The following is a 56,461-nucleotide window of genomic DNA, read 5'->3' as shown; positions in this document are numbered from 1 at the left end:
GCGAGGGGGATACGATGAGGGAAAGCCAGACGCCTGTCGGCAGTGCTTCCCGCATGCCCGCAACGGCGGCAGGCATGCAGTGGGTCGTGTCGATCATCCTTCCATGATAACGGTTACGGTGTGAGCATGCAGCGAAACACGGCTGCGCGAACGCTGCGTTCCAGCTCGCCTGTTCATGCAGTCGCGCCGGTTACGCGGAATGAACGGGTTGTGCTCGTTGCACTCACGCCGCTGCTTCTACCGTGGTGGCGAACCAACGCAAGGAGTAACGCATGACCCGTCGCATTCCCGAAGGCACCCTCGTTGTTGTCGCCGATGGTGGCTCAGCCCGCGTGTTCACCAACGTTGGCAGCGAGCAGAAGCTGAGCTTGAAACAGGAGGGCGAGCTGCGCCTGCAGGACATCAGCGAGCAGGGCGTTTCCGGGCAGGGGCCGGCCGGTGCGGTGCCCAAGGACATGTCCATCTCCCAGCTCAACGAGGCGACCTTCGCCAAGCAGGTGGCAGAGCAGCTCAATGAAGACGCGCTCAAGAACCGCTACACGCACCTGGTGCTGATTGCCGACCCGACCACACTGGGCCGCATCCGTCCGCTGCTGCACAAGGAAACCCAGTCGCGGCTGCTGGCCGATATCGCCAAGGACCTGACCAACGCGCCGCTGGAAGATATCCAGCGTGCGCTGGCGGCGTAGCACGCATGCCGTTCATGCGTGACCATGTCGCCGCCGAACCGGCCCGCGCCGATGTCGATGCGCAGGCCGGTTGGCTGCTGCTGGAATTCGGCGCGCCGTGGTGTGGCCACTGCCAGGCTGCGCAACCGGCGCTGCAGGCATTCGTGGATGCGCACGACCTGCCGCACTGGAAGATCGAGGATGGCAAGGGCAAGCCGCTGGGCCGCTCCTTCCAGGTAAAGCTGTGGCCTACGGTGATCCTGCTGCGTGATGGCCAGGAAGTGGCACGGGTAGTGCGGCCGGTGGAACGCGCAGATCTGGCAACGCTGCAGAGCGCGCTACCCGATTGATCGGCACCCGCCTTGTGCGGCGGCGTGCCACGCTCGACTGATTGCCGTGGAGCCAAGCTCCACGGACGTCCTGCAAAGCCGTGCCCGATGGTGCCGCAGGGCTCAATGCCACGTCGTGCAACCCTTCATGCCAACAGCAAAGGGCGGCCCGGGCCTGCGCCGGAGCCGCCGTTTTCAGGCCAAGAACGCTTTACCAGTTGTAGCTCAGGCCCACCTGCGCACTGGTCTGGTGGTAACCACTGGCACGCTGCAGTGACAGCCCGCCCCACGCGCCGATACCGTTGCCGAACTTCACCGAGGCGCCGCCGCTGAACTCGCCACGGCTGCGCGGAATGCGGGCATCCACCACCTCGTCATCCATGCGGATCTGCGATTCGGCACGGGTATGCAGCCAGTGGGCGGCGAGATACGGCTGCACTTCGGCCACGCCATTGCCCCAGCGGGTCACCCCGGACAGGCGCACACCGGCACGCCCGAACATCCCGTCGGCATCCTCGGTGGTGACCACCGTGCCGTTCACTTCGGTGTGGCGGTTGCCGTCCCAACGGCTGTAGCCCACCTGCAGTTGCGGCTCCAGATAGATGCCACCGTTGCTGGCACCGCCCACGCGGAACGCATAACCGGTTTCAATCGCACCCTGCCAGGCGCGGCTGTTGTAGCGTTCGTCGGCCAGGCCGATGCCTTCCACCCGGTTGCGGAACTGCGCACGCTGCAGCGAACCATCCACATAGAAGCCCGCATACGGGTCGGCATCGTTGCCACCGCGCCAGGTACCGTAGATGCCCAACGCTTCGCCCTTCACCTTGCCGCGCGCGTAGTAGCCGGTCAGCTCATTGGTGGAAGTGCTGCTGGCATTGCCGGTGGACAGCATCACGCCGACCGTGCTGCCCGAATCGTGACGCCACACATCAGCACCCACGGTCAGTGCCTGGCTGTTGCCGCGGATGTCCAGCTGCTGGCTGATCGCATCGAAGCCATTACGCGAACCGTCCACACGCGCCCACGCACGGCCGGCGTTCTGGCCAGCATGACGGTCGTGGTAGCCAACGCGGAACATGGTCTGCGCCGCCTGCAGGTTGGCCAGGTAAGCGCCCGGTTCCGGGCGCAGCACTGGGTCGGGCGTGCACTCGGGCAGGGTGGGGTCGACCACACACGGGTCCGGCACGGTCGGCAGTACCGAACGCAGGTACCAGTTGCCATCTGCGCCGGTGCCCTTGTGCAGGAAGTATTCGTACTGGCCGCCCACGGCGCGGCCTGCCAGAGTGAACTGGCCGTTTGAGGCGCCGCCGACCTGGATCAACTGGATGCCCTGGCTGGTCTGCGCGCCTGCGCCGCCCACATTGTTGACGCGCACGTTGGCGCTGCCGCTGGTGTCGCCGCCGATGATCAGCTTGTCGGTGGCCGCATCGTCGCCGGCCAGCACGGTGTTGAACAGGAGCGTGCCGTCGGCGCCGCTGAAGTTGCCGGCCACGTTGAGGGTGTGGAAGGCCGAGCCGTCGCCAAGGGCAATCGTGCCGCCGCTGCCCAGGTTCAGCGTGGCCACCGTACTGGCACCGGTCATCTGCCAATACCCACCATCGCCGATGCTGGCCTGGTTGACCCCGGTGAACACGCCATTGATGCGGCCACCCTTTGACAGGGTGACGTTACCGATACTGCCGTCGTTGGCCACCAGCACATTGCCTTCGAGTACGGTGCTCTCGACGTTGAAGTTTGCCGTTGTCGTGCGCGTAGTGGCCACTCCCTGTTCGACGGTGATCAGATTCCCATCTGCACCGCTGAGGGTTGCGCCATTGCGAACGAAAATGTTTGCCGTGTCCAGACTGCCATTGCCGATGGTGCTGACATACAGTGCACTGCCGGTGGTAGCCTTGACGGACGAAGCATCAATGATGACATCGCCGTCCCCTGGGCGAGCCAGACCGTCATCGGACAGCCACATGGTGATGCCGTGTGACTCACCTTCGACGTGCGTTCCATTGGTCAGGGCGAGCGATCCACCGAACGACGTGATCGCGCCATTCTTGTTTGTCACACTGGTGCCGGTGACGCGGGTATTGGAAAGCGAAAGGCTGCTTCCCGAACTTACGGATGCTGCGCGGCCTACACCGGAAATGCTGCTGTCGATGAAGGTGGCGCTGGAACCGATGTTGGAACCTGCATTTACAGAAAGGGACAGAGCCACGCCACCCGTGTTGGTCAACGTGCCGCCGTTGAAAGTTGCCTGCGACTGGTCACCCACAGACAACCCAGTATTGCTCGCAGTGAGTATCGATCCGCCAGTGACATTGAGTGTGGAATTGGCCTGCAGCGAAGTGGCGTCGGCGACGCCGCCAGCGAGGATGTTCAATGTCGAGGCACCCTGCACGCTCCAGGTCTCAACAGGATCGCCCGCATGGATGTCATGAGTCTGTCCACCAACGAGGCTGCCGGCGAGTGCTGGCAAGGGGAGGCAGAGAAGCAGCGCGCTTGCCAGCAGGCACGGCGCGAGCAGAGCAGGGGAACGACGAATAGCGATCTTCATGACGGGACTCCTGGTGAAAGGGAACTTCAGGAAGGGGACCGCATTCACTTCGTCGGCGTGAATGAAACGCTGAGGCGCCGTGAAAATAGCGTGATACCGGTTGCCCTTCGGCCCGGGTGGCGCAACGGAGCACGTCCTTTTCCGGCAGTGATGTTCCTCATCGCATGCCGCCCCGCTGCGCCATGGCAGGCAGGGGGCCAGTCTCGTCTTCGGCCTTGGGGCGATCCATGCAAAAAGTTGCAGTTGAATCCAGACAAGTTCTGGCGTGTTTAGCACTGTTCAGCCACTGAAACAAACGTGCACGCAGGTTGGCGGCTGTAATCAGTCACAGACAAAGGGTGGCCCAGGCTTGCGCCCGAGCCGCCCTTCAAGGCCAAAAAAGTCTTACCAGTTATAGCTCAGGCCGACCTGCGCACTGTTCTGGTGGTAGCCGCTGGCACGCTGCAGTGACAGCCCGCCCCACGCGCCGATGCCGTTGCCGAACTTCACCGACGCACCGGCACTGAACTCGCCACGGCTGCGCGGAATGCGGGCATCCACCAGCTCGTCGTCCATGCGGATCTGCGATTCGGCACGGGTGTGCAGCCAGTGGGCGGCCAGATACGGCTGCACTTCGGCCACACCGTTGCCCCAGCGGGTCACCCCGGACAGGCGCACACCGGCACGCCCGAACATCCCGTCGGCATCCTCGGTAGTGACCACGGTGCCGTTCACCTCGGTATGGCGGTTGCCGTCCCAGCGGTTGTAGCCCACCTGCAGCTGCGGCTCCAGATAGATGCCACCGTTGCGGGCACCGCCGATGCGGAACGCGTAACCGGTTTCAATCGCACCCTGCCAGGCGCGGCTGTCGTAGCGTTCGTCGGCCAGGCCGATGCCTTGCACCCGGTTGCGGAACTGCGCACGCTGCAGCGAACCATCCACGTAGAAGCCCGCGTACGGATCGGCATCGTTGCCGCCGCGCCAGGTGCCGTAGATGCCCAACGCTTCGCCCTTCACCTTGCCGCGGGCGTAATAGCCGGTCAGCTCGTTGGTGGAGGTGCTGCTGGCATTGCCGGTGGACAGCATCACACCTGCGCTGCTGCCCGACGCGTGACGCCACACATCAGCACCCACGGTCAGTGCCTGGCTGTTGCCGCGGATGTCCAGCTGCTGGCTGATCGCATCGAAGCCATTGCGCGAGCCGTCCACACGCGCCCAGGCGCGGCCGCTGTTCTGGCCGGCATGCCGGTCGTGGTAGCCGAGGCGGAACATGGTCTGCGCGGCCTGCAGGTTGGCCAGATAAGCGCCCGGTTCCGGACGCAGCACCGGGTCGGGATCCGGGCCCGGATCAACCGGCGTGCACTCGGGCAGGGTGGGGTCGACCACACACGGGTCCGGCACGGTCGGCAGTACCGAACGCAGGTACCAGTTGCCATCGGCGCCGGTGCCCTTGTGCAGGAAGTATTCGTACTGGCCGCCCACGGCTCGTCCGGCCAGGTTGAACTGGCCGTTGGAGGCGCCGCCGACCTGGATCAACTGAATGCCCTGGCTGGTCTGTGCGCCGGCGCCGCCCACATTGTTGACGCGCACGTTGGCCGTGCCGCTGGTGTCGCCGCCGATGATCAGCTTGTCGGTGGCCGCATCGTCGCCGGCCAGCACGGTGTTGAACAGGATCGTGCCATCGGCACCGCTGAAGTTGCCGGCCACGTTGAGGGTGTGGAAGGCCGAACCGTCGCCGAGGGACAGGGTGCCGTTGCCCAGCCCCAGCGTACCCACTGTGGAGTTGCCGGTCATGTTCCAGCTGGCCGAATCCAGAGTGACGCGGGTGACCTCGGTCATGGCGCCGGTAATGCTGGCGCGGTTGGAGAGGTTGACATCCAGCGTGCTGCCGACGGTATTGATGATGTTGCCGGTGAGGCGTGAATCATCAACGTTGAAACCAATCGTTGCATCGGGTGCTTCCACGGACACCAGATTGCCATCGCCACCAATGAGTTCGGTGTTGCCCTGAACCGAAAAGACCACGTTGGAACGTGGGTTGGTGGGACCGCGCGAGGGAGCTACGCGGATGGCAGCCCCGGTGCGCCCTTCGACGCGCGATGCATGAATGTCTACGTGGGATGCGCCGGCTTCATCAGTGTCAACGGCATAGATGCCATTCTGGGCGCCAATGACATTACTGCCGTTCTGGATGGATACGTCTGCTGTGCCGATCACCAGCAGTCCGTTGCCCGCCACCTGGGGCTGGGCAGCAGCATTGGCGAGTGCTTCCAGGCGTGTAGCATCGAGGACAAGATGAGCGCGCTGGGTAGTGCTGCCGAGTGCAACGGCGACGCTGGCGCCAACGCCGAGGCCGAGTAGATCGCTGCGCCGAACCGTCGCTGTCGATCCCGGAAGGAGAGGATCACCCGCACCGTTGTCGCCCAACGTAAGTGCACGGCCACTGGTATTGCGGATGGTCGAGTCGGAGATGTCGCCACTGCTGCTGTTGAGAACAACTGCGCCTGTTGTCCGCGCCGCTGATACCGAAGCGCCTGTGAGCACCAACGTGGATTGCTCGCTTGCAGTGATGGCCAACGTCTCACCACCGGGATTGGCGGTCAACGTTGCGTTGCGAAGGATCCATGTCTCAGGTGTGTCGCCCGCATTGACCGCGGCGGACTGTCCGGGATTGAGCGTGCCTGCATACAGCGGAACGCTTACGGCAAGGGTGCTGGCAACGGCCAGGGCAAGCGAACGACGAACCGCGATCTTCATGACGGAACTCCTGGTGAAAGGAACTTCAGGAAGGGGGCCGTATTCACTTCGTCGGCGTGAATGAAGCGCTGCAACGGCGTGAAGGCGTGGTGATTGGGGCCCCTTTTCCAAGTTGGATGAGGAAAAGCGTGACGACAGTCGCGTCAGAACTGCGGACGTCGTCGGGTGTCTCGCCTCTTCGGTGTGAGCCCAGTCTGGTGACCGCCAGCCGGGGAAGCCATGCAATAACTTGCAACCGAAATCGGACAAGTTCTGTCGCGTTTCCATCTGTTCAGCCGCAGCGCAACATGCAGTCCCTACAACCCGGTGCTAGCATCCGGTCACCACCTGAATCGATCCAAATGCCGATGCCCCTGTTGCAACGTCGTTTCCTGCTCGCTGTCGCCGCCTCGGCCATGTTCGCTTCTGGTCTGGCCGGCGCCGCGCCCGCCCGAACCGCGGCCGACAAAGCCTATGCCTCGGTCGACCCGTTCATCGGAACCGGCGGGGAGGGCCATACCTATCCCGGCGCCACGGTGCCGTTCGGCATGGTCCAGCTCAGCCCGGACACGCGCATCCAGCCGCGCGAAAAGGCCTATGGCTGGGCCGCGGGCTACCGCTATGACGACAGCAGCATCGTCGGCTTCTCGCACACGCACTTCTCCGGCACCGGCCATTCCGATCTGGGCGACATCCTGGTCATGCCGTTCACCGGCAACCCGGGCCTGGAACGCGGCGATCCGGACGCGCCGCGCAGCGGCTATGCCTCGCGCTTCCGCCACGATGACGAAAAGGCCGAGCCGGGCTACTACGCGGTCACCCTGGACGACTACAAGGTGCGCGCCGAGCTGACCACCAGCGCCCGCGTCGGCGTGCATCGCTACGCCTTCCCCAGGGGCACCGATGCCAAGGTGCTGCTGGACATGCGCACCAGCATGTACGACTACCCGGGCAAGATCCTGTGGTCGCGGGTGCGCGTGCGTGCCGACGGCACCGTCACCGGCTTCCGCGAAACCCGCGGCTGGGCGCCGGGCCGGCAGGTGTTCTTCGCGATGCGTTTCTCACGGCCGCTGGCCGGGCATGAACTGCACAGCACCGAGAAGGACATCGCCTACAAGGGCTTCCCGCCGCCGGGTGAGAAGGACCCGGCGCAGCGCGCGCAGATCGAGGGCCGGCAGCTGGTCGGTACCTTTGATTTCGGCAGGCTGGACGCCCCGCTGATCGTCAAGGTTGCCATTTCGCCGGTCAGTGAAGCGGGTGCCATCGCCAACCTCGATGCGGAAGTGGCGGACTTTGATTTCGACCGCGTGCGTGCGCAGGCGAAGCAGGAGTGGACGCAGGCGCTGTCGGTGCTGGATATCGACGCACCCGAACATGCACGCCGCAGCGCCTACACCGCGCTGTACCACACCCTGCTGGGGCCGACGCTGTTCATGGATGCCGACGGCCAGTACCGCGGCCCGGACAACGCCGTGCACAAGGCCGAGGGCTACACCCATTACTCCACCTTCTCGCTGTGGGATACCTACCGTGCGCTGCATCCGCTGCTGACCCTGGTGCAGCCGGAGAAGCGCAACAGCGATTTCGTCAATTCGATGCTCGCTCACCACCAGCACAGTCCCTACGGCATGCTGCCGGTGTGGTCGTTCCACGGGCTGGAAGACTGGTGCATGATCGGCTACCACGCGGTGCCGGTGATTGCCGATGCCTACGTAAAGGGCATCCGCGGCTTCGATGCCGACAAGGCACTGAAGGCGATGGTGGAGACCGCGAACTACGGCCCCTATGACGGCATCGCGCAGTACCGCGAGCTGGGCTACGTGCCCATCGACGAGGAAGGCGAGGCCGCGAGCAAGACGCTGGAGTACGCCTTCGACGACTGGACCATCGCGCGCATGGCGCAGGCGATGGGCAAGGCCGATGTTGCGGCCACGTTCGACAAGCGCGCCGCCAACTGGCGCAATGCCTTCGACAAGGACACCGGCTTCATGCGCGCGCGCAAGCGCGACGGCAGCTTCCGAACCCCGTTCGATCCCAGTGCCAGCGGCTACGGCACCGACTACACCGAAGGCAATGCCTGGCAGTACTCCTGGTATGTGCCGCAGGACGTGGCCGGGCTGGCGGCGGCGCACGGCGGCAGCGACAAGCTGCTCGCGCGGCTGGACGAGGTGTTCAACGCCAAGGTCGATCCGTCCATCTTCGAGCACATGGAAGACATCACCGGGCTGATCGGCTGGTACGCACATGGCAACGAGCCCAGCCATCATGTGGCCTATCTGTATTCGCATGCCGGGCAGCCGTGGCGCACCCAGGCCCGCCTGAAGCAGATCATGGACAGCCAGTACGCCGACCGTCCCGATGGCCTGGCCGGCAACGATGACGTCGGCCAGATGTCAGCGTGGTATGTGTTCACCGCGCTGGGGTTCTATCCGGTGGCACCGGGCTCGGGCGAGTACATCCTCGGCCGGCCGTTCCTGCCGAAGACCGCGATGCGCCTGCCGAACGGCAAGACCTTCACCATCGTGGCCGACGGGCTGGACGACAGGCATACCTACGTGGGCAGCGTGAGCCTGAACGGCAAGCCGTTGCAGCGTACGTTCCTGCGCCATGCCGAGATCCTGGCCGGTGGCGAGCTGCGCTTCAGCATGCAGGCCGAGCCGAACAAGGACTGGCCGGGGCAGGGCGCGCAGGCGCCGTATTCGATGTCGCGGTAGCACGCACGGTAGCGCCGGGCCCTGCCCGGCGGTTGATGGACGGCGCCCACCCACCAAGGTGGGCGACTACCGTCGGCATGCCATCACACCATTCCGCCATTGGCGCGCAGCACCTGGCCGTTGATCCAGCCGCCGTCGGCACCGGCCAGGAATGCCACCGCGCCAGCGATATCTTCCGGCGTGCCCAACCGTTCCAAGGGATTCATCTTCGCCAGGCGTTCGATCAGCTCGGGCGACTTGCCGTCCAGGAACAGATCGGTGGCGGTGGGGCCGGGCGCCACTGCGTTGACGGTGATGCTGCGCCCGCGCAGCTCCTTGCTGAGGATCGCGCCCAGGGTTTCCACTGCCGCCTTGCTGGCGGCATACACGCCGTAGTTTTCCAGCCTGATGCCCACTACGCTGGTGGACAGGGTGACGATGCGGCCGCCATCACGCACGCGCCGCGCGGCCTCGCGCAGCACGTTGAAGGCGCCCTTCAGGTTGATGCCGATGACCCGCTCGAACAGGGCGTCGTCGGTGTCGGCCAACGGCGCCAGCTGCAGCACGCCGGCACTGTTGACCACCACATCGATACCGCCGAAACGGGCCTCGATGGCGTCGAACAGCTGGCGCACGGCCTGTGGATCGGCCACGTCGGCCTGCAGCGCAACGGACTGCGCCCCGTCCGCGTTGAGTTCGGCGGCCAACGCTTCGGCATCGTCGCGGCGGCCGGCATAGTTGATCACCACGGCATGGCCGTCGGCGGCCAGGCGCCGTGAAATGGCGGCACCGATACCACGGGAGCCGCCGGTGACCAGGGCGATGCGGCGAGCGGGGGAAGCGGTCATGGGGTTTTCCAGGCGGGCACGCCGGAGTGGCGCAGGGCCATCATCGTCACCTTGAAGCCCCGGATAATCCGGCATAATCCGCCAACATCATCCGGGTTGCCGAACAATGGACCGCTTTACGGCCATGCGTGCCTTCGTCCGAATCGTGGAACGCCGCAGTTTCACCCGTGCCGCCGAGGACCTGGGCCTGCCGCGGGCCACGGTGACCGATGCGATCAAGGCCCTGGAACAACGCCTGGGCGTGCGCCTGCTGCACCGGACCACGCGCGTGGTGGTGCCGACCCTGGAAGGCGAAGTGTTCTACGGGCGATGCCTGCGCCTGATCGCCGACATGGACGATGCCGAGGCCGCGTTCCGTGACGTGCCGCCACGCGGCCCGCTGCGCATCGAGGTGCACGGTACGCTGGGCCGGCACCTGCTGTTTCCACACGTGCCGGACTTCCTGCGGCGCTACCCGGAGATCGAGCTGGACGTCAGCGAGGGGGATCGTTACGTCGATCTGCTGCGCGAAGGCGTGGATGCGGCGCTGCGTGTCGGCACCCTGGCCGACAGCGATCTGGCGGCGCGACGGTTGACCCTGCTGCGTGAGGTCACCGTTGCCTCGCCCGGCTACCTGCAGGCGCACGGCCTGCCCGATTCCCTGCACGCGCTGGAGCACGGCCACCAGATGGTCGGCTACCGTTCCAGCGCCACCGGCCAGCTGATCCCGCTGGAGTTCCAGCAGGGCGGGCAGGTGCGTTACCTGCCGCTGCCGGCGCGGGTGCGTGTTTCCGGCGCCGATGCCTTCCTCGGTGCGGCCCTGGCAGGCCTGGGCATCATCCAGGCACCGCGCTACCGCATGGACCCGTATATCGCACGCGGGCAGCTGGTTGAGCTGTTGCCCGAGGCGCCGCCAACGCCGAGTCCCCTGAGCCTGGTCTATCCGCGCAACCGCACGCCGGCGCCGCGGCTGCGGGTATTCATCGACTGGGTGGCCGGAGTGTTCGATCAGGACGGGGGTGCCGGCCAGCGGCCGGCACTACCGAAGCGACGCTCCTGAGACGCCGGCATGGGCGGGCGGTGCTGGCCGGCATCACAGTGCGTGCAGCGGCCCCTGCATGCGATGGAAACGGCCATCGGCGGCGGTGAGCCAGGCCAGCGATCGCCCGCCCTCGAAGTCATCGACATGCACGACCGTAGCGCCGTCGGCTTCCTGCCACGAAATGGCATAGACCCCTTCGCTGATCCTGTGCCACTCACAGGCGGCTGCGCCCCGCGCACCGGCATGGGCGCCGGAGACGATGGCGTACTGCACGTGGCGGCCATCGGCGCTGTAGACATTGTCGGCGGCCAGGCCGTCATAGCGGACGCGGAAGCCGCGGCCGGCGAACGGCGGCAGGGCGGAGGCGGTGTTCATCGGATCGCCACCGGGTTGATGTTCACCTGGGTCGAGCCGACGTACAGCGGTTGGCCGAGCACGAACAGGAACTCCCAGGCCTTGTCGTGCACCAGGGCGCGGCTGTCGATCAGCTCCAGGTTGTAGATGCCACGCTTGGCCAGCATGTACTGGTTGACCGGGAACTCCTCGGCACCGTTCGGGTTCGGGTAGACCTCCGAGGCCCAGGTGTCGCCACCGAAGGCGACGATGCCCTGGTCGGCCAGCCACTTCGCGGCCTCCATGCCGATGCCGGGTTCCACCTCCAGGAACTGCGTGTTGTCCTTGCCGATCAGTTCCAGCCAGCCGGTGTTGAACAGCACCACGTCGCCCTTGCGCAGGCGCAGCCCCTGCTTCTTCAGCACGGCCTGGATGTCGGCCACGGTGAACTCGGTGCCACCGGGCACGATCGCCTTGCCGTAGTGCGCGGTCATGTCCAGCACGACGCCGCGGGTGACCATCGGCGGCACCTTCTCGACGCCGAGCTTGCGCACGCCGTCCACGGTGACGAAGTCGGCGGCCCGGTTGCCGTTGTAGTAGACGTTGTCGATGCCGATATGGCCGATGCCGTTGAGCTGGGTGCCAACGCCGGTCCAGGCGTTCACCAGTTCATCGTTGAAGGTGAACCTGTTCGGGCCCAGCGACTTGCCGGCCTGCTGGCCGACCTGCACGTTGTACAGGCGGAAGCTGCGGTGGCGGAACGCGGGCAGGTTCTTGTCCACCGGCACCGCCAGCGGATAGGTCTTGCCGGTCCTGACCAGCGATACCGCATGCTTGACCACGTCCGCGGTGAGCAGGTTGGCCGCGCCGATCTCGTCGTTGGCGCCGTAGGCAGAGGGATACCAGTCCTCGGCGGTGGCCTGGAAGGACAGCGGCAGGGTGGCCAGCGCAAGCGCGGCCAGGGTCTTCATCTTCATGGCAAAGCTCCGATAGCTGTCAGGCCGTCGCGGGGGCGCCGGCATGGGCCGGGAAGTGCGGCAGCACGTACTCGGCGATCTCGTGGAAGGTTTCGGCCAGCGGCCGTTCGTTGCGGCGGAACTGCAGGCCGATGTGATCGACACCGGCCGCCTGCATGGCGTGCAGCTCGGCCAGCAGGGCGTTGCGGCCGCCGCGCAGGCCGAAGCGCCAGCGCTGCATGGGCGCATCGGCATCGGCCGTCAGGTCCAGGTGGATGAAGCTGGCATAGGGTTTGTTGCCGGCCACGGCGCGCCAGGCCGCCACGCGGTGTGCATGGTCCTGCGGCGTGCCCGGGTAGGCCAGGCAGCCGTCCATGTGCTGGCCGATCCATGCCGGTTGCTGCTGGGCCAGGCCGGCCACGAACAGCGGCAAGGCCGGGCCATCCGCAGGCAGCACGTCCAACCCCTGCGGCAGGTGCGCAGCGGCGCCTTCGCGCAGCAGTGCGATCTGCTCGCGGAAGCGGCTGCCACGGCTGTCGAAGTCGCGGCCGAACAGCGGGTACTCCACCGGGCGGTCGCCGCTGGCCACGCCCAGCAGCAGGCGGTCACCGCTCAGCCGCTGCACGCTGCGCGCCGACTTCAGCGTCAGCAGCGGTTCCCGGATCGGCAGTACCACCGCAGCGGTACCCAGCAGGATGTGCTCGGTGATGCCGGCCAGGTAGCCGAGGTAACTGAACACCTCGAACACCTGCGCCGCATCGCCAAAGGCCGGGTCGTACACCGGCACGTCGCGTACCCACAGCGCGCTGAAGCCCAGGCGGTCGGCCAACCGTGCCAGCTCCGCATGGCGCTGCAGGTCCGGTTCGCCGGGCAGGCGTCGCGCGGCGCGTCGTGCCTGTTCGCCCAGCGGCGTCCAGTCATTGTCCAGCGGTGCTTCGATGCCGATGCTGAAACCACCGGCCTGCAGACGCGTCAATGCACTGACCATGGCGGTGTTCCTCAGTCCCAGGCCGGCGCCAGGCCCGGCGGATCGACTTCGCGGCCGTTGCGCTCGAGCGCGGCGATCGCGGCCATGTCGTCGGCGTCCAGGCGCAGGTCCTGGGCGAGCAGGTTGCTGGCCAGGTTCTCGCGCTTGGTCGAAGAGGGGATGACCGCGTAGCCCCGCTGCAGCGCCCAGGCCAGCGCGACCTGGGCCACGCTGGTCTGGTGCTTGTCGGCGATGGCAGCCAGCACGGGGTCCTTCAGCACCTTGCCGTAGGCCAGGGTCATGTAGGAGGTGACGGTGATGCCCTGGTCCTGCAGGAAAGCAGCCAGTGCCGCGTTCTGCAGGTAGGGGCTGAGCTCGATCTGGTTGGTGGCGATCTCACCGGGGCCGACCACCTCGATGGCCTGACGGGTCAACTCGATGTTGAAGTTGGACACACCGATCTGATGGGCCAGGCCGAGCGCCTTGGCTTCGGCCAGCCCGGTCATGTACTCGCGCAGTTCAACGCCATTGCCGGGCGCGGGCCAGTGGATCAGCAGCAGGTCCACGTAGTCGGTGCGCAACTTGGCCAGGCTGTCGCGCAGGCTCGGGATCAGTTTGCCGGCGGCATGATTGTCCACCCAGATCTTGGTGGTCAGGAACACCTGGTCGCGCGGCACGCCGGATTCGGCGATGGCCTGGCCGACCTCGGCTTCGTTGCCGTAGATCTGCGCGGTATCGACCGCACGGTAGCCGACGTCGAGGGCGTTGCGCACCGAGTCGATGACGGTCTGGCCGGTCAGGCGGAAGGTGCCGACGCCAAAGGAAGGAACGCGCATGATGGACTCCAGGGACTTCGTTGGGAGCCGGAGGGCTCGGGACAGGCGAAGTGTGGGCGCTTTACATTTGTTGATTAAGCTGTGTATACGGGAAATGCTTTTGCTCCGAGGTAAAAAATGAAAACCACCCTGGATGAGCTGAAGGCCTTCGTGGCCGTGGTCGACAGTGGTTCGATCACTGCGGCGGCCGAGGCGCTGGAGCTGACCATCTCGGCTGCCAGCCGCACCCTGGCGCGGTTGGAGGACAAGCTGCAGACCACGTTGCTGCGCCGGACCACGCGGCGGCTGGAGCTGACCGAAGAGGGCGCAGCGTTCCTGGAATACGCGCGCACGATCCTGGCCACCGTGGACGAGGCCGAGGAACAGATGGCCGCGCGACGGCTGCAGCCGGTGGGGCGCCTGCGCGTGGACGCCGCCACGCCGTTCATGCTGCACGTGATCGTGCCGTTGCTGGAGGGCTTCCGCGCGCGCTACCCGCAGGTGGAGCTGGAGCTGAATTCCAATGAAGGCATCACCGACCTGATCGAGAAGCGCACCGACGTGGCGTTCCGCATCGGCGTGCTGCGCGATTCCACCCTGCATGCGCGGCCGATCGGCCACAGCCGCATCCGCGTGGTGGCCAGCCCGGAGTACCTGCGCCGGCACGGCACGCCGACGCGTGTGGAGCAGTTGCGCCAGCATGACCTGCTCGGCTTCACCCAGCCCAGTTCATTGAACGAGTGGCCGCTGCTCGACGCCGATGGTGGGCCGTTCGTGATCGAGCCGGCAATCGCTTCGTCCAGTGGCGAGACGCTGCGGCAGATGGCGGCGGCTGGGCTGGGCATCGCCTGCCTGTCCGATTTCCTGACCCGGCAGGATCGGCGTGAAGGCCGCCTGGTGCAGCTGTTCGCCAGGCAGACGCGGGACGTGCGGCAACCGATCAACGCGGTGTACTACCGCAACACCGCGTTGGCCGCGCGCATCACCTGTTTCGTCGACCACGTGACGCAGACGCTGGGGCAGCGCCCGTTCGACGAGTGAGGCGGCACGGCTCGCCGGGCATGGCCCGGCGCTACCGTGGGTGCTGCAACGCCCGGCAGCAGGGGCGTCGCCCTTGCCGGGGGCCCGCCTGTGCTGGCAGTCAGCAATCACGGCGTGCGTTCATGCATGGCGCAGGGCGCGTGTATCACGGTGCGTGATACGGCTAAATCAGATGAGTCCGATAGGGTCGTCCAGCCCCCGACAGTAGCGTGGGCGTCCCCAAAATGCCGCCACCGCTTCCCTGCGACGCCCTCCGAGAGGCGCGGATGCAGGTGCGACCGACCATGACCTTGCCTCGCCTGATACCACCTGCCACCGGATTGCGGCGACCTGCCTCGGAGGTCACGCGGGACGAGGGCGCCCGACTGCTGTTCGGCAAGTTCCAGCGCAACCTGCTGTTCGCCGGGACCGGGCTGCTGAGCGTGCTGATGCTGATGGCGCTGGCGCTGATGATCGGCCTCCAGGTCGACCGCTACCATGCGCGGGCGCTCGATGACTTCGCGCGGGTGCGGCTGGCCCTGGAGCAGGCGCTCGGGGAACACGACATGGCGCATGCGCGGCTTGCCAACATGGCCGAGTTCGCCTGGGGCCACCAGACGTCGTTGTTGGGCGCTTCCCCTGGCCCGTTGCGTGACCACTATCTGCAGGGCGGCGAGCACCTGCTGCACCCCGCAGACGAAAGCAGTGGCGCGCGCATCGCGCTGGGCGTGGGAACCGACCAGTGGCATCCGGCTGATCTGGAGCGCTATCTGCAGTTGAACCGATCGCTGTCGCTGATCGGGCGGATGGCGGACAGTGACCACACCTCGGCCGAGAACACGTACTTCTTCGACCCCAGCGGGCGCTTCCTGTCGCTGCACCCGGGCATCCGTCCCCGCGAGGCGCAGCAGCTTCCGGATCAGCGGCGACGGCAGGCACTGTTCGAGCACCTGCGCAGGCACGCCAATCTGCCCTCGCCACACTCTGCACAGGACCAGATTCCCGCGCTGGCCAGCGTCAGCGGGGTGGACCGGCCTCAGCTGTCCTCCGGCCCGCATCCGTTCACCCGTTCGCCATCGCTGGTCACCACGCTGTATGCGCGTGACGGCACCCGTCCGATAGGCGTATTTGTGTCGTTCGAGCCGATAGCCCACATCGAGGACGTACTGCGCCGGAGCAGCAGCGGCCGGCTGGCGCTGGTGGGGACCGACGGCAGCGTGGTGGCCAGTACCGATGGCGCTGGCCTGCCGACGCAGGAGGTGCTGCGCGAACTCGTGGCGCTGGCGCGCGATTCCACTTCGGTCACCAACCTGCAGCGCAACGGCCACGTCATGCTCGCCACTGCGGTACCCGGCACGCCGTGGGACCTGGTGGAGAGTTACGACTGGCGCGATGTGCTGGCCGACGGCCGGCACCTGCTGGGCATCGGCAGCCTGCTTATCCTGGGCAGCCTGATCGGGCTGTGGGTGCTGGTGCTGCGGCTCAACGTGCGTTGGTTCAAGCCGGCGCTGCGGCAGGTGGACCAGGTGTTCGAAAGTGAGTCGCTATGCCGCCGCGTGGTCGAGCGCACACCGACCGGCCTGTGCCTGCTCGCCCCCGGCGTGGCCGAGCCGCTGCTGATCAATCCGGCCATGCAGGCATTGGTGGTGCTGGCCGCCGCCAGCGGCGTGCGCATGGCCGAATGCCTGCGCGCCGGCTGTACGCAGCAGCGCCGGCTGCAGGATGGCGCGGATACGCCGATACGGTTCTCGCTGACACTGCATCCCAGCAATGGCGAGCCGCCGCGGCACCTGCACGTGGAGGCCGAGCCCACCACCGGCAACGGCCGGGAGGCGATGCTGTTCTCGGTGCAGGATGTGACCGTACTCGCCGCGCGCGAACAGGCACAGCTGCACGCACGGGAGATGGCAGAAGCCGAAAGCCGTGCCAAGTCGGCGTTCCTGGCCACGGTCAGCCACGAAATCCGCACGCCGCTGCACGGCATCCTTGGGCACCTGGAACTGCTGGACCGGCCAGGCCTGGATGCATCGCAGCGCATGCGGATCCAGCGCATCCGCCAATCGGCCGACTCCCTGCTGGACATCATCCGCGATGTGCTGGACCTGTCGCGCATGGAATTCGAGCCGCTCGAAGCCGAATCGGTGCTGTTCGAACCGGAGGTGATGCTGGAGCGGGTAGCGCTGTTGTTTGCACCGTTGGCGTATGCCAAGGGCGTGGACCTGGACTACAGCATCGATGCCTCGGTGGCCGGCCACCTGCGCGGGCAGGAGGAGCAGATCGAACGCGTACTGCGCAACCTGGCCAGCAATGCGGTCAAGTTCACCGGGTCCGGGCGCATCCAGCTGCGCATGCGCCAGACCGGCAACGCGGCCCATGCACGGCTGCAGGTGGAGGTGGCCGACTCGGGCATCGGTCTGAGCGCGGCCCAGCAGGAACGCCTGTTCCGCCCGTTCTCGCAGGCCGATGACAGCATCCGTGGCCGTTTCGGCGGCTCCGGCCTGGGCCTGTTCCTGTGCCGTCAGCTGTGTGACTCCATGGGCGGCACCATCACCGTGCACAGTACCCAGGGCGTGGGCACGCTGTTCTCGTTCGAGGTGCCGGTCGAAGAGATCGATGACGCAACCGAGGCACAACCGCTTGCGGGCCGCAGTGTGCTGCTGCTGTCGGCTTCGCCGATCTGGCGTGCAGAGCTGGCCCGGCGCCTGCGGCGCTGGGGCGGACAGGTGCATGAGCTGGAGCATCCCGATGAGCTGGCGCGCGTCGACCTGCCGGCCGCCGTTCCCTTGGTGGTGTTCGAGCGCGGCGAAGCACGCCTGCCGGCCACCGCTGCGGTAGAGGCGGGTGGCCGGCAGGTGCGGCCGGTGGTGCATGTCCGTGTCGATGGACCCCTGCGTCCGGCGGCGGTCGGCGGCGGTTGGGATCTGTCGGCCTACGCCAGCGAGGGATTGCTGCGCATCCTGCAGACCTGTACGGACCCGCCTCCCCGTGGTGATGGCGGGGCGTCGGGGCATCCGCTAGAGTCGTCGCAATCAGCCCGTTCAGCGTGATGATGCGTACTTCCGCTCCCCTCTCCGACGAACCAGGCACCACCACGGCGCACGGCGAAGCGGCGCATCTGGCCGATCTGCGCCGGCTGCGGCGGCGCCTGCTGTTCGGCGGCGGTGCGCTGCTCACCCTGCTGATCCTGACGGCGACGGTGTTCAGCGCGATGGCACGCATCCGTGACTTCCATGCCAACCAGCACCAGGCGTTCATGGAAGGCCTGGCGGCGGTGGACTATTTCCTGTTCCAGCGTGATCGCGCCTATGCCGGCTCGATCAACGCCAACGATGTGCTGTGGACCGCGCGGCGCGATCAGCTGGAAGCCTCCGGCACGCTGCTGATCGAGCGTTTCCGCGCCCAGGGCGAAGCGATGCTGGTGACCGCACGGATTCCGTCAGCGGTGCCGTGGCTGGTGCTGGGGTTGCCCGGTCATGAGTTGCCCGACGATGACCTGGCGGCCTACCTTGGCATGATCGAGGAATACTCGGCCTACACCATGGCCACCATCACCTGGCAGGAGGGTTCCAGTGGTGGGGCGCTGTATGGCTATGAGCCGCAGGGACGATTGCTGGCGGTGGCCGGCGTGCAGAATGAAGAACAGCTGCTGCGCGCACTGGGCGCGAGCACCCGCGAGCAGGCGTTCGCGCGACTGATGGGGAACGAGACCGCCGTGCGGCGTGCGCTGCCACAACGCGGGCCGGTGAACAGCGCGGCCGGTGGCGGCCGGCTGCAGTCCCGGTACGGCGAGAGCCCCTTCACCCGTACGCCGGCGCTGGTGGGCACGATCACCCTGGCCGACGGCACGACCCCGTACTTCCGGCGGGTGGTGTATGAGCCGGTGGAGAACATCCGCACCCGCCTGGACGCACGCCAAGCCGGCGCCTTCCTGGTCGCCACCCAGGACCAGCGCACGGTCCTGGTCAACGGCACCCTGTCCGACGACGAAATCGCCGGCATGAAGCGCTGGGCGGCCGCCCTGGGCAATACGGGCGTCACTCACGGCCGGATTGCCGGGCAGTACGTGCTGGGCGGCCGGGTGAAGGGGGTCGACTGGCGGCTGGTGCACGCCTACCGCTGGTCGGACGTCTGGGCTGCCACAGGAGGCGCACTCAGCTGGCATGTGTTCACCGCGCTGGCGATCATCGGCCTGCTCTGGTGGATCCTTCTGCGCATGGACCGGCGCCTGTTCGCCCCAGCACTGGCCGACGCCTTCCGGGTATACGAGAGCCAGGCCCTCAGCCGCGCCATCATCGATACCTCGCCGGTGGGTCTGGCCCTGATCGCCGTGGATACCGGCCAGCCGCTGCTGCAGAACGAGCACGCGCTGCAGCTGGTGGGCGATGACGCGCAGGCGATCCCAGTGATGTATGCCGACCTCGCCCGACGTGCCGCTGCGCAGCCGGGGCACGGGCCGTTCGTGCTGCCTTGGCCGGCCGAGGCGGCAGACGGCCAGCGCCAGCTGGAAGCAGGCATGGCGCGGACGAGCTTCCACGACCAGCAGGTCTGGCTGTGTACGCTGCGCGATGTCACCGCGCAGATGGAACTTGAGCAGCGTCTACGCCAGGCCCGCGAGGATTCGGAAGCTGCACGCGAGATGGCCGAAGCGGCAAGCCGCGCCAAGAGCGTGTTCGTCGCGCACATGAGTCATGAGATCAGGACGCCGCTCAATGGCGTGCTGGGCCACCTGGAGCTGCTGGGGCGCTCATCGCTGCAGCCGGCACAACGCGAACGGCTGCTGCGCATCCGCCAATCGGCCGACACGCTGATGGGGATCATCAGCGACGTGCTGGACTTCTCCAAGATCGAAGCCGGGCAGCTGGACGTGGAGGCCACTCCGTTTCTGCTGCGGCCGCTGATCGAACAGGCGGCGCTGCTGTATGCCCCGGCAGCGACCCGCAAGGGCCTGAAGCTGTATTGCCAGGTGCTTGCCGCGCCCGGTGCGGAGCCTGTGGCCGACGTGCATCGCATCCGCCAGATCCTCAACAACCTGCTCAGCAATGCGGTCAAGTTCACCGAATCCGGGCGGGTGCTGGTGCGCGCCTCGCTGCTTGATGTGAACGACGGCGGCGCGCGGCTGGAGCTGCAGGTGGTGGATTCGGGCATCGGCATGGCGGCGGAGGAACTGGCGCAATTGTTCCAGCCCTTCCAGCAGGCCGATGCCAGCATCGCGCGCCGCTATGGGGGCAGCGGGCTGGGCCTGGCCCTGTGCCAGCAGCTCGCGCATGCGCTGGGCGGTGCGATCACTGCCGAAAGTACCCAGGGCGTGGGCAGTGTGTTCACCCTGCAGGTGCCGGTGCAGCTGCGCCAGGCAGCGGCTGTTGCGGCGCAGCCATTGCAGGGGCGGGTCATTACCGTGCTGTCCGCATCGGCGGAGTGGCGCGAGGAAATTCCACGCCTGCTGCAGGAGTGGGGCGCGCGCACGATCGTGCTCGATCGCCCTTCGGCGTTCAATGAGGAGACCGCTGGCGATACGCTGCTGCTGGTCGGCGAGCGCCGGGCCTGGGAAGCCGAGGACGAGCAATGCCTGCTCAGTGCGCATGCGCGTCGCATCCGCGCCTATGCCAACGGGCCGCTGGCGGCGGAAACGCGCGACGGCGATCTGCATGTTTCCTGCTATTCCAGCGCCGCGCTGCTGACCGCGTTGGTCTCGGCCGAGACCGCACCGGTCCCACCACCGACAACGACCGTACCAGCACCGGTGGCTGAAGCGCCGGTGCCGGGCGCGCCGGAGCCGCCGATGATGGCTCGCGGCCATGTGCTGCTGGTGGAAGACAATCCGGTCAACCGCGAGCTGATCCAGCAACAGCTGGAGGAACTGGGGTACCAGGTGGATGCCGCCGACAACGGCCAGAGTGCCCTGGCGATGTGGCGCGACGACGCCTACCAGGCGGTACTGACCGACATCAACATGCCGGTGATGGATGGCTACACCTTCGCCCAGGCGCTGCGCGCTCACGGCAGCAAGGTGCCGATCCTGGCGGTGACAGCCACCGCGCTCGCCAGCGAGCGGCAGCGCTGCCGCCAGGCCGGCATTGACGATCTGCTGCTGAAACCGATGGATCTGCGGCGGCTGGAGGAAGGGCTGCGCCGTCATGTGCGGCGCCCGGGCGCGTCCACGTCGGCACCGTCAACGACACGCCCGGCGGTATCGGCGCGGCTGCGCCAGGTGTTCGTGGACAGCGCAGGCGAGGACCTGAGGAAGCTGGAGCAGGCGCATGCCGAGAATGACATGGACGCAGTGCTCGACCGCCTGCATGCGTTCAAGGGCGCGCTGATGATGATGGGCGAGCGTGCACTTGGTGAACGCGCGGGGATGCTTGAGCGTGAGCTGCGCGACCAGCGGCCATTGCCGACGGGTGTGCTGGAGGCGTTGATGCAGGACCTCCAGCGACGGGTGGCGGACTACCGCCGCCAGATCGAAGGCGACGACCATGCGTGACGGATGTGCTGCGCGGCCGCGCTCAATCCGCTGCAGGTGTGTCTTCGGCGTCCAGGCCAAGCTCGGCGGAGATGCGGAACAGGTCCGCATCGTTGCCCGCGCCGAGTTTCTGCATGGCCGAGGTCTTCTGCGTGCTGATGGTCTGCTTGCGGCGGCCCAGCTGTTCGGCGATCTCGTTGACCGACCGGCCCTGCAGGATCAGCCGTACCACCTGCAGTTCGCGCGGCGACAGCGTCTCCAGCGAGGCGGCGCGTGCGCGCCGGGCCGGCAGCAGTGGCAGGATGCTGGGCGACAGGTAGCGCCGGTTGGAGATCGCGCTCTGCACCGCCGCCTGCACATGGCTGACATCGTCGGACTTGCTGAGGATGCGGGTGGCACCGGCGGCGTACAGGGCCTGGATCATCGATGTCTGGTCCAGCCCGGTCATGACGATCACGCGCAGCTCCGGCCATGTCCTGTGCAACCGTTCCAGCAGCTGCATGCCATCACCGTCGTCGCCGCCGGGCATGGCGTAATCGGTGATGAGCACGTCGCATGGACGGGACTGGAGCAGTTTGATCAGCTCGGTCGAGTCGCTTGCCTCGCCGATCAGCTCCACGCCGGGCATCCGGTCCAGTTCCGCGGCGATGGCCATGCGGATGAAGGCGTGGTCGTCGGCAATGGCAATGCGGGTACGTGTCTGGGACATGCAGCGGCCCTCGATCAGGCGGGTGGCGGTCGCGATGGCACACGATAGCAGCCCACCGCCACACCACGTTCATTCCATGAATACAGGACTACCGACATGAAGATCCGTATCGCAGCGGTCGACGATCACCCCGTGCTGCTGGCCGGGGTGCAGGAGATCGTCGCGGCGCACCCCGAGGCGCTTGAACTGGTGGCGGCGGTGACCGATTCCACCGAGCTGGTCGAGGTACTCAGCACCCGTCCGGTGGATGTGGTGGTGGCCGACTTCTCGATCCCCGGCGGCCGTTACGGCGACGGCGTGGCCCTGCTGCGTTTCCTGCAGCGGCGCTTCCCGCAGGTGCGGCTGGTGGTGCTGACCGGCATGGAGAGCGCCCTGGTGCTGCGCAGTATCGTTGCCGCAGGTGTGCGCTGCATCGTTGGCAAGTCCGACCCGGGGCGGGACCTGGTGCCGGCCATCCACGCGGCGATGGCCGGCAACGATCACCTGGCGGCGTCGGTGCAGGCGCTGCTGGCGCAGGCCGTGGACGACGAGGAGCCGATCGGAGAGCTGTCGCGCCGCGAGTCCGAGGTCATCCGCATGTATGTGGAAGGACTGAGTGTGCAGGAGATCGCGCACCGGGTCGGGCGCAGCCCGAAGACCATCAGTACCCAGAAGGTGTCGGCGCTGCGCAAGCTGGGCCTTGAGAACGATGCGGAGCTGTACCGCTATGCGCGTTCGCATGGCCTGGTCAATGCATCGCAGCACGCGCGCGGCGCACCGGCCAGCGCCGAATCGATAGTGTCCAGCGAAAATAGGGCCGCGTCCGATGGTAGTGCTGAACGCATTGACTAGGGTGGACTCCCCGATGGCCCTCACGGTGTCGCTGTGCCGAAATCCTCCGATGACCGATTCATTGCGCTGATGCTTGCCTTTGCAGGGCTGCCGGCCGCACAGCAGGCCCGGTTCCTGGACACGCTCAACCTCTATCTGTTCGCGTCGCCGCAACGTCGACGCCAGTACGTGCGCGGCTGGGCACGGTGCGCGCAGCTCGCAGACCCGGCGTCATGCGATTGCAGCGACAGCGGGCCGGTACTGAAACCGAACGCCAGCTGACAGCGCAGGGCCACCTTGGTGTGGCCCTTGTCATTCTCAGACGGGTCCGATGTCGGCACTCCGGGCCGTTGGGCACAGTGGACCCGTCGCCTTGCGGCGCACCTTGGGCCGGCCACGTTTGGTCGCCCGCCCCCGATACCTTGAGGAACGATTTCGATGATGATGAACAGGATCGCGATGGCATCGCTGCTGGCCTGTGCCGCTCTGCCGCAGCTGGCCATGGCCGAAGACGCGAAGGCCGGCTACTACGGCGCCGTGCGCGCGCTGGACGCCCAGCACAAGGCCGACAACATGGACCAGAGTGCCCGTCCGGGCATCGGCGCCTTCGTGGCCGGCACGGAGAAGCACGAGTTCGCCAGTGGCTCGGTGGCCGTCGGCTACGATTGGGGCAACGGCTGGCGTACCGAGGGCGAGTACACCTTCCCGCGCACCGACACCTACACCAGCGGTTCGGCGGCCTTCGCCAACAGCTTCAACAATCACGAGGTGCGTTCGCAGCGCGCCATGCTGAACGTCTACCGCAATTTCGCCATCGCCAATGGCTGGTCGGTGTTCGCCAATGGCGGCATCGGCATCGCGCAGCTGAAGTCCGGTGGCTGGCAGGGCAACGAGACCCGCCGCTACATCGACAGCACCCGCAACAACCTGGCCTGGTCGGTCGGCGCGGGTGTGTCGTACGCGCCGATCGAGCGCCTGGCCATCGACGTCGGCTACCGCTACGTGAGCATGGGCACCACCGAGAGCGGCTGGAACGCGTTCCCGAATGCGCGTGGCCTGCAGGACGAGAAGATGAGCCTGGACCTGTCCTCGCGCGAACTGTACCTGGGCGCGCGCGTGAAGTTCTGATGATCCAGGGGCGGAGGAGCTTCCCCCGCCAGTAGACGCGTTCACCGCAGGTGGTGGCACGGCGGGGGAGGAAGGAGAGCACCTCCGCCGCCGTGTCGCCACCTGTTTTTCGTTTCAATGCCCTGGACGGCAGGGGAGACATGACCGTGCAATGCATCGTTGACCTGCCGGCCACCGGCAACATGTGGTTGGCGATCACGCTGGCCACGCTGGCCGTGGTCTCGTTCCTGGGCTTCGTGCCCGCTGCGATCATCCGGCATCGCGTACGCGGGTGGCTGTTGATCGCCACGCTGCTGCTGGTCGGCGCGGCCCTGTACAGCGCACCGCCGTCGCCGCTGTTCGGGACGCCAGGCATCACGGTCAGCGATGCCTGGATCTCGATCAATGCCGGAACGGAACAGGTGGACCTGCCGATCGAAGCCCCCGAGTGGACCGGCGTGCGCCGGCCGGCGCCGCATCCGGTGGTGGCCGAACAGCCGGAAACGGCGGGTGCGGGTGGTGCTGGCTGGTACCGCACCGGCAGCGGCGAGCGGCTGTTCGTGGCCAGCTCGACCAACCCGGCGCGGATCTCCACTACGGCCGGCTTTGACCTGGTGCTGGACTGGAACACCGTGATCGACCTGGAGTCGTGCGTGGTGCAGGTGCAGGCCGCGCGCAGGGTGATCGCACTGGGTTTCTGACTGCCCGCCGCCCTGCCGCAAGCGCAGCCTTTGGCGCGATGACAGCTGCGGGAGCACTGACCCTCGGTCATTGAAACTATACAGGATATCCGGTATAGTTAAGCCATCCTCGCACCTGATGCTGTCTCATGGCGCCCTCACATCCGCTGGCCGGTAGTCCGGCCCTGTCGCGTGCCCGTCGCTGGGCCTTGCTGTTCACCGTCGCCGCCGGCCTGCTGCTGGTCACGCTCGACAACTCCGTGCTCTACACCGCACTGCCCACCCTGACCGAGGAACTCTCGGCCAGCGCCGGCCAGGCGCTGTGGATCATCAATGCCTATCCGCTGGTGATGGCCGGCCTGCTGCTGGGCGCGGGCACGCTCGGCGACCGCATCGGGCATCGGCGCATGTTCCTGATCGGCCTGGTGGTGTTCGGCATCGCCTCGCTGGCGGCGGCATTCGCCGCCAGCGCGGCGCAGCTGATCGCCGCGCGTGCGTTCCTGGCAGTCGGTGCGGCGGCGATGATGCCGGCCACGCTGGCCCTGATCGGACTGAGCTTCCAGGAAGCGCGCGAGCGCAACATCGCCATCGCGATCTGGGGCTCGGTGGCCATCGTCGGCGCGGCGCTCGGCCCGATCATCGGCGGCTGGCTGCTGCAGCATTTCTGGTGGGGCTCGGTGTTCCTGATCAACGTGCCGGTGGTGGTGGTCGCGTTCGTGGCGACCCTGCTGCTGGCGCCGGAAGGCCAGCGTGACAGCTCGCGCCCCTGGGATCTGGCGTCCTCGTTGCTGGCCCTGGCCGCCCTGTCCGGCCTGGTGCTGGCGATCAAGTCGCTGATCGCCACACCGCCGTCGTATGCGCTGGGCGCCGGTGCGCTGCTGCTGGCCGTCATCAGCGGTGCGGCATTCGCGCGCCGCCAGCGGCAGCTGCCGCACCCGCTGCTGGACTTCGCCATCTTCCGCAATCCCGCGTTCCTGGCCGGCACGCTGTCGGCGGTGTTCACCCTGTTCGCGATGGCCGGCCTGCAGCTGATCACCACCCAGCGCTTCCAGCTGGTGGCCGGCTTCAGTCCGCTGCAGGCGGGCCTGCTGGTGTCGGTGGCGGCGCTGGGCAGTCTGCCCAGTGCCTTGCTGGGCGGCAGCATCCTGCACCGGGTCGGGCTGCGTCCGCTGATCTGTGGTGGCCTGGCCGCCGGCGCCGTGGGTGTCGGGGTGATTGCGTTCGGTTTTCCGTACGGCCTCGGCTGGGTGGTGGCGGGCATGGCCATCACCGGCCTTGGCATGGGGGCGGCCATCTCGGTGGCGTCCACCGCCATCCTCAACAACGTACCGGCGCACCGCGCGGGCATGGCTTCGTCGGTGGAAGAGGTGTCCTATGAGTTCGGTGGCCTGCTGGCGGTGGCGATGCTGGGCAGCCTGAGCGCGGCGATGTACGGCGCGTTCCTGCCGGTCTCGGCCGGGATGCCCGCGCTTGCCCGCGAAGGCTTCACCCAGGCGCTGCATGCCGCGCGCGAGAGCGGGCAGGGCGAGTGGTTCGCGCTGGCGGCGGCCGCGTATGACCGTGGCTACCAGATCGTGCTGCTGGTGATCACTGCGGTACTGGCCGTGGGTGCGACGATCCTGGCGCGCCTGCTGCGTGGCCGCGTCGGCAGCCGCGAGGGCGCGGCCGATCGCGTAAAATGATGCGATGAGAACCAGCAAGCGCGACCGCATCCTCGACGCCGCCGTCAACGTGATCAATCGTGACGGCGTGCGTGCGGTGACCTTCGAGTCGGTGGCGGCCGAAGCGCAGTTGACCCGCGGCGGCCTGCTGTACCACTTCCCCTCGCGCGAGGCGCTGCTGCGCGGCATCGACGAGCACCTGGTGCAGGCCTGGGAGGCGTCGATGGAAGCGCTGCTGGGCAAGCGCGCGGAGGAAGCGACGGCCCTGGAGCGCTACCAGACCTTCGTGCGCGTGTCGGCGCAGAGTGCCACCCGTGCCGAGCTGATGTTCATGCTGGAATCGGCCGACCCGGACGCCGACGAGCGTCCGTGGGGCCCGGCGGTGCGACGCTGGGCGCCGTTGCCGCCGGAGGCGGGGGCAGGGGAGGACAGCGCCGCGCTCGACAATTTCGTGGCGCGGCTGGCCGCCGATGGCCTGTGGATCTATGAAGCGATGTACGAAGGCCAGCTGGACGAAGGCGTGCGCGCCCGTGTTGCCGAGCGCATCGCCGGACTGCTGGCGAAGCACGATGGGTCACCGCGCCCGTAGCGTCGAGCCATGCTCGACTGCCTTCCGGTCGGCCCACGCACATCGCGCCTTTATCGTCATGCAAGACCGGCCAACCACGCCCTCGGCGAGGCCCCCAACCGCTTGCGGAAGGCCTTGGACAGCGACGCGGTATCGGCAAATCCCACCTCGATCGCCACCTGCTTGACCGCCACGCCCGCCCGCAGCTGCGCACACGCCAGACTCAACCGCCAGTCCAGCAGATAACTGGCCGGCGTTGCTTGCATCACGTCCTTGAACACCGCCGCAAACGCGCTGCGCGACATGCCGGCGGTGGCGGCCATGCGTGGCAGCGTCCAGTCGCCCTGCGGCGCCTGGTGCATCGCCACCAGCGTACGGGCCAGGCGCGCATCGGACAGCCCGCGCATCAGCCCATGGCTGACGCCGGCGGCATCGGGGTGGTCCACCACCCAGCGCAGGATCTGGATCAATGCCACCTCGAACAGGCGGTTGGTGAGCAGGCGCGAGCCGCAGCGCTGCTGATCGGCCTCGGCAAACAGCAGGTGCAGGGTCTCATCCAGTTCGCCGATCGCCGACAACGGCACCACCATCACCGGCGGCAGCGACTGCACGATGGGATTGCGCGCGCCGCCATCGAAATCCAGCGTGGCGCAGGTGAAGTCCGGCCCATCCAGCGGCGCGTTGAAGAACACATGATGCAGCGGCTGCGGGTACAGCAGCAGGCTGGGCGTGGTGATCTTCAGCCGTGGCAGCGCGACGCCACCGGCGGGGTGGCGGACCTCCATCTCGCCCTGGCGGAGGATATGCAGGAATGCGCGCCCGGGCTGGGGTTCGAACACGTGACGTCCGCACAGCGGCCCGCTGTGGAACAGCGCCGCCTGCACGCGGAAGCGCTCCAGCAGGGAAGAGAGGCGGTCGGGTGCGGAGGTATCGGTGGCCATGTGTGGGGACGAATGGACAATAGATGTGGCTTATTTCGTCTGATGCGTCCATGAAGTCTACCTAGACTGCGCGGGTCGTCCAATCCCGGGCGCTTTCCCAAGGAGATCCCTCATGTCCCGTGTCCCCCTGATCGATGCTGCCACCACCACCGCCGACCGCCAGGCCCTGCTGGGTCAGGTCCACGCCGCCTTCGGCGCCACCCCGGCGATGTTCCGCGCCGTGGCCAACTCTCCCGCCGCGCTGCAGAGCCTGTGGGGTTCGTTCGGCGCGTTGGCCGGCGGCCGCCTGTCGCCCGTGCTGGGCGAGCAGATCGCCGTGGCCGTCGCCAACCGCAATGCCTGCGGGTACTGCCTGGCCGCACATACCGCGCTGGGCCGCAAGGCCGGCGCCAGCGCCGAGCAGATGGCGGCTGCACAGAGCGGCCAGTCCAGCGACCCGGCCACCGCAGCGGCGCTCGCGTTCGCGCTGAAGGTGGTCGAGCAGCGTGCCCGGATCGGCGACGAAGATGTGCAGGCACTGCGCGCGGCCGGCTTCGATGATGAGCAGATCGTCGAGATCCTCGCCCACGTGGCGCTCAACCTGTTCACCAACTACGTCAACGTAGCGTTCGACGTGCCGGTCGATTTCCCGAAGGTGGCATTGCGCTGAGCGGTGTCGCGGCAGCCCGCTCCGCTCAGCGCGGCGGGCTGCCCGTGGCGTCGCCCGCCTGCAACCGCTCGGGGTGGGTATACACATTGAAGCCGCCCTGGCGCGCGAACCCGACCAGGCACAGCCCTGCACTGCGGGCCAGGTCGATCGCCAATGCGGTCGGCGCCGACACCGCGGCCAGCACGCTGGCACCGGCACGCACGGCCTTGCTGACCATTTCGTAGCTGGCGCGGCTGGAAACCACCAGCAGCCCACCCTCGATCGTGTGTTCATTGTGATGCAGGGCGCCGATCAGCTTGTCCAGCGCGTTGTGGCGCCCGACATCCTCGCGGACCCAGCCGATGCGGCCGCTGGCATCGGCCCAGGCAGCGGCGTGGGTCGAGCCGCTGGCCGCATTCATCGGCTGGTGCTGGCCCAGGCTGGCCAAGGCGCGCTGTAGCGCGGCCGGATCGTGGCGGCGCAGGTCGCGCACCGGCGGCAGCGGCCGCAGCACGTCCTCCAGCTGGCGCGCGCCACACAGGCCGCAGCCGCCGCGACCGGGCAGCAGGCGGCCGTCGGCCGGGTCCAACGCCGCGCCGGGCGCGTCGTCGGCGACGGTCATGTTCAGCTCGATACCTTCCAGCTGCGGCTGCACCTCGATGGCCAGCAGCTGCGCCGGTCGCAGGATCAGGCCTTCGCTGAGCGAGAAACCCAGCGCGAAATCCTCCAGGTCGCAGGGCGTGGCCATCATCACCGCGAAGGCGGCGCCGTTGTAACGCATCGCCACCGGCACTTCTTCCGCCACCACATCGATCTGCGCCTGCTGCCCTCCGCTGCGCCAGCGCCACAGCGGTCGCGGGGCGGTGCCGATGGGCGGGCTGTGCGGCGGGGTGGGATCAGGCATGCAGCGCGTCCGGACAAGGAAAATACGCGGGCAGTGGAGCACCCGCGGCGTCGAGAATAGCGCAGTGGCCGGGCACTGACGCGGGTGTAACCGCTGCCATGACACGCTCTGCTGCAATCTGCGCCGGCCTCTGGTGCGGGCCCTCCGACCGTGCTTGACTGTGGACCCTGCCATGCCGCCGGCAGTGCACCGTTCGTTGTCGCGTTCCTTCTGCCAGGTTCCCGAACATGTCCGAGTCCAAGCCGCCGCGTTACCAGCCCTACCACCAGCCTGCCGGCGGCTGGGGGGCCGCCGGTGCCACCGCCAAGGTGCTGCTGCAGCAGAGCGTGATCGGCAAGGGCTCCAAGGCGCTGCTGGCCATGAACCAGCCCGGTGGCTTCAAGTGCCCCAGCTGTGCGTTCCCCGATGCCGACGAGCGCAGGAAGCTGGAATTCTGCGAGAACGGCGCCAAGGCGCTGGCCTGGGAAGCCACCCGGTTCCGCGCCGACCGCGAGCTGTTCGCCCGCTACACCGTCACCGAGTTGATGGCACAGACCGATTACTGGCTGGAGATGCAGGGCCGGCTGACCGAGCCGATGCGCTATGACGCGGGCACTGACCACTACGTGCCCTGCAGCTGGGATGAGGCGTTCGCCCTGATCGGCCGCCACCTGCAGGCACTGGACAGCCCGCACCAGGCCGAGTTCTACACCTCCGGCCGCACCCCCAACGAAGCGGCGTTCCTGTATTCGATCTTCGTCCGCGAGTTCGGCACCAACAATTTCCCGGACTGCTCCAACATGTGCCACGAACCGACCAGCCGCGGCCTGCCGCCGGCCATCGGGGTCGGCAAGGGCACCATCGTGCTGGACGATTTCGCGCATGCCGAGGCGATCTTCGTGATCGGCCAGAACACCGGCACCAATTCGCCGCGGATGATGAGCAACCTGGTCGAGGCGCGCAAGCGTGGCATCCCGATCGTGGCGGTCAATCCGATGCCCGAGCGCGCCCTGATCCGCTTTGCCGAGCCGCAGGACATGCTGCAGATGGCCACCTTCGGTTCGACCGAGATCAGCAGCGAGTTCGTGCACGTCCGCATCGGCGGCGACCTGGCCCTGATCAAGGGCATGATGAAAGTGATGTTCGAGCGCGAAGCGCAGGGTGAGCGTGTGCTCGACCACGACTTCCTGGCCGAACACACCGTGGGCCTGGAGGCGCTGCGCGAGGATGTGCTGGCGCAGGACTGGGACGAGATCGTGCGCGTCTCCGGCATCAGCCGCGAACAGATCGGGCGCTGTGCGGAGATCTACATCCGCTCGCAGGCCACGGTGATCTGCTATGGCATGGGCCTGACCCAGCACCAGCAGGGCTCACGGCTGCTGCAGCAGGTCGCCAACCTGCTCCTGCTGCGCGGCAATTTCGGCAAGCCCGGTGCAGGCATCGGGCCGATCCGTGGTCACTCCAACGTGCAGGGCGACCGCACCGTGGGCATCGACGAGAAACCCAGGCCGGCCTACCTGGACCGGGTGCAGCAGGTGTTCGGTTTCGACCCGCCGCGCGACCATGGCCACCATGTGGTGGAGTCGATCCAGGCCATGCTCGATGGCAGTGCCAGGGTGTTCATCGGCCTGGGCGGCAACTTCATCCATGCCGTGCCCGATACGCCGCGGGCGTATCAGGCCATGCGCGGCCTGGAGCTGACCGTGGGCATCGCGACCAAGCTCAATCGCGGTCATCTGGTGCATGGGCGCGATGCCCTGATCCTGCCGGTGGTGGCGCGCTCGGAACGCATCGTCACGCCGGCCGGCGAGCAGTTCGTCACCATCGAGGACGCGATGTCGAACGTGACCGCCTCGCGCGGCGTGCTCGAGCCGGTCAGCACGGACGTGCTGCCGGAGGTGGAGATCGTCTGCCGCATGGCGATGGCCACGCTGCCGCACAGCCGGGTCGACTGGGCGCGCTACCAGCATGACTACGGCCCGATCCGCGACCTGATCGCGGCCGTGTATCCGGAGATCTATACCGGCTTCAACGAGCGCATCCAGCAGCCGCACGGCTTCCACCTGGATATCCCACCGCGGCGGCGGGTGTGGCCCACGCCCACTGGCAAGGCCAACATCCTGGTGATGCCCGGCCTGGACGTCAACGAGCCGGTGCACGACCCGGACATGCTGCGCCTGGCCACGGTGCGCTCGCACGACCAGTACAACACCACCATCTACAGCTACAACGATCGCTACCGCGGCGTGTACAACGACCGCATGGTGGTGTTCATGAACATCGAGGACCGGCTGGCGCGCGGCCTGGAGAAGGAAGCGCAGGTCAGCCTGGAAACGATCAGCGCGGACGGCGTGCACCGGCGCATCGATGGCCTGACCGTACTCGACTACCCGATGCCGCGTGGGGCGCTGGCCGGCTACTACCCCGAACTGAATCCCCTGCTGCCGCTGGACTACTACGACCGCATCAGCGGCACCCCGGCCGCCAAGTCGATCCCGGTGCGGATGCGCCCGATGGCAGCGGCGGTCGAGTGAGGCGCAGGTCGGCGGTCATCAGGCGCCGGTCGCGGGCGTCCTGAGCGGCAGCCCCGGGCGCGTCCCGCTGCACCGGTTCAGCGCGCCCCGGCCGCTTCCCTGGCCAGCTGGGCGTCGAAGTTGCGTTCGGCCGCGTCCGCGTAGGCCTTGCAGGTCAGCGCGGCGGCGCCTGCCTTGCTGCCGGCGGCATAGTCCCAGTTGCTGGCACCCGGGTGCGGGGTCAGCAGCAGGTCGCAGGGCAGGGCACGTACCGTGGCGAAGCTGCGACGGTAGTCGGACACCAGGCGCGGGTAGCGCGCATTGCCCTGCAGCCGGTAACCCGGCGCGCTCAGGCTGTCGGCGTAGGCGATGCGCACCGGCGTGCCGTTGCGGGTGTCGGTCCAGGTCCAGGCCGTGCTGCCCGGGGTATGTCCCGGCATGAAGTGCGCGGTGAACGCGATGCCGCCCACCGTGACCACTTCGCCATCCATGACGATGCGGTCGGCATTGGCCGGCGGATAGGTGATGCCGTCGCCAAAGTGCAGGTCGTCGCTGCCGCCGCGTGCCAGCAGCACTGCCGATTCGGCATTGGTGACGATCTGCGCACCGGTCCGGCGCTTGAGCGCGGCCACCGGGCCGGCATGGTCGGCATGCGCATGGCTGAGCAGGATCAGGCGCAGGTCCTGCGCGGCCACGCCACGCAGCTTCATGTTGTCCAGCAGGTGACCGGCCATCTGTGGCATGCCACCGTCCAGCAGCACGGCACCCTCGCGGGTCTGCACTAGCAGGGCCGTCAGGTCCTTGGTGCCGATCTGCCAGGTGTGGTCTGCGATCTGCAGCGGTGCCATCGGCTGCAGCCACGAGGCGTCCACGGTGTAGGCGCGCAGTTGTGGCAGCGGTGCCTCGGCGGCCCGTGCCGGGGGCATCTGCAGCGCGGCGGAAAGTGCGATGGCGATGAGGAAGGGACGCATGGCGCGGGACCGGATGAAGGAGGCCCAGAAACTAGCATGGGCCTCCTGCATCACGTTGCGCATAGATCTCATGGCTCCCATAAGGACGCCCCAGCGCCACGCAGCGCTGGAGCGGACCCGCCATCAGTAGCGGTACTGCCATCCCAGCGTCAGCACCCGGCCACGCCCGGAGAAGTAGCCCGGGTTGGAGGGCGTGGTCTGCGAGTAGTAGCTGATGTACTGCCGGTTGGCCAGGTTCTGCACGCCCAGGGTAAAGGCGTGCCTGTCCAGGGTGTAGCGCGCGACCAGGTCCAGCGTGGTGTAGCCCTTGAACTGCGCGACCGGGGCACCGCGCAGGTCGAAGTCGCGGTCGAAGGCGTGGCTGGCCTGCAGGCGGGTGCTCAGCTGCGGCGTCCATCCCTGTTCCCAGAATGCGGTCAGGCGGTTGGGGGCGATGTTGACGCCGGCAAGGTCGCTGTCCAGGCGCCCATCCACATCGGCATCGTAACGGCCATTGGCGCGCGCATAGCCCAGGCCCAGCCGGCCTTGGCCCAGGCGCAGGCGCAGGTTGGTTTCGAAGCCTTCCACGCGGGTGGCCTGGCGCTGCACGTTGTAGGCATCGATGCCGGCGTCGTAGACCAGCACAGAACCCAGCTTCGATTCGGAGGTGTAATAGGCGATGTCGCCGCTGAAGCGGCCATCGTCGTACTCCAGGCCGACCTCGCGGTTGTCCGAGACCACCGGCGACAGGTCCACCAGCGCATCCACGCGCTGGTTGTCGCGGTTGATCGCACGCAGTACGCGACCGACATCGGCCACCGTGTAGCCTTCCGAGTACGAGGCGTAGGCATTGAGGCGATCATTGATGTACCAGACCGCGCCGAAGTTGGGCAGGGTCTCGCTCATGGTCGGCTTGCCACCGGCCACCTTGCGCGCCCCGTAGCGAGGCAGGGTGGTGTAGTCGCCCACCTCCAGCTCGCCCTTTTCGTAACGCACGCCCGCGGACAGCAGGATGTGATCGGTTGGCCACCAATGCAGCTGCAGCAGCGGCGACAGGCTCTGGTAGGTGGTCAGCGGCACCCAGTTCATGCCGCTGGCCAGCAGCACCTGGTGGGTGCGGTCACGCAGGCCGTCCAGGCCCAGGGTCACATCCAGCGTCGAGGAACCGATGCGGCGCCAGCTCTGGGTCAGCTTGAAACCGCGCTTGTCCGACGCGTTCTGGGTCTGGTCCCACGCCGCGTTGGCACCGGTGTTGCCCCACGGATCCCATTGGCTGGCGCCGTAGCGCCCTTCGAAATCCACCGCGAACGCCTGGGCCAGGAACTGGCCGCCGAGCAGGTCGGCATGGCTGTAGTCCAGGGTCAGCGAGCGCGAGCGGTTCATCGGCGGGTCCAGCGGCGTGTCACCGGGTACCGAGGTGGCCGGGCGGCCGCTGCGGAAGTTGCCGTCCACCGGCACGTAGTTGTCCAGCCCGCGCAGTTCGTAGCGGTTGGCCATCAGCTGCAGGCGCTGCGTGCCGCTGAGCGTCCAGCCGACCTTGGCGAAGATGTTGGTCGCGGTCGAGTCCATCAGCTCGCCCTGCGCGTTGATGCCGATGGCGCGGCCGTCGCCGTCGTAGTACAGGCCCTGGCGTTCGTGGGCGAGCCCGGCAACCAGGTCGAACTGCTGGCCGCGCACGCCGACCAGGGCCGAGCCGCGCTGGCCGGCGTCATCGTGGCGGCCGGGCAGCGCGGAGCTCAGGCTGAGCTGGGTGTCCAGCAGGAAGGCACCCGGTTCGCTCGGTGCCGCACGGGTGATGATGTTGACGATGCCACCGGTGCCGCCGATGCCCTGCAGTGCGTTGGCGCCGTGGATGACCTCGATGCGCTCGATCATCGCCGGATCGATGGTGTGGGAGTCGCGCGAGCCATCGCGCAGTGGCGTCGATTGCGGGACGCCATCGACCATGTACAGGATGCCGCGGCCACGCATGCTCTCGCCGTAGTTGGACATCTTCTCGCGCGCTGGCGCGAACGCGGGAATCTGCGAGGACAGCACGCGCGAGACGTCCGAGCCCAGCGCCAGCTGCTGCTGGATGTCCTCGTGGGTCAGCACGGTGATGGTGTTGGGCATGGCCGTCTCGCCCTGCGGCATGCGCGCGGTCGACGCCGATACCGTGACGCGGCCCAGCGACGTCGGCGCCGCCGGTGACGGGGCCGACGCCGCGGGGCGCACCGGCGCACTGGGCCGCGCGGCCGCGGCCGCGGTCACCACGAAGACACCCGCTGAGCGCTCCTGCAATGCCAGGCCGTGACCGGCCAGCAGCCGCTGCAGGGCGTCGCGCGGCGTGTAGCGGCCGTCCAGTGCGGGCGCGCTGCGACCGCTCACGCTGTCGGCAGCGAACAGCAGCTGGATGCCGGTCTGCCGCGCCAGGGTGTTGAGCGAGGCCTGCAGCGGGCCGGCCGGCAGGTGCAACTCGACGGCGGCGGACGCGGCCGCCTGCGCGGCAGCGGGCAGGGCCGCGCCCAGGCAGGCGGCGAGCAGGGTGGGGGCCAGCCGGCGCAGGGCGGCTGGCGGAACACGGTGGGTCATGCGGGGGTCCTTCGGAAGGGTTCAAGCACTTGCCGGTTGGGACGGCGCGCAACCCACCCTCGGCGCGCGATTCAGTCGCGGGCGCGCAGGTGCAGGCTGCCGTCGGTGCCCCGCTGCACCTGCACCGGCAGTATCTCCGGCAGCAGCGCCACCGCCGTTTCGGCACGATCGGCATCGAATACGCCCGAGACCGGCAACGCACCCAGTGCGGGGTCGTCCAGCACGATCGGGCGATCGTGGTAGCGCTGCAGCGTGCGCAGCACCTCGGCCAGCGGCATGCGGTCGAACTGCAGGCGTCCGGTGGTCCAGTCGGCGCGGTCCGGATCCACGGCTTCCGGTGGCGAGAGCGATCCGGGCTGGGCCAGCAGGCGCTGCCCGGGTTTCAGCCGCTGCTCGGCGCCCGCGCCCTCCACGGTGACACCGACTGCGCCGCGCCACAGCGTGATTTCGCTCAGGTCGCCCTGGCGGTCAACGTCGAACACCGTTCCGTAGTTGCGGATCCGTACCGGCCCGGCATCGACCTGGAAGCGGCGCCACGCCGAGCGCTGCACGTCGAAGCGCGCATGGCCCTGCGCCAGCAGCACCTGCCGCGAGCGCAGGTGGCACCGGACCTGCAGGCGGGTGCCCGCGTCGAGCAGCACCCGGCTGCCGTCTGCCAGGGTGACCTGGCGGCGCTCGCCGACAGCGGTCTGGTAGGTGCGTACCTGCCAGGCGGGGTCGGCCATCAGCAGCCCGCCGGCCGCGACCAGCAGCAGGGGCAGCACCCGCGTGGCGACACGGCCGCCGCGGCGCCGCTGCAGCCGTTCCGGGCCTGGCAGCGGGAAGCGCTCCTTGAGTGCATCGCGGTGCTGCTCAAGCACGTCTTCGGCGGACGGTTCGAGCGGTGCCCGCGCAGGTCCCGGTTCCGGCGGCGCAGCGCTCACCGCAGTGCACCGTGCAGGCGGCAATCGGCCATGGCCAGGCGCAGGTGGCGTTCCACCGCCTTCAGGCCGATCCCCATCCGCTGCGCCACCTCGGCCTGGGGCAGCTCGTGGATCTTGTGCAGGACGAACACCTGCTGCCGTCGGCAGGGCATGCGCTCGATGCTGGCGGTCAGCCGCTGCAGTGCCTGCTGGCCCTGCGCGCGCTGCTCGGGCCCGGGGCGCTCGCAGCAGCCCTCGGGCAGCTCGGCGCGTGGCTCCACCCAGTGCCGGCGCAGGTCCTCGGCGCGGCAGCGGTCAACCGCCGCGTCGTGGGCGATCCTGCGCAGCAGCGCGATCGGGTGGCGGGCGTCACTCGCGGCCGGGCGCTCCAGCAGGCGCACGCAGACGTCGTGCACCACTTCGCGCGCCAGTCCCGGCGAGCGGAACCGGCGATGCAGATAGTCCACCAGTTCCTCGTAATGGCGCACCAGCGAGGACACCAGCGGCAGCGCAGGCGGGCGGGGAAGTGTCGGCTGGGACATCCGGACGGGCAGCAAGGGTGAGGGGCGGGCGCAGGCAGGTCATCCCTGCGCGGTGACCCAATACTAATGGGAACGGTTCTCGTTTGCCATGCCGCGATCGCCAGGGCGATTGTTCGCCGCGCCTGGAAAGTGAATCCACGATCATCGGCTGGAGCCCAGAATCGTCCACGGCTAGCCTGCCTGCAGGCTCAAGGAGGTGGACCATGCATGTGCTTCTGGTGATGGCGGGCGGCATTGTGCTGCTGGGGGTGTTCCTGTTGTTCGGACGGCTGTGGAGCGTAGGCACCTCACAGCTGCCCACGGCCCTGATCGCGTTCATTGCCACCTGGCTGCTGGTGACGGTGGCCAACCTGTGGGTGGGCGTGAGCAAGGCCGGCTACGGGATACGCGAAGAACTGCCGATCCTGCTGCTGGTGTTCGCGGTGCCGGCCCTGCTGGCCGGTCTGCTGTACTGGCGCCTGGCGCGCTGAAGGAAAGCCATGAGTACTCGACTGCGATTGCCGGCCCTGCGCCGGCGCGATGGCCACCACGCCCGCGTGACCTACGAAGAGCTGTTCTTCGACCTGGTCTACGTGTTCGCGGTCACCCAGCTCAGCCACCACCTGCTGCACCACCTGGACCTGGCCGGCGTGCTGCAGACCCTGGTGGTGTGGTTCGCGGTCTGGCTGGGCTGGCAGTACGCCTGCTGGGTCAGCAACTGGTTCGATCCGGAGGCACCGCGCATCCGTGGCCTGCTGTTTGCCACCATGCTGTTGGCCCTGCTGATGTCGTCGTCCATTCCCGAGGCCTTCGCCAACCGCGCATGGGTGTTCGCCGGCGCCTACGCCACCATGCAGGTCGGGCGTACCGCCTTCGTCTTGTTCGAGGTCGGCCGCACGCATCCGCTGGCGCCGAACTTCCGCCGCATGCTGGCCTGGGTGAGCGTATCGGCCTGCTTCTGGTTGGCAGGTGCGGCAGCCGAGGGCAATACGCGGTTGGCGCTGTGGGCGGTGGCGGTGGCCTGCGAGTACGTCTCGCCGATGTTCGGCTTCGCATTCCCGGGACTGGGCCGTTCGCACACCCGCGAGTGGACCATCGAGGGCGGGCACCTGGCCGAGCGCTGCCAGCTGTTCGTCATCGTCGCACTGGGCGAGACGCTGCTGGCGACCGGTGGCGTGCTCAGCGAGGTCGAGCAGTGGAGTGGTGCGGTGGTATCGGCGGTGCTGGCCACCTTTATCGGCACCATTGCCATGTGGTGGCTGTACTTCGGCATCTCCAGCCGCGACGCCACCGAGGCCATCAGCCATGCCGAAGACCCGGGCCGGATGGGGGCCAACTTCCACTATGTGCATGCGTTGCTGATCGCCGGGATCATCGCCACCGCCGTGGGCAATGATCTGGTCATGGACCACCCGCACGCTGCGGTGACGCCTGTATATGCGGCGGTGCTGGTGGCCGGCCCGTTGATCTACCTGCTGGGCAGCGCGCTGTACAAGCGGGTGGTGTACGGGCGCGCACCGTACTCGCACCTGGTCGGTGCGGTGGCGCTGGGCGTGCTGGGTGTGCTGCTGCCGCAGACCCACCTGCTGGCCGCCGGCTGGGTGACCAGTGCGGTGCTGCTGGCGGTGGGACTGATGGATACGCGGTTGAAGCACCGCCTGCAACGTGCCTGATCGGCCCTCTACCGTCTCCCTCTACCGTCTGCGGTGACCTGGCCGAGTGCGGCGGCCATTGCCGCAAGCTTGCCGACCGTGTTGAGGTTGCGGGCGGTGCCTTGCTGGGCATAGGGAATCCGCAGGCGTGAGTCGGCCATGCCGTCGCCATAGTGGACGAAGATCTCGCGGGTACCCCGCGCCAGCTGCTCATCGCGCAGGCCGGTCACCCCGGTCAGGGGATCGGCGGGCAGTGCCTCATCCACGAACAGCGCGACCACGCGATTGCCGGCGGCGTGCGGGAACGGATTGCCGGCGGCAACCGCCGCGATCTCGGCTGCCGAGCGCACCAATACGCCCACCGGTTTTCCGGCATAGGCCTGCAGCCGTTGGCCAAGGGCTTTCCGCACGCCGGCTTCGCCAAGTCCGCTGCGGAACACCACGTTGCCGCTTGCGATATAGGTGCGGACGTCGGTGAAGCCGGCGTCTTCGCACATCGCCACCAGTTCAACCATCGGCAGCTTGCCGGTACCGCCGACATTGACTGCCCGCAGCAGTGCGACATGCACGCTCATGGGGTACCTGCCTGCAAGCGGTCGTACATGCGCACCAGGTCGACCAGCGTACGCGCGCCCATCTTGCGCATCACCTGCGCGCGGCGCACCTTCACGGTGATCTCGCTGACGCCCAGATCGCCAGCGATCTGCTTGTTGAGGCGTCCACGCACCACCCCGTCGACCACCTCGCGCTCACCGGCGTTGAGGGTGTTCCAGCGCTGCTGCAGGGCATCGAGTGCCTCGCCGTCACGGCGGCGCTGGCGGTCGATGTCGATGCCCTTGTGGATCGCATCCAGCAGTTCCTGGTCACGGAACGGCTTGGTCAGGAACTCGATCGCGCCGTCCTTGATCGCGTTGACGCCCATCGCGATGTCACCGTGGCCGGTGATGAACACCACCGGCAGCTGCAGGCCGTGGCTGCCCATCGTGCGATGGAACTCCAGCCCACTCTGGCCGGGCATGCGCACATCCAGCACCAGGCAGGCCGGTGCATCTTCCAGTTCGTGCTCGAGGAATGCCTGGGTGGAGGCGAACGCCCGTACCTGCAGGCCCATCGAAGCGAGCAGGTCTTCCAGCGCGGCGCGCACCGACGGATCGTCGTCGATCACATAGACGATGGGCGCTGGATCGGCGGCCGGTGCAGCGGGCTTACGCATGAGGAGGTTCCGTGGCGATGGGCAGGTCAAACACAAAGCAGGCACCTCCGCCGCTCGGGCGCTCGGCTCGGATCCTGCCTTCGTTGGCCTCGATCATCGAACGGCTCAGGCTGAGACCGAGACCCAGCCCGTGTGACTTGGTGGTCCAGAACGCATCGAACACGCGCTCAGGATGATCGATTGGCAGGCCGACACCGCGGTCGCGCACGCTGAGGCTGATCCGCTGTCCGTCGCGTTGCGTCAACAGGGACAGGCGGCGGTCGGCAGCCGGCACTGCTTCCATCGCGTCCACCGCATTGAGGATCAGGTTACCGATCACCTGCTGCACCTGCACCCGATCGGCCTGCACCAACGGCAGGTCGGCATCGAGCAGCAGGGCCACGGCCACGCCGTGCTGGTCCAGCTCGCTGCGCGACAGCGCCAGCATTTCCTCCACCGCCTGGTTCAGGTCGAAGGCGCGCCGTTCCGGTGCGGCACCCTGGGTCAGGCCACGAATACGGGCGATCACGTCACCGGCACGATGCGCATCGGCCAGGATGCGGGCCACGGTCTGCCAGGCCTTGTCCACGTTCGGTGGGTCCTGTGCCAGCCAGCGCTGGCAGGCTTCGGCGCTGCTGGCGATCGCCGCCAGCGGCTGGTTCACTTCATGTGCAATGGAGGTGGTCAGCTCGCCCACGGTCGATGCGCGCGCCACCCGCAGCAACCGGCCCTGTGCTTCCTGCACCGCGGCCTTGGCCGCTTCCATCTTCAACGCAAGGTAGGTGGTGATGCCGATCACCAGCATGCCGATGACCGAATTGACCAGGCCGATGCGGTAGGTGCCGAAGCGGGTGAGGAAGAAGCTCAGGGCGGTGAGTGCGATGCAGGCGATGGCCAGGCTGATCAGCCCGCTCGCGCCCATCACCCGCGACGCGGCGAGGATCACCGCCGCGTAGAAGCATGCAGCAGCCACGGCGTAGTCGGTGACGGTGTCGAGCAGGAAGATCGCCGCCATCACGACGATCAGGACCAGCAGCACCAGCGGGCGGCGGGGTGACAGCGATGGCATCGGGACGGCTCCCTGGCGTGGGATGGAAGAATAGCAAAGGTGACCCTGGGTTCCGGTTGCGCCGGGCCACGCCCGGCGGAATGCGTCCGGCTCCGCGCTGCGCGCTCGCGGGGCATGGCCCCGCGCTACCTATTCTTCCAGGCTGGCGTTCCAGAACCCCTGCAGTACGCCCGGCGTAGCGGCCAGCGTCGCCAGCACGGCATCCAGTTCAGCGGCATCGACGGTGGTGGCGTACAGCACGGCCTCGATCTCCACGTCGCGCTCGCCGAACGGGTGCTGGTCCACCGCCCGCACCGGATACTGCGCCTGCTCCAGCAGCAACAGCAGCCGGTCCAGGACCTCGGCCTGTTGCTCACGCTGGCAGACCACGTTGATCGCATAGGTCGCTTCGCTGAACGCCTCCGGCAGCGGCTGCCGCTGGATGCGGTTCACCACCGGCCGCAGCAGCGTGTTGGCCGCGAGCACGAACAGCGCCGCCAGCAGCGCTTCGGGCAGCAGCTTGATGCCGGCGCAGGCGCCGACGGCGGCCGACCCCCACAGCGTGGCGGCGGTGTTCAGTCCGGACACCTGCGCGCCGTCCTTCATGATGACGCCGGCGCCGAGAAAGCCGACACCGGAGATCACATAGGCCACCACGTGCAGCGGCGAGGGTGGCCCGCCATACAGATCGTGGAAGCGCACGGCCAGGTCGACGAACACGGCTGCACCCACGGCGACCAGCGTGTTGGTGCGCAGGCCGGCGGTGCGCTGGCGCAGCTGCCGTTCCAGGCCGATGCCGGCGCCCAGCACGAACGCCACCGACAGGCTGATGAACGTGCTGAGGCTGGCGCCGGCGTTGAACGCCGGCAGGTTGGGATGGATGTCGAACATGCAGTTGTTCCTGGGCAGGGGGCGGGCGGTTACTGCCAGCCGTAGCGACGGATGTAGAACGTCTTCAGCGCGGTGGTCAGCGCCGCATAGCCGAACAGGATCGCCACCAGGAAGGGCCAGTAGCCGGGCGGCAGCGCCTGCAGCTTGAAGTAGCCGGCCAGCGGACTCATCGGCAGGATCACGCCGATGGCCATGATCGCCGCGGTCATCAGCAGCAGCGGCGGCGCGGCGATGCTCTGCAGGAACGGCAGTTTCGGCGTGCGGATCATGTGCACGATCAGGGTCTGGGTCAGCAGGCCGACCACGAACCAGCCGGACTGGAACAAGCTCTGGTCGGCCACTGTGCGCGCGTCGAACACGTACCACATCAGGGCGAAGCAGGTCAGGTCGAAGATCGAGCTGATCGGCCCGAAGAACACCATGAAGCGGCCAATGTCTGCCGGGTTCCACTTCAGCGGCTTGCGCACCAGCTCCTCGTCCACGTTGTCGAACGGAATGGCGATCTGCGAGATGTCGTACAGCAGGTTCTGTACCAGCAGCTGCAGTGGCAGCATCGGCAGGAACGGCAGGAAGGCCGAGGCCACCAGCACCGAGAACACGTTGCCGAAGTTGGAGCTGGCAGTCATGCGGATGTACTTCAGCATGTTGTTGAACGTGCGCCGGCCCTGGATGACACCTTCCTCCAGCACCATCAGGTTCTTTTCCAGCAGGATGATGTCGGCCGCTTCCTTGGCGATGTCCACGGCACTGTCCACGCTGATGCCGATGTCCGCCGCACGCAGCGCAGGGGCATCGTTGATGCCATCGCCGAGGAAACCGACCACCTTGCCCTGCGCGCGCAGCCCGCGCACCAGTCGTTCCTTGTGCAGCGGCGTGAGGCGGGCGAACACGCGATGCTCGCGCAGCGCACGCGACAGCGCTGCGTCGCCCATGTTCTCGATCTGCGGTCCGGTCAGGATGGTGTCGGCCGGCAGGCCGACCTGGGCGCAGACGCGGGCGGTGACCAGTTCGTTGTCACCGGTGAATACCTTCACCTCCACGCCATGCGCGGCCAGCGCCTGCAGTGCCTGCGCAGCCGATTCCTTCGGCGGGTCGAGGAAGGCTACGTAGCCGAGCAGGGTCAGGCCGCACTCATCGGCCTGCGAATACACGGTCTGGCTGGCGGCGGTCTCCTTCATCGCCACCGCCACCACGCGCAGGCCCTGTTCGTTCAGTTCCTCGGTGGTCTGCCGCACGCGTGCCAGCCGATGCGCGTCCAGCGGCATGTCCTGGCCGTTCTCGCGCACACTGCTGCACACCGCCAGCATCTCTTCCACCGCCCCCTTGCAGATCAGTTCGTGGTGGTCCTCGCGTTCGGAAACCACCACCGACATGCGCCGGCGCTCGAAGTCGAACGGGATCTCATCGACCTTGCGGTAGTCCTGTGACAGGCGCAGCGAGCTCTGCAGCTCCACGTGCTCTAACACCGCACGGTCGAGCAGGTTGATCAGCCCGGTCTGGAAGTGGCTGTTGAGGTAGGCAAAGGCCAGCACATCCTCCGAGTCGTTGCCGAACACGTCGGTGTGCCGCTCCAGTGCAATGCGGTCCTGGGTGAGGGTGCCGGTCTTGTCGGTGCACAGCACCTCCATGGCCCCGAAGTTCTGGATCGCGTCCAGCCGCTTGACGATGACCTTGCGCCGCGACAGCAGCACTGCGCCCTTGGCCAGCGTGGAAGTGACGATCATCGGCAGCATCTCCGGGGTCAGCCCCACCGCCACCGACAGCGCGAATAGGAAGGCCTCGGTCCAGTCGCCCTTGGTCCAGCCATTGACCAGCAGCACGAACGGCACCATCACCAGCGCGAAGCGGATCAGCAGCCAGCTGACACTGTTGACGCCGGCCTGGAACGCGGTCGGTGCACGGTCGGTGGCGGTGCTGCGCTGGGCCAGCGTGCCGAAGTAGGTCTGGTTGCCGGTGGCCAGCACGATGGCGCTGGCAGTACCGGACACGACATTGGTGCCCATGAACAGCAGGTTGTGCTGTTCCAGCAGGCCAGCCAGGCCATCGCCCGGGTGCGCGAACTTCTCCACCGGCAGCGATTCGCCGGTCATCGCCGCCTGCGCCACGAACAGATCCTTTGCACTCAGTACGCGGCAGTCGGCGGGAATCATGTCGCCGGCCGACAGTACGATGTGGTCGCCGGGAACCAGTTCGCGGATCGGCAGGTCCAGCAGGCGCGCCGGGCGCCGGCTGTGCAGGTGCGCGCCGAAGTACTGGTCGGCCACCTCGGCGGCCTCGGTGCCGGGGTTGCGACGCAGCACCCGCGCGGTGTTGCCGACCAGCGCCTTCAGTCGCTCGGCCGCACGGTTGGAGCGGCCTTCCTGGACGAAGCGGATGAGGGTGGACAGCAGCACCATCGCGCCGATCACCACGGTGGCCTTGGCATCCTCGGTCAGCCAGGACACCGCCGCCAGGACGGTCAGCAGCAGGTTGAACGGGTTGCGGTAGCACTGCCACAGGTGCCGCCACCACGGCAGCGGCTTTTCGTGGTCCACCTCGTTGGGGCCGAGCGTGGCCAGCCGCGCCTCGGCTTCGTGTGGGCTGAGGCCATCGGCATGCGAGTCGAGCGCGGCCAGCAGGCGCGGCTCGTCCAGCTGCGACAGGGTGACCAGGCCGGTGGTGAGCGCGAACGGTGCGACGTCGGCGCTGCCCGGGCCGAAGCCGGCTTCGGGCATGGCGCGACGGCCGAACAGGTTGCCTGCGCGACGGCTGCGCAGGAAGGCATTGAACCAGGCGTTGAGCAGGCTCATGGGAACTCCTTGAATGTCAGAGCCGGCCGCGGCCGGAACACGAACGGAACGGATGCAACGGATCAGGCGTGGCGCAACGCCAGCACCGCCGGTGACCACGGCTGCATACGCAGGCGCTGGCTGCCACCGATGCACAGCGGCTTCATCGCATCGCGAAGGGGGTAGGGCAGATGGCGCAGCACGTTGATGCGTTCGCTGATCGGCAGCAGCGACAGTGCGTCGGCGACCACGCGCGGCGAACCGAGCGACAGCGAACGGGCGAAAACCACGGGGCCGTGCTGCAGCAGGTGGCTGCGCAGGGCGGCGACATCGCGCTCGCCGATCAGGCGACGCAGGGTGATGTAGAGGATCTTGTAGGACATGGGGGTGATCTCCAGGCAGGCGGCGCCTGGCGATCCCCCGTCACTCAGGCAGGCAGGGACCGGCGGGCAGGCGCCAGGAACAGGCAACAGGCGGGCATACGGGGCGCGGGGCGCCCGGCAGGGTCGGGGTCCATCTGCGTCTCCATGAAGGGAGGGAGCCAGCCAGGGTTGCCCTGGCCAGTGGCGCTATTGTCCGCCCCTGAATGGGGTAGTCCTAGAGGCTCGTGGGTTAGCTCGGCTATACCTTGGTATAGCCAGGCCCGGCGATGTGCCAAGGTGCGGATCAATGGGCGGCCGGCGTGGTCTGCTTGCAGACGTCATATTCGCCGCGTGTAAGCGTCTTGTCGTGGTCGGTGTCGCAGGCGTGCATTCGTTCTGCCCAGTCCGGCGCAACCGCATCGACTTCGGCGAGGGTGACGATGCCGTCCTTGTCCTTGTCCAGCGACTCATAGGCTGGAATCAACTTCACTTCGGTTACGTCCTCGGTCGCGGTGGCCTTGCTGGCTTCCTGGGTCCTGGAACACGCACCGAGAAGCAGGCCCGCGCAAAGTGCGAGAGCGACGGGGAGATAGCGAACACCGGTCATGGCAGGCTCCAGAAGCAGGGAGGTAGGCCAGGGGTGTCCGTGGCCACGGCCGGATCATCGGCGCCTACCTGTAAGCGAGCTGCGAAGAATGCGCCTGCCTGGCCGGTGGCGGTGGGCCGCCATTCACCGGGCTGCCGTGATCGACGGCGCAGAGGCGGCTGCGCGGAGGCGGCTGGGGAGAGCCGACGGTTAGTCGACTATCGCGCGCAGCGCGGGGTTCTCGGTTTCCCGCCGAGAGCAGCCGACTGACAGTCGACTCTACCTTCGATCGCTGGAATGCCCGTCAGCAAACGCGTCCGTGGCGCGCACCAGCGCATCCACCGTCGCCGGCTCGTTCGCGCTGTGCCCCGAGGTCACCATCTCCAGCCTGGCTTCCGGCCACGCCTTGGCCAGGTCCCAGGCGCTGCGCGGCGGGCAGATGATGTCGTAGCGCCCTTGCACGATCACGCCGGGCAGGTGGCGGATGCGGTCGATGTCGCGCAACAGCTGGTCCGGTTCCAGGAAGATACCGTTGCGGAAGTAGTGCGCTTCGATGCGGGCCTTGGCCAGCGTGTCCAGCGGATCATCCGTGGAAACGGCATCCACGTCGTGCTTCAGGGTCGCCGCATTGTCCTCCCAGCCCAGCCAGGCCTGCGCGGCTTCGATGCGGGTGGCCTCATCGGTGCTGTCCATGCGCGTCCAGTAGGCCGCGATCATGTCGCCACGCTCGGCTTCTGGAATGTAGGCCTCATAGCGATCCCAACGCTCCGGGAAGATCCAGCGTGCACCGCCGTTGGTTTCCGCGAACCATCGGTTCTCCATCTCGCGGCCAAGGAACACGCCACGTACGATCAGGCCGGTGGCACGCTCGGGATGTGCCTGCGCGTAGGCCAGCGACAGGGTCGAGCCCCACGAACCGCCATAGACCAGCCAACGCTCGATGCCGAGGTGTTCGCGCACCTTCTCGATGTCGGCTACCAGGTCCTGCGTGGTGTTGTCGCGCAGCTCGCCGAACGGCGTGGAGCGCCCACTGCCACGCTGGTCGATCAAGACGATGTGGTAGCGCGCCGGGTCGAAGAAGCGGCGATGGGTGGGGGAAATACCCGCACCCGGCCCGCCATGCAGATACACCACCGGAATCCCGTCGGGCGTGCCGCATTCCTCGATGTGCAGGGTGTGCAGATCGCTCACCGGCAGGGTGAACTCGCGGTAGGGCTCGATGGCGGGATACAGGGTGCGCATGGGGCGTGTCTCACAAGCGGGGGCGGCCAGCATAGCGCTGCGGCCAGGGACCTGCAGCCGCACACGCATTCCCAGCGCTGGAAATGGGCTGGCCGATGCGCATAAGCTTCCGCGATGCAAGCGACCACGACCGGGATGTACACGTTCAACCTCACCCTTGGCAGCGGCGCGCGGGAGCTGTTGAAGTGGATCGCACTGCTGGCCATGACCGGCGACCACGTGGCCAAGGTGGCGTTCGATGGCTACGTGCCGGTGATCAGCGAGCTGGGTCGCATCGCTTTCCCGCTGTTCGCACTGGTGATGGCCTGCAATCTGGCCGAACCCGGCGCCGACCTGCACAAGTCGATGCGCCGGCTCGCGCTATGGGGGCTGATTGCTCAGCCACTGCACGCATTCGCTTTTGGTTTCTGGCTGCCGCTCAACATCCTGCTGACTTTCGCCCTGGCCGCGGTGGCTGTGCACGCGTTGGCGAACAATCGGTCCGTGCAGCTGTTGCTGGCCGCGGGCGTGCTGCCGATGTTCGTTGACTACCAGTGGGCCGGTGTGGGCAGCGTTCTGCTGGCTTGGATCGCAATCCGGCACCGGGCGTGGTGGCTGTTGCTGGTTGGGCTCGCAGCGGTGTGCTGGGTCAACCACAACGGCTGGGCACTGCTGGCCATTCCGGTAGTGCTGCTGGCGGCGCGGGTGACCTGGCAACTGCCGCGCTGGCGGTGGGGGTTCTACGGGTACTACGTGGGGCATCTGGCGGTGCTGGCGGTGTTCGCGTGGATGCTCAATTGAAGCAGCTGGACGGGCCACCGTTGGCAGGAATGAGCGTATCTGATTGCTGCGTCCGCGTTTGACAGCAATTGGAGGGGCGCTTATAAGTTTCAAGCGGCGTTAGTAAGGATCGATTATGACGCCGTGTTCAGCAGTGTTCATCTCCCAACAAAATAAGGAAGTGAAGAATGAACAACGTACTTGCCCTGCAGTCGCTGGAAATCGAGTCGCTGGAAGCTGAACCTGAGTGTGTGATCTGCCTGTCCTGGTACAGCTCGGGACTGGGCATCGATGAAGGCTCCGACAAGGCGTAAGCCACTGGGAGCCGGCCGATCCTGACTGCCACGGGGCACGGGCTGTCGCGTTGGAGGCAGGGTTTCGCGGCGCAGGAGTTTCTGCACCGTCCACCTGGGTGGGCGGTGCAGATTGACTGCGGACCACGCGTACGGAGTGTATGTAGCCGTTCGACAAGGAGGTTGGCAGTGAGTGACGTGACCGCGCGCCTGTACACGCTGGTTGACAGTGTGCATTTCGAGTCCCCGGATCGTTACGCACCCAGCGACGAGTACGGGGCGGTTGTCCGCAGCTGCCTGCCGCCTGGATGGGGAGTGCAACCGCGCGGGTTCTGGACCTTCTGCCGACCCCCACAGGATGTCGCCCTTCCGCATGGATGGAAGATCCATCTTTCCTGCATTCCGGAGAATGCCGAACAGACATTGGCCGTGATGATGCCGGTCGTCGTTGAAGCCGGTGTTTCCTTCAAGTTCTGTTCGGATCCCTTCATGCTTGGACTCTCTCTGGGAAAGGGATGGTCGCGTTTCCAGGCTGGAAAGTTCATCACGATCTATCCGCGGGGACCGCAACAGTTCCAGGAACTTCTCGAGCGCCTATACCAGGTGACGCAAGGTCTTTCTGGGCCTCATGTCCTGACCGATCGTGCATACCGTGACAGCACTGTCGTCTACTACCGGTACGGGGCTCACGCGGGTGTTTCGCGGCCTGATCCCTACGGCAGCCTGCAGCAGGGCTACCTGCTGGCCGACGGTACCTGGCACGAGGATGTACGTGGTACCAGCTTCCGGCTGCCCCCCGGGGTCGTCGATCCAGTCGCTGCCGCTGACGCAGCGCCGACGCCGGCAGGCCCCATCGTTCTCAATGGTCGCTATCAGGTCCAGGGTGTACTGAAATTCAACGGCACCGGTGGCATCTATCGTGGGCGCGATACCACGACCGGGCAGAGCGTGGTCATCCGGGAGGTGCGCGGCTTCTCGGATGCGGATGGCACCGAGCTGGCCAATGGCATGGTCAATGGCATCAAGCGCGAGGCCAGGATTCTGCAGAAGCTGTCGGCAACCGGCCTGGTGCCGGTGTTCGTGGAACTGTTCAAGGAATGGAACAACTGGTTCCTGGTGCAGGAGCAACTGGATGCGATCTCGCTTTGGGACAGCGCGATGGCGTTCTACTTCGCCGAGGATGAGCAACGTGCCTGCGACGGATTCGAGCGTATCCGCCGCAGAATCAGCCAGATCGCCGAGGCGTTGCAGGTGGTGCACGAGCATGGCGTGGTGCTGCGTGATCTGACCCGCAGCAACGTCATGTTCACCGCTGCCGGCGAGGTGAAGTTCATCGATCTCGAGTTCGCACACGAGATCGGCCGGGATTCTCACTGGGCGAAGGGCTGGACACCCGGCTACGCATCGCAGGAGCAGCTGCAGGCGCAGCGCCCGACCGTGCAGGAAGATCACCATGCATTGGGTGCGCTGATCTTCGACATGATCACCTTCTGTGCGTCCGGGCTGGACCTGTCCCGTGACGCGCTGCTGGAGCACAAATTCAAGCAGGTGCTGGGCGATCTGGGTCTGCCGATGGATCTGCACGATATCGTGGTAGGACTGACGCATCAGGATCCCGACCGGCGCTGGGACATTGGCCGTGCACTGCGGCACCTGCGTACGGCATCCTCTCCGCAGTCAGGCGTGTTGATGTTCCCGACACGGTCAGAGCTGCTCGCGGCACCGCCGGCCGCCGCGCAGACCGAAACGCGGATTGCGGCTGTGCTTGAAGGCTATGAGCGCTACCTTTCATCCACCTGTGACCTGTCGCGCGCCGACCGGCTGTGGCCTGCCGGGCTGCAGATGTTCATGACCAATCCGGTATCGCTGCAGTTTGGAGCGACCGGTGTTGCGTTCTTCCTGCTGCGCCGCCACGGCATGCTGGCCCCGGGGGTGCTTGACTGGATCGAGAATGCAGCCACGCCGCAGCGCTGCCCCTCGGGGCTGTATTCCGGTCGTGGTGGTGTCGCATTGCTGCTGATGTGCGCGGGCCGGCACGAGGCGGCGCATCGCCTGCTGGATGAGGTCAATGAGGACGCATCTGCGCTCCTGCTGCCCGGGCTGTACTTTGGTGCAGCCGGAGTGGGACTGTTGAACCTGCATGCCTGGCGGGGTCTGGGCGATCCGACCCATCTCGCCGTGGCGGCGCGGATCGGTGACACGCTGCTGGCGGCCGGGCAACGCGCCCCACAGGGCCGCTACTGGAAAGCCGGCGACCGCACGGGCCTGGGGCTGGGAGACGGGCAAAGCGGCATCGCACTGTTCCTGACCTATCTCGGCAAGGCGACCGGGGACAGACGTTACCTTGCGGCCGCGGCCGAGGCGTTGGATTTCGATATCGCCCATGGTCTTCGCATTGCAGGCAGACTGGTCTGGCCGACGCATGTTGAAGGCGCCGCCGGGGCGCCGGCGAGCCCGCACACCCGCTTTGGCTCGGCAGGCGTCGGCATGGCATGCCTGCGCCATTACGTCGCCACAGGCACCGAGCGGTTCCGTGATGTTGCGCTGGACTGCGCACATTCCGTGCGTCCGCGGATCACCAACAAGATCTGGCAGGACAGCGGCAATGCCGGGTTCGGCGAGTACCTGCTGGACCTGGCCTGCTTGCTGCAGGACGAGCGCTTCAGCAATGCGGCGTACTACCAAGCCGAGGCGATCCTGCCGCACGCACTCGACTGTGAGGGCGGTGTCGCATTCGCTGGACCGGCGCACTACCGGATCTGCAATGACTACGGCATGGGCGGCTCGGGGATCGGCATCTTCCTGGACCGTCTGCTCAGCCGTCGCAGTCGCTTTCTCATGCTGGACGAGTTGCTGGGCGTTCGCGCCTGTTGAAGCGCCGGGTTCCAGCAGCTGGCCCGACATTCGCCGGGCCAGACTGTCATGGAGTCATCGTGAACCGTCAGAAGTCCATCGTCGCCGACAACGACACCGTCCTCGGCGCACCCAACGCCAGGCTGGACAGCAGCGGCATGCCCCAGTACGCCTTGTTGGTCACGTTGTTCACGCTCGCTCTCAGGGCAAGCGGCCGGCCCGCCACCGTGGTGCTGTAGCGCGCACCCACATCAAACAACGTACGCCCAGGCACCGACAGACTGTTGTCGGCACTGATGTACTGCTTCGACATCGCGGTGGCATTGCCGGTCAGGGTCAATCCTTCCAGCGCGGGCACATCCCATTCAACGCCCAGCTTCGCCTGGCGCTGCGCAACGGCGGTAGCGATTCGGCCTTCATTCACGCCACCTGCGGTGCGGGTCAGCTTGGGCTGCACGTAGGCCACGCCACCGAGCAGGCGCACGCCGTCCAGGGGTGAACCGAAGAAGCCCCATTCCACGCCGCGGTTCCGCTGTTCGCCACCGAACGAGAAGATATTCGTGACCGGGTCGGTGTAGCTGCTCGGCCGCTTGATCTCGTACACGCTGAAGGTGTGCGCGAAGCGGCCCAGGTCCAGCTTCAGGCCCAGCTCCTTCTGCTTGGTGCGGAACGGTGCGAACACATCACCGGCATTGGCGGCGGTCATCGGCGCGGTGGCGCCCTGGCTGAGGCCTTCGATGTAGTTGGTGTAGACCGAGATCGCGTCGGTGGCCCTCATCAGCAGGGCCGCTGCCGGGGTGGTGGCGCTCTCGTCATAGCGCGAGGTGCGTGCACCGCTGGCCACGTTGAAGGTCTGGCTGACCACCTGCTGGCGGCGCACGCCCAGCGTCAGCTGCACGCGGTCATCGGCAAAGGAGAGCGTGTCGGCCACGCCGAGGCTGTCCAGCCGCAGCTCGGTGTGCGAGATATGCGGCGCCACGAACGGCGCGGCCGGGCCCCACACCGGGTTGTACAGGTTGGTGGTCCAGTCCCAGCCCGGCACGCTGCGGCGGCCGTACTCATTCTGGGTGTGCTGGTAGTGGGTCATGTTGGCGGCCCACTGGTGGCCGACGCTGCCGGTACGGAAGCTGCCGCGCAGGCCGGCGTCACCGGACTGCTTCTTGATGTCGAAGGCCAGCTGGCCCATCACCGTGGTGAAGTCACCGGCCGGGTTGAGGATCTGCGCACTGATCGAGCCGTTGTAGCGGTAGTCGGTCCTGCTGGTGCCATAGGCCAGGTAGGCCATCAGGTGATCGTTGATGTCCAGCTCGCCGCGCAGCATCGCGCCCTTGTCCTGGCTGTCCACGTAGGCCCAATCCGGGTTGATCAGCGTGTCGCCACGCGGCGGCCGCGGGATGGCCACGCCCGGTGCCAGGCCGACACCACGGGCCGGGCCATCGACGCGGTCGTCGGCGCTGTACAGATCGGCGGACAGGCGGGCGCGCGCGCCGCGCCAATCCAGCGCCAGCGAGCCCAGCTGCACCTTCTTGCTCTGCCTGCCCACCGCGCCGTCGCCATCACGGTAAGCGCCGTTGAAGCGGATGCCAAACTGCTTGTCGGCGCCCAGACGGCGGCCCACATCCACATGGGTGCCGAACTGCGCATCGGAGGCGAAGTTGGCGCTGACCCGCAGCAACGGCTGCTCGCCGGCACGCTTGGGTACCAGGTTGACGCTGCCACCGACCGAGCCGCCCGGCGGCATGCCGTTGAGCAGCGCGGACGGGCCCTTCAGCACTTCGATGCGCTCGAACATCTCCGGCGAGGTGCGGTAGTACGGCGCCATGCCGCTCAGCCCATTGAACGTGGTATCGCTGGTGCTGGAGGCAAAGCCGCGGATGGCGTAGTTCTCGCTCCAGGCGCCGGTGACGCCGTTGCTGAACACCGTGGGGTCGGTGGCGGCGATGACGTCGGTGAGGTCCTTGGCCTGGCGATCGCGGATGAAGGCTTCGGTGTAGCTGACCGTACTGAACGGCGTGTCCATGAAGTCCTTGTCGCCGAGCAGGCCGACCCGGCTGCCGGAGGCCACCTGGCCGCCGGCATAGTCGCCGGTCACCCGGCGCTGTTCCTGCACCTGCACCGAGGGCAGCGTGGACGGCGCCGATTCGGCGAGCGCGGCGAACGAAGCCAGCAGCCCCAGTGCCAGGGCAGACACCCGGTAGCGCCGGGCCATGCCCGGCGGAGCCATCAGGCCGCACGATGCGGCGGCACGACAAGGCTGCGGAGAAGAGGAGGGGTACACGGTCATGCCAGGTTCCTGTGAATCGCAGGTGCGCACGCGCCTGGCGCGCTGCCGACGGCAAGCACGGGGGAGGGCGCAGCGCAGGGTTGTCGGCTGGGTGGGGACCTGGCGGGGAGAGAGCAACGGGCTCGATCCGGGATGGCAGCGTGGTGGCGAACCCGATGCATCCCGAATTAGTTGATTACAATAAACTAAATAACACGAAGCGGACAAGAGGGTCCTTTTGCTGGCACCCTCGTTACGGTATGAACACACCACCCGAGACCCCGCTGCCGGCCCGCGGCCGCCCACCCACCATCACCCCCGAGCGCCTGGCCGACATCGGCATCCGGCTGGGCCTGCCGCACCTGACCATGGCCAACGTGGCCGCCGAACTGGCGGTGACCCAGGCGGCGCTCTACAAGCGCGTGGCCAACCTGGAGGCGCTGAAGCGGCTGGTGGCCGATACCGTGTTCCAGCGCTGGCAGATTCCGCGTGCCTCGGCCGACGTGCCCGGTGGGCTGGAACGCTATCTGATGGGTTTCGTCGAATCGCTGTGCGAGGTGGTGAAGGCGCACCCCGGGCTGCCGCCGTACCTGCTGCGGCGATCGGTGGCGACCACGCCGATGCTGGAGAAGATCGCCTCGCACCAGGCCCATGTCGCCGAGGTGTTCGGTCTTCCGCTGGACAAGGCGCGCTGGCTGCTGGCCACGATCGCGTTCTACTGCATCGCCGGTGCCGATACGGTCTACGGGATTGCCGACGACGAACAGGGCCAGGTGATCACCGAGTTCAAACAGGGCATGCGCGCCCTGGTGATCGGTTCGCTGGAAGTGCTCGAGCTGCGCTAGGTCCGGCCCATGCGGGGTGCCGTTGCACGCTTCGCCACGGCCCCACGCGGGCATGGCGTGGATCTACAATGCCGACATGCCCGCCACGCCTACCCTGGAGCAGCTGCGCCGCTACGCCGTGGCGCGCACGTTATTCAAACCGACCACGCTGCTGGGCGCGATCCGTCGTCTTGGCTTCGTGCAGGCCGATCCGATCCGTGCGCCCGCGCGTGCACAGGACCTGACCCTGCGCCATCGAGTGAAGGACTACCGGGCCGGCGATCTCGAACGCCGCTACGCGCGGCTGCCGATCGAGGAAGACTGCCTGGTCAACTACGGCTTCCTGCCGCGTGAGCATCTGGCCTTGATGCATCCGCGGGTGTCCTCGCGGCCGTGGGATGCGGCCACCCGCCGCCGCGCGGCCGACGTGCTGGCGTTCGTGCAGGCGCGCGGCGCGGTGCATCCGCGCGAGGTCGAGCAGGCATTCAACCACGGCCGGGTGACCAACTACTGGGGCGGCACCAGCAACGCCAGCACGCATCTGCTGGACGGCATGCATTACCGGGGCATGCTGCGCATCCAGCGCCGCGACAGCGGCACCCGCATCTACACGGCTGCCACCCATGGCGTAGCCGACGGCAGCAGGGCGGCACGCCTGCAGCGCGCCAGCGCATTGATCGAACTGGTGGTGCGCAAGTACGCGCCCTTGCCCTCGGCCAGCCTGACCTATCTGGCCCGGCTGCTGGGCTATGGCGCGCCGCACCTTGCTGCGGAGATCCAGCAGGCGCTGCAGCACGCGCGGGCGTCCCTGGCCAGCGCCACGGTGGAGGGCACGACCTGGTACTGGCCGGCCGATGAGAACCCGCGTTCGCAGCGCTACCGTGACGACGAGCAGCTGCGCCTGCTGGCACCGTTCGACCCGGTGGTCTGGGACCGGCGGCGGTTCGCGCTGCTGTGGGGCTGGGTGTACAGGTTCGAAGCCTACACGCCGGCCGCCAAGCGGCGCTTCGGCTACTACGCGCTGCCGCTGCTGTGGCGCGGCCAGGTGATCGGCTGGGCAAATGTTTCGTTGAAGGACGGTGTCCTGCAGCCGGCGTTCGGCTACATCGATGGCAACGCACCGCACGAGACGCCGTTCCACAACGCGCTGGACGAAGAGCTGGGTCGCCTGGAGCGCTTTCTCGCGGCGCCGGGTGCGGCTGCTGGCTGAGCGCAGCGATGCGCCAGCGCGCGTGCTGCAGCAGGGCAGGGGCACTTCGCATGGAGGGTGCATGCCGAGGCGCAGGGCCAGCGTTCAATTCCGCACCGCCGCGGCCGATATCCACACAATCTGCTGCAACTGCAAGGACGGCACGGCCGATGCACTCAGTCTCTTCTTTCCGGCGTGGCCCACGGCTCAAGGACCACATCCTGGATCTGGATGTGCTGGAACCGGGTGACATCGTCCTTTCCACGACGGGCGAAGCGGTCAGCCGATCCATCCGCTTCCTGACCAATTCTCCCTACAGCCACGCCATGCTCTACGTGGGCAACACCCTGATCCATGCCGATGGGGGCGGGGTGTTCTCGTTGAATCCGCAGAGAAAGATCGTGGGCCAGGGCGAGATTGCGGTCTATCGGCTTCGCGAACGGCCGGACGATGTGGCCATGACTGCGGTCATCAATCACGCCCGCAATGAAATCGGATGCCTCTACTCGGTACCCCACGCTTTGTTGGTGGGAGTGATGAAGCTGTGGGCGCGGGACAGGAGCGGCAAGCAGTTCTGCTCGAGGCTGGTCGCCCAGGCCTACCATCAGGCCGGCCATCCGCTGGTCAGGAATCCGGACTACTGCTCGCCCGGTGCGCTTGCACGGTCGACGCGGCTTGCACCGGTCGCGCATGCGTTGAGGCCAGTGAACGATGTGGATCTTCGCATTGCGGCCACCACCGACCAGCTGCTGGTGCATCAACACCAGACCTTCGAGTGGCTGCGCTGGGTGCGTTCAGCCGCCAGACGCAAGGGGCACAGGATCTCGCGCTTCAACAGCGCACTGGACTTCATCCAGGCGCATCCCGACGTGGACGAGGAGGCCGCCCGGCAGTTGCAGGCCTGCGGCTATCTGCAGCATTACCTTGTTGACGAGTCCGCCAACGCGTACCGGTACAGCTGCGATGCGTTCATCGATCACTGTGGACCCACAGATCATGCGATTGCGCAGGAACTGAAGATCGCCCGCGACATGGCCGCCCGGGTGATCTCGGCGCATCGTGGCGCCGCGCTGCGACCAGCGACCCGGACCTTCGCCTTGTTGCGCGAGCTTCATCGCAACCGGGCGGCGCAGCTGGTGCGGAGGCTGGACGTGATCCAGGCCGTCGCCGCGCGCCACGGTCTGCTGGCCATGGCCGGCAGTGCCCGTGCGTTGAAGACGCAACTTCTGCCCGCGATGAGAGCCACCTGAAGCGTGCGCTGCCCTAGGGCCGGTGCTGCGCAGCGCTGCGCCGGCCACGGGCGCGTCCCTGGTAGAGGCCGGTATCGGCGCGATGGATGGTATCGGCCACCGATTCGCCCGCATTGCTGGCCGCGCTGCCCATCGAGAACGCGGCCGGCGAGCGCCCGGCATGGTCGCTGTACCAGCGCTCCAGCTGCGGCAGGCGACCGGCCGCGGGCGCCACCAGCACCACCATGAACTCATCGCCACCCAACCGCACCACGGCCTCCTCATCCATCAGCGGCGCGCGCAGGAAGGCGGCGAACTCCACCAGCACCCCATCGCCGCGGCGGTGGCCCTGGGTGTCGTTGATGTGCTTGAAATCATCCAGGTCGAACACCAGGCAGGCCCAGTGGCGTTCCCCCAGTTCGTCCAGCCGGTGCAGGTAGCGCCGGTTATGGCACTGGGTGAGCGGGTCGCGGAAGGACATCTCGCGCAGGCGCTG

At 67.4% G+C, this 56,461-nt stretch carries 49 protein-coding genes (1 of these 49 running past the window's edge); 25 read left to right on the top strand and 24 right to left on the bottom strand.

Annotated elements, in window-relative coordinates; translation table 11 throughout:
* Positions 1-272 precede the first annotated feature (272 nt).
* On the top strand, positions 273-689 hold the full coding sequence (locus Q5Z10_RS12090) for a baeRF12 domain-containing protein (RefSeq protein WP_303635678.1): 417 nt from the start codon (positions 273-275) through the stop codon (positions 687-689).
* Positions 690-694: 5 nt separating this feature from the next.
* Positions 695-1,018 carry a thioredoxin family protein gene (locus Q5Z10_RS12085; protein ID WP_303635677.1) on the top strand — a complete coding sequence of 108 codons (324 nt, stop codon included), beginning with the start codon at positions 695-697 and terminating at the stop codon, positions 1,016-1,018.
* A 190-nt stretch (positions 1,019-1,208) separates the two neighbouring features.
* On the opposite strand, the gene Q5Z10_RS12080 is transcribed toward Q5Z10_RS12085, so the two are convergent.
* Together Q5Z10_RS12080 and Q5Z10_RS12075 are read right to left on the bottom strand one after the other, a co-directional pair.
* On the bottom strand, positions 1,209-3,542 hold the full coding sequence (locus Q5Z10_RS12080; protein WP_303635676.1) for an autotransporter family protein: 2,334 nt from the start codon (positions 3,540-3,542) through the stop codon (positions 1,209-1,211).
* A 384-nt stretch (positions 3,543-3,926) separates the two neighbouring features.
* Positions 3,927-5,546, bottom strand: coding sequence for an autotransporter family protein (locus Q5Z10_RS12075; protein ID WP_303635675.1), 1,620 nt, complete (start codon positions 5,544-5,546; stop codon positions 3,927-3,929).
* A gap of 78 nt (positions 5,547-5,624) precedes the next feature.
* On the opposite strand from Q5Z10_RS12075, the gene Q5Z10_RS12070 reads away from it, so the two are divergent.
* From Q5Z10_RS12070 to Q5Z10_RS12060, 3 genes are all read left to right on the top strand, one after another.
* Entirely contained in the window at positions 5,625-5,882 is a 258-nt protein-coding gene (locus Q5Z10_RS12070) for a hypothetical protein (RefSeq protein WP_303635674.1), read from the top strand.
* Positions 5,883-5,991: 109 nt separating this feature from the next.
* Complete coding sequence (locus tag Q5Z10_RS12065) at positions 5,992-6,342, top strand: hypothetical protein (protein WP_303635673.1); 351 nt, start codon at positions 5,992-5,994, stop codon at positions 6,340-6,342.
* A gap of 277 nt (positions 6,343-6,619) precedes the next feature.
* Positions 6,620-8,971, top strand: a complete 2,352-nt coding sequence (locus Q5Z10_RS12060) for a GH92 family glycosyl hydrolase (protein ID WP_303635672.1) — start codon at positions 6,620-6,622, stop codon at positions 8,969-8,971.
* An 83-nt stretch (positions 8,972-9,054) separates the two neighbouring features.
* Here the strand turns inward: Q5Z10_RS12060 and Q5Z10_RS12055 are convergent, their stop codons facing one another.
* On the bottom strand, positions 9,055-9,798 hold the full coding sequence (locus Q5Z10_RS12055; protein WP_303635671.1) for an SDR family oxidoreductase: 744 nt from the start codon (positions 9,796-9,798) through the stop codon (positions 9,055-9,057).
* Positions 9,799-9,904: 106 nt separating this feature from the next.
* Here Q5Z10_RS12055 and Q5Z10_RS12050 point away from each other — a divergent pair, with 106 nt between their 5' ends.
* The gene (locus Q5Z10_RS12050) at positions 9,905-10,837 is read left to right on the top strand and encodes a LysR family transcriptional regulator (RefSeq protein WP_303635670.1); all 933 of its coding nucleotides are present in this window, start codon (positions 9,905-9,907) and stop codon (positions 10,835-10,837) included.
* 33 nt (positions 10,838-10,870) lie between these two features.
* On the opposite strand, the gene Q5Z10_RS12045 is transcribed toward Q5Z10_RS12050, so the two are convergent.
* From Q5Z10_RS12045 to dkgB, 4 genes are read right to left on the bottom strand one after another with little or no spacing between them, the layout of a single operon-like run.
* The gene (locus tag Q5Z10_RS12045) at positions 10,871-11,194 is read right to left on the bottom strand and encodes a MoaF-related domain-containing protein (RefSeq protein ID WP_303635669.1); all 324 of its coding nucleotides are present in this window, start codon (positions 11,192-11,194) and stop codon (positions 10,871-10,873) included.
* A complete protein-coding gene (locus Q5Z10_RS12040) occupies positions 11,191-12,129 on the bottom strand; it encodes a cyclase family protein (protein ID WP_303635668.1) in 939 nt (312 codons plus the stop codon). Before Q5Z10_RS12040 ends, Q5Z10_RS12045 begins: the two co-directional genes overlap by 4 nt.
* A 19-nt stretch (positions 12,130-12,148) precedes the next feature.
* Positions 12,149-13,096: a TIGR03571 family LLM class oxidoreductase gene (locus tag Q5Z10_RS12035; protein WP_303635667.1), complete on the bottom strand. Its 948-nt coding sequence runs from the start codon at positions 13,094-13,096 to the stop codon at positions 12,149-12,151.
* Between the two features lie 11 nt (positions 13,097-13,107).
* Positions 13,108-13,911, bottom strand: coding sequence for a 2,5-didehydrogluconate reductase DkgB (gene dkgB, locus Q5Z10_RS12030; RefSeq protein WP_303635666.1), 804 nt, complete (start codon positions 13,909-13,911; stop codon positions 13,108-13,110).
* A 117-nt stretch (positions 13,912-14,028) separates the two neighbouring features.
* Here dkgB and Q5Z10_RS12025 point away from each other — a divergent pair, with 117 nt between their 5' ends.
* The 3 genes from Q5Z10_RS12025 (at position 14,029) to Q5Z10_RS12015 (ending at position 21,391) form a co-directional block, all read left to right on the top strand.
* Positions 14,029-14,931 carry a LysR family transcriptional regulator gene (locus Q5Z10_RS12025; protein WP_303635665.1) on the top strand — a complete coding sequence of 301 codons (903 nt, stop codon included), beginning with the start codon at positions 14,029-14,031 and terminating at the stop codon, positions 14,929-14,931.
* 284 nt (positions 14,932-15,215) lie between these two features.
* Positions 15,216-17,957, top strand: coding sequence for a sensor histidine kinase (locus tag Q5Z10_RS12020; protein WP_303635664.1), 2,742 nt, complete (start codon positions 15,216-15,218; stop codon positions 17,955-17,957).
* Positions 17,957-21,391 carry a response regulator gene (locus Q5Z10_RS12015; protein WP_303635663.1) on the top strand — a complete coding sequence of 1,145 codons (3,435 nt, stop codon included), beginning with the start codon at positions 17,957-17,959 and terminating at the stop codon, positions 21,389-21,391. The genes Q5Z10_RS12020 and Q5Z10_RS12015 overlap by 1 nt, the downstream gene beginning before the upstream one ends.
* Positions 21,392-21,413: 22 nt before the next feature.
* Here the strand turns inward: Q5Z10_RS12015 and Q5Z10_RS12010 are convergent, their stop codons facing one another.
* Positions 21,414-22,079 carry a response regulator gene (locus Q5Z10_RS12010; protein ID WP_303635662.1) on the bottom strand — a complete coding sequence of 222 codons (666 nt, stop codon included), beginning with the start codon at positions 22,077-22,079 and terminating at the stop codon, positions 21,414-21,416.
* Between the two features lie 96 nt (positions 22,080-22,175).
* Between Q5Z10_RS12010 and Q5Z10_RS12005 the strand changes: the two genes are divergently transcribed.
* The 6 genes from Q5Z10_RS12005 (at position 22,176) to Q5Z10_RS11980 (ending at position 26,926) form a co-directional block, all read left to right on the top strand.
* Complete coding sequence (locus Q5Z10_RS12005) at positions 22,176-22,910, top strand: LuxR C-terminal-related transcriptional regulator (RefSeq protein WP_303635661.1); 735 nt, start codon at positions 22,176-22,178, stop codon at positions 22,908-22,910.
* Positions 22,911-22,979: 69 nt separating this feature from the next.
* Positions 22,980-23,171, top strand: coding sequence for a hypothetical protein (locus tag Q5Z10_RS12000; protein ID WP_303635660.1), 192 nt, complete (start codon positions 22,980-22,982; stop codon positions 23,169-23,171).
* A 159-nt stretch (positions 23,172-23,330) separates the two neighbouring features.
* On the top strand, positions 23,331-24,017 hold the full coding sequence (locus Q5Z10_RS11995; protein WP_303635659.1) for an outer membrane protein: 687 nt from the start codon (positions 23,331-23,333) through the stop codon (positions 24,015-24,017).
* 140 nt (positions 24,018-24,157) lie between these two features.
* On the top strand, positions 24,158-24,697 hold the full coding sequence (locus Q5Z10_RS11990) for a hypothetical protein (protein WP_303635658.1): 540 nt from the start codon (positions 24,158-24,160) through the stop codon (positions 24,695-24,697).
* A 128-nt stretch (positions 24,698-24,825) separates the two neighbouring features.
* On the top strand, positions 24,826-26,358 hold the full coding sequence (locus Q5Z10_RS11985; protein WP_303635657.1) for an MFS transporter: 1,533 nt from the start codon (positions 24,826-24,828) through the stop codon (positions 26,356-26,358).
* A 4-nt stretch (positions 26,359-26,362) separates the two neighbouring features.
* Complete coding sequence (locus tag Q5Z10_RS11980; RefSeq protein WP_303635656.1) at positions 26,363-26,926, top strand: TetR/AcrR family transcriptional regulator; 564 nt, start codon at positions 26,363-26,365, stop codon at positions 26,924-26,926.
* 56 nt (positions 26,927-26,982) lie between these two features.
* Here Q5Z10_RS11980 and Q5Z10_RS11975 read toward each other — a convergent pair whose 3' ends face one another.
* Complete coding sequence (locus Q5Z10_RS11975; RefSeq protein ID WP_303635655.1) at positions 26,983-27,846, bottom strand: AraC family transcriptional regulator; 864 nt, start codon at positions 27,844-27,846, stop codon at positions 26,983-26,985.
* A gap of 112 nt (positions 27,847-27,958) precedes the next feature.
* On the opposite strand from Q5Z10_RS11975, the gene Q5Z10_RS11970 reads away from it, so the two are divergent.
* Entirely contained in the window at positions 27,959-28,495 is a 537-nt protein-coding gene (locus Q5Z10_RS11970; protein WP_303635654.1) for a carboxymuconolactone decarboxylase family protein, read from the top strand.
* Positions 28,496-28,520: 25 nt separating this feature from the next.
* Here Q5Z10_RS11970 and fdhD read toward each other — a convergent pair whose 3' ends face one another.
* Complete coding sequence (gene fdhD / locus Q5Z10_RS11965) at positions 28,521-29,378, bottom strand: formate dehydrogenase accessory sulfurtransferase FdhD (RefSeq protein WP_303635653.1); 858 nt, start codon at positions 29,376-29,378, stop codon at positions 28,521-28,523.
* 227 nt (positions 29,379-29,605) lie between these two features.
* On the opposite strand from fdhD, the gene Q5Z10_RS11960 reads away from it, so the two are divergent.
* Positions 29,606-31,891 (top strand): FdhF/YdeP family oxidoreductase, encoded by a 2,286-nt coding sequence (locus tag Q5Z10_RS11960; RefSeq protein ID WP_303635652.1) that lies wholly within the window; start codon positions 29,606-29,608, stop codon positions 31,889-31,891.
* Positions 31,892-31,968: 77 nt separating this feature from the next.
* Here Q5Z10_RS11960 and blaL1 read toward each other — a convergent pair whose 3' ends face one another.
* The 4 genes from blaL1 to Q5Z10_RS11940 form a co-directional block, all read right to left on the bottom strand.
* On the bottom strand, positions 31,969-32,841 hold the full coding sequence (gene blaL1, locus Q5Z10_RS11955) for a L1 family subclass B3 metallo-beta-lactamase (protein ID WP_303635651.1): 873 nt from the start codon (positions 32,839-32,841) through the stop codon (positions 31,969-31,971).
* A 123-nt stretch (positions 32,842-32,964) separates the two neighbouring features.
* Entirely contained in the window at positions 32,965-35,391 is a 2,427-nt protein-coding gene (locus Q5Z10_RS11950; protein ID WP_303635650.1) for a TonB-dependent receptor, read from the bottom strand.
* 71 nt (positions 35,392-35,462) lie between these two features.
* Positions 35,463-36,314, bottom strand: coding sequence for a FecR family protein (locus Q5Z10_RS11945; RefSeq protein ID WP_303635649.1), 852 nt, complete (start codon positions 36,312-36,314; stop codon positions 35,463-35,465).
* Complete coding sequence (locus Q5Z10_RS11940; RefSeq protein WP_303635648.1) at positions 36,311-36,835, bottom strand: RNA polymerase sigma factor; 525 nt, start codon at positions 36,833-36,835, stop codon at positions 36,311-36,313. Before Q5Z10_RS11940 ends, Q5Z10_RS11945 begins: the two co-directional genes overlap by 4 nt.
* Before the next feature lie 203 nt (positions 36,836-37,038).
* Here Q5Z10_RS11940 and Q5Z10_RS11935 point away from each other — a divergent pair, with 203 nt between their 5' ends.
* A complete protein-coding gene (locus Q5Z10_RS11935) occupies positions 37,039-37,305 on the top strand; it encodes a hypothetical protein (RefSeq protein WP_303635647.1) in 267 nt (88 codons plus the stop codon).
* A gap of 9 nt (positions 37,306-37,314) precedes the next feature.
* Positions 37,315-38,487, top strand: coding sequence for a low temperature requirement protein A (locus Q5Z10_RS11930; protein WP_303635646.1), 1,173 nt, complete (start codon positions 37,315-37,317; stop codon positions 38,485-38,487).
* Between the two features lie 8 nt (positions 38,488-38,495).
* Here Q5Z10_RS11930 and Q5Z10_RS11925 read toward each other — a convergent pair whose 3' ends face one another.
* The 8 genes from Q5Z10_RS11925 to pip all read right to left on the bottom strand — a co-directional run bounded on the left by Q5Z10_RS11925 (position 38,496) and on the right by pip (position 46,555).
* Positions 38,496-39,041, bottom strand: a complete 546-nt coding sequence (locus tag Q5Z10_RS11925) for a DUF1697 domain-containing protein (RefSeq protein ID WP_303635645.1) — start codon at positions 39,039-39,041, stop codon at positions 38,496-38,498.
* A complete protein-coding gene (locus Q5Z10_RS11920; RefSeq protein WP_100434721.1) occupies positions 39,038-39,679 on the bottom strand; it encodes a response regulator transcription factor in 642 nt (213 codons plus the stop codon). Before Q5Z10_RS11920 ends, Q5Z10_RS11925 begins: the two co-directional genes overlap by 4 nt.
* Positions 39,672-40,727, bottom strand: coding sequence for a sensor histidine kinase (locus Q5Z10_RS11915; protein WP_303635644.1), 1,056 nt, complete (start codon positions 40,725-40,727; stop codon positions 39,672-39,674). Before Q5Z10_RS11915 ends, Q5Z10_RS11920 begins: the two co-directional genes overlap by 8 nt.
* 129 nt (positions 40,728-40,856) lie before the next feature.
* Entirely contained in the window at positions 40,857-41,597 is a 741-nt protein-coding gene (locus Q5Z10_RS11910; protein WP_303635643.1) for an MgtC/SapB family protein, read from the bottom strand.
* A gap of 29 nt (positions 41,598-41,626) precedes the next feature.
* Positions 41,627-44,386, bottom strand: a complete 2,760-nt coding sequence (gene mgtA, locus Q5Z10_RS11905) for a magnesium-translocating P-type ATPase (RefSeq protein WP_303635642.1) — start codon at positions 44,384-44,386, stop codon at positions 41,627-41,629.
* Between the two features lie 62 nt (positions 44,387-44,448).
* Positions 44,449-44,748 carry a hypothetical protein gene (locus Q5Z10_RS11900; protein WP_303635641.1) on the bottom strand — a complete coding sequence of 100 codons (300 nt, stop codon included), beginning with the start codon at positions 44,746-44,748 and terminating at the stop codon, positions 44,449-44,451.
* A gap of 283 nt (positions 44,749-45,031) precedes the next feature.
* The gene (locus tag Q5Z10_RS11895) at positions 45,032-45,334 is read right to left on the bottom strand and encodes an EF-hand domain-containing protein (RefSeq protein WP_303635640.1); all 303 of its coding nucleotides are present in this window, start codon (positions 45,332-45,334) and stop codon (positions 45,032-45,034) included.
* Between the two features lie 258 nt (positions 45,335-45,592).
* Positions 45,593-46,555, bottom strand: coding sequence for a prolyl aminopeptidase (pip, locus tag Q5Z10_RS11890; RefSeq protein WP_303635639.1), 963 nt, complete (start codon positions 46,553-46,555; stop codon positions 45,593-45,595).
* 114 nt (positions 46,556-46,669) lie between these two features.
* On the opposite strand from pip, the gene Q5Z10_RS11885 reads away from it, so the two are divergent.
* The 3 genes from Q5Z10_RS11885 (at position 46,670) to Q5Z10_RS11875 (ending at position 50,481) form a co-directional block, all read left to right on the top strand.
* Positions 46,670-47,335 carry a TraX family protein gene (locus Q5Z10_RS11885; RefSeq protein ID WP_303635638.1) on the top strand — a complete coding sequence of 222 codons (666 nt, stop codon included), beginning with the start codon at positions 46,670-46,672 and terminating at the stop codon, positions 47,333-47,335.
* A gap of 167 nt (positions 47,336-47,502) precedes the next feature.
* Positions 47,503-47,628, top strand: a complete 126-nt coding sequence (locus Q5Z10_RS11880) for a hypothetical protein (RefSeq protein ID WP_303635637.1) — start codon at positions 47,503-47,505, stop codon at positions 47,626-47,628.
* A 168-nt stretch (positions 47,629-47,796) separates the two neighbouring features.
* Positions 47,797-50,481: a class III lanthionine synthetase LanKC N-terminal domain-containing protein gene (locus Q5Z10_RS11875; protein ID WP_303635636.1), complete on the top strand. Its 2,685-nt coding sequence runs from the start codon at positions 47,797-47,799 to the stop codon at positions 50,479-50,481.
* A 67-nt stretch (positions 50,482-50,548) separates the two neighbouring features.
* On the opposite strand, the gene Q5Z10_RS11870 is transcribed toward Q5Z10_RS11875, so the two are convergent.
* On the bottom strand, positions 50,549-52,744 hold the full coding sequence (locus Q5Z10_RS11870) for a TonB-dependent receptor (protein ID WP_303635635.1): 2,196 nt from the start codon (positions 52,742-52,744) through the stop codon (positions 50,549-50,551).
* A gap of 239 nt (positions 52,745-52,983) precedes the next feature.
* Here Q5Z10_RS11870 and Q5Z10_RS11865 point away from each other — a divergent pair, with 239 nt between their 5' ends.
* The 3 genes from Q5Z10_RS11865 (at position 52,984) to Q5Z10_RS11855 (ending at position 55,986) form a co-directional block, all read left to right on the top strand.
* Positions 52,984-53,568: a TetR/AcrR family transcriptional regulator gene (locus Q5Z10_RS11865; protein ID WP_303635634.1), complete on the top strand. Its 585-nt coding sequence runs from the start codon at positions 52,984-52,986 to the stop codon at positions 53,566-53,568.
* Positions 53,569-53,620: 52 nt separating this feature from the next.
* Positions 53,621-54,757 (top strand): DNA glycosylase AlkZ-like family protein, encoded by a 1,137-nt coding sequence (locus tag Q5Z10_RS11860; RefSeq protein WP_303635633.1) that lies wholly within the window; start codon positions 53,621-53,623, stop codon positions 54,755-54,757.
* 149 nt (positions 54,758-54,906) lie between these two features.
* Complete coding sequence (locus tag Q5Z10_RS11855) at positions 54,907-55,986, top strand: YiiX/YebB-like N1pC/P60 family cysteine hydrolase (RefSeq protein ID WP_303635632.1); 1,080 nt, start codon at positions 54,907-54,909, stop codon at positions 55,984-55,986.
* Between the two features lie 13 nt (positions 55,987-55,999).
* Here the strand turns inward: Q5Z10_RS11855 and Q5Z10_RS11850 are convergent, their stop codons facing one another.
* Positions 56,000-56,461: the end of a sensor domain-containing diguanylate cyclase gene (locus tag Q5Z10_RS11850; RefSeq protein ID WP_303635631.1), read on the bottom strand. The gene runs 1,251 nt beyond the window's last position; only the last 462 of its 1,713 coding nucleotides appear in the window; its start codon lies off the right edge, out of view; it ends in the stop codon at positions 56,000-56,002.

Origin of the sequence: Stenotrophomonas sp. 704A1, from assembly GCF_030549525.1 — a bacterium.
In the GTDB taxonomy this organism is placed as follows: Bacteria; Pseudomonadota; Gammaproteobacteria; order Xanthomonadales; family Xanthomonadaceae; genus Stenotrophomonas; species Stenotrophomonas tuberculopleuritidis.
The sequence above is the reverse complement of the archived record's forward strand: the minus strand, read 5'-3'. Positions and strand labels throughout refer to the sequence as shown.

Excerpts from the sequence above, each read along its gene's own strand:
- Q5Z10_RS11985 (WP_303635657.1), top strand. The coding sequence starts at position 24,826 with ATGGCGCCCTCACATCCGCTGGCCGGTAGTCCGGCCCTGTCGCGTGCC.
- Q5Z10_RS11995 (WP_303635659.1), top strand. The coding sequence starts at position 23,331 with ATGATGAACAGGATCGCGATGGCATCGCTGCTGGCCTGTGCCGCTCTG.
- Q5Z10_RS11910 (WP_303635643.1), bottom strand. The coding sequence starts at position 41,597 with ATGTTCGACATCCATCCCAACCTGCCGGCGTTCAACGCCGGCGCCAGC.
- Q5Z10_RS11885 (WP_303635638.1), top strand. The coding sequence starts at position 46,670 with ATGCAAGCGACCACGACCGGGATGTACACGTTCAACCTCACCCTTGGC.
- Q5Z10_RS11870 (WP_303635635.1), bottom strand. The coding sequence starts at position 52,744 with ATGACCGTGTACCCCTCCTCTTCTCCGCAGCCTTGTCGTGCCGCCGCA.
- Q5Z10_RS12025 (WP_303635665.1), top strand. The coding sequence starts at position 14,029 with ATGAAAACCACCCTGGATGAGCTGAAGGCCTTCGTGGCCGTGGTCGAC.
- Q5Z10_RS12085 (WP_303635677.1), top strand. The coding sequence starts at position 695 with ATGCCGTTCATGCGTGACCATGTCGCCGCCGAACCGGCCCGCGCCGAT.
- Q5Z10_RS12000 (WP_303635660.1), top strand. The coding sequence starts at position 22,980 with ATGCTTGCCTTTGCAGGGCTGCCGGCCGCACAGCAGGCCCGGTTCCTG.
- Q5Z10_RS12090 (WP_303635678.1), top strand. The coding sequence starts at position 273 with ATGACCCGTCGCATTCCCGAAGGCACCCTCGTTGTTGTCGCCGATGGT.
- Q5Z10_RS12065 (WP_303635673.1), top strand. The coding sequence starts at position 5,992 with ATGTCGCCACTGCTGCTGTTGAGAACAACTGCGCCTGTTGTCCGCGCC.
- Q5Z10_RS12080 (WP_303635676.1), bottom strand. The coding sequence starts at position 3,542 with ATGAAGATCGCTATTCGTCGTTCCCCTGCTCTGCTCGCGCCGTGCCTG.
- Q5Z10_RS11925 (WP_303635645.1), bottom strand. The coding sequence starts at position 39,041 with ATGAGCGTGCATGTCGCACTGCTGCGGGCAGTCAATGTCGGCGGTACC.
- Q5Z10_RS12015 (WP_303635663.1), top strand. The coding sequence starts at position 17,957 with ATGATGCGTACTTCCGCTCCCCTCTCCGACGAACCAGGCACCACCACG.
- Q5Z10_RS11980 (WP_303635656.1), top strand. The coding sequence starts at position 26,363 with ATGAGAACCAGCAAGCGCGACCGCATCCTCGACGCCGCCGTCAACGTG.
- Q5Z10_RS11990 (WP_303635658.1), top strand. The coding sequence starts at position 24,158 with ATGACCGTGCAATGCATCGTTGACCTGCCGGCCACCGGCAACATGTGG.
- Q5Z10_RS12060 (WP_303635672.1), top strand. The coding sequence starts at position 6,620 with ATGCCGATGCCCCTGTTGCAACGTCGTTTCCTGCTCGCTGTCGCCGCC.
- Q5Z10_RS11970 (WP_303635654.1), top strand. The coding sequence starts at position 27,959 with ATGTCCCGTGTCCCCCTGATCGATGCTGCCACCACCACCGCCGACCGC.
- Q5Z10_RS11930 (WP_303635646.1), top strand. The coding sequence starts at position 37,315 with ATGAGTACTCGACTGCGATTGCCGGCCCTGCGCCGGCGCGATGGCCAC.
- Q5Z10_RS11950 (WP_303635650.1), bottom strand. The coding sequence starts at position 35,391 with ATGACCCACCGTGTTCCGCCAGCCGCCCTGCGCCGGCTGGCCCCCACC.
- Q5Z10_RS12010 (WP_303635662.1), bottom strand. The coding sequence starts at position 22,079 with ATGTCCCAGACACGTACCCGCATTGCCATTGCCGACGACCACGCCTTC.
- Q5Z10_RS11860 (WP_303635633.1), top strand. The coding sequence starts at position 53,621 with ATGGCGTGGATCTACAATGCCGACATGCCCGCCACGCCTACCCTGGAG.
- Q5Z10_RS11900 (WP_303635641.1), bottom strand. The coding sequence starts at position 44,748 with ATGTCCTACAAGATCCTCTACATCACCCTGCGTCGCCTGATCGGCGAG.
- Q5Z10_RS11865 (WP_303635634.1), top strand. The coding sequence starts at position 52,984 with ATGAACACACCACCCGAGACCCCGCTGCCGGCCCGCGGCCGCCCACCC.
- Q5Z10_RS11940 (WP_303635648.1), bottom strand. The coding sequence starts at position 36,835 with ATGTCCCAGCCGACACTTCCCCGCCCGCCTGCGCTGCCGCTGGTGTCC.
- blaL1 (WP_303635651.1), bottom strand. The coding sequence starts at position 32,841 with ATGCGTCCCTTCCTCATCGCCATCGCACTTTCCGCCGCGCTGCAGATG.
- Q5Z10_RS11895 (WP_303635640.1), bottom strand. The coding sequence starts at position 45,334 with ATGACCGGTGTTCGCTATCTCCCCGTCGCTCTCGCACTTTGCGCGGGC.
- Q5Z10_RS12055 (WP_303635671.1), bottom strand. The coding sequence starts at position 9,798 with ATGACCGCTTCCCCCGCTCGCCGCATCGCCCTGGTCACCGGCGGCTCC.
- Q5Z10_RS12045 (WP_303635669.1), bottom strand. The coding sequence starts at position 11,194 with ATGAACACCGCCTCCGCCCTGCCGCCGTTCGCCGGCCGCGGCTTCCGC.
- Q5Z10_RS11880 (WP_303635637.1), top strand. The coding sequence starts at position 47,503 with ATGAACAACGTACTTGCCCTGCAGTCGCTGGAAATCGAGTCGCTGGAA.
- mgtA (WP_303635642.1), bottom strand. The coding sequence starts at position 44,386 with ATGAGCCTGCTCAACGCCTGGTTCAATGCCTTCCTGCGCAGCCGTCGC.
- Q5Z10_RS11920 (WP_100434721.1), bottom strand. The coding sequence starts at position 39,679 with ATGCGTAAGCCCGCTGCACCGGCCGCCGATCCAGCGCCCATCGTCTAT.
- Q5Z10_RS11975 (WP_303635655.1), bottom strand. The coding sequence starts at position 27,846 with ATGGCCACCGATACCTCCGCACCCGACCGCCTCTCTTCCCTGCTGGAG.
- Q5Z10_RS12050 (WP_303635670.1), top strand. The coding sequence starts at position 9,905 with ATGGACCGCTTTACGGCCATGCGTGCCTTCGTCCGAATCGTGGAACGC.
- Q5Z10_RS12070 (WP_303635674.1), top strand. The coding sequence starts at position 5,625 with ATGAATGTCTACGTGGGATGCGCCGGCTTCATCAGTGTCAACGGCATA.
- Q5Z10_RS12005 (WP_303635661.1), top strand. The coding sequence starts at position 22,176 with ATGAAGATCCGTATCGCAGCGGTCGACGATCACCCCGTGCTGCTGGCC.
- Q5Z10_RS11960 (WP_303635652.1), top strand. The coding sequence starts at position 29,606 with ATGTCCGAGTCCAAGCCGCCGCGTTACCAGCCCTACCACCAGCCTGCC.
- Q5Z10_RS12020 (WP_303635664.1), top strand. The coding sequence starts at position 15,216 with ATGACCTTGCCTCGCCTGATACCACCTGCCACCGGATTGCGGCGACCT.
- Q5Z10_RS11935 (WP_303635647.1), top strand. The coding sequence starts at position 37,039 with ATGCATGTGCTTCTGGTGATGGCGGGCGGCATTGTGCTGCTGGGGGTG.
- fdhD (WP_303635653.1), bottom strand. The coding sequence starts at position 29,378 with ATGCCTGATCCCACCCCGCCGCACAGCCCGCCCATCGGCACCGCCCCG.
- Q5Z10_RS12040 (WP_303635668.1), bottom strand. The coding sequence starts at position 12,129 with ATGAAGATGAAGACCCTGGCCGCGCTTGCGCTGGCCACCCTGCCGCTG.
- pip (WP_303635639.1), bottom strand. The coding sequence starts at position 46,555 with ATGCGCACCCTGTATCCCGCCATCGAGCCCTACCGCGAGTTCACCCTG.
- Q5Z10_RS12035 (WP_303635667.1), bottom strand. The coding sequence starts at position 13,096 with ATGGTCAGTGCATTGACGCGTCTGCAGGCCGGTGGTTTCAGCATCGGC.
- Q5Z10_RS11855 (WP_303635632.1), top strand. The coding sequence starts at position 54,907 with ATGCACTCAGTCTCTTCTTTCCGGCGTGGCCCACGGCTCAAGGACCAC.
- Q5Z10_RS11915 (WP_303635644.1), bottom strand. The coding sequence starts at position 40,727 with ATGCCATCGCTGTCACCCCGCCGCCCGCTGGTGCTGCTGGTCCTGATC.
- dkgB (WP_303635666.1), bottom strand. The coding sequence starts at position 13,911 with ATGCGCGTTCCTTCCTTTGGCGTCGGCACCTTCCGCCTGACCGGCCAG.